General features: G+C 64.0%; 45 protein-coding genes, 1 tRNA gene and 1 pseudogene. 24 read left to right on the top strand and 23 right to left on the bottom strand.

The window, feature by feature from the left end; genetic code table 11:
- On the top strand, nucleotides 1-599 hold a 599-nt coding region (locus CSQ93_RS27320), incomplete at its 5' end, for an IS1595 family transposase (RefSeq protein ID WP_158301389.1).
- Nucleotides 600-747: 148 nt separating this feature from the next.
- Here CSQ93_RS27320 and urtE read toward each other — a convergent pair.
- The 7 genes from urtE to CSQ93_RS27285 form a co-directional block, all read right to left on the bottom strand.
- On the bottom strand, nucleotides 748-1,446 hold the full coding sequence (gene urtE, locus CSQ93_RS27315) for an urea ABC transporter ATP-binding subunit UrtE (RefSeq protein WP_099380735.1): 699 nt from the start codon (nucleotides 1,444-1,446) through the stop codon (nucleotides 748-750).
- Between the two features lie 6 nt (nucleotides 1,447-1,452).
- The gene (urtD, locus tag CSQ93_RS27310) at nucleotides 1,453-2,283 is read right to left on the bottom strand and encodes an urea ABC transporter ATP-binding protein UrtD (protein ID WP_099380734.1); all 831 of its coding nucleotides are present in this window, start codon (nucleotides 2,281-2,283) and stop codon (nucleotides 1,453-1,455) included.
- The gene (urtC, locus tag CSQ93_RS27305) at nucleotides 2,280-3,401 is read right to left on the bottom strand and encodes an urea ABC transporter permease subunit UrtC (RefSeq protein ID WP_099380733.1); all 1,122 of its coding nucleotides are present in this window, start codon (nucleotides 3,399-3,401) and stop codon (nucleotides 2,280-2,282) included. The genes urtD and urtC overlap by 4 nt, the downstream gene beginning before the upstream one ends.
- On the bottom strand, nucleotides 3,398-4,984 hold the full coding sequence (gene urtB, locus CSQ93_RS27300) for an urea ABC transporter permease subunit UrtB (protein WP_099380732.1): 1,587 nt from the start codon (nucleotides 4,982-4,984) through the stop codon (nucleotides 3,398-3,400). Before urtB ends, urtC begins: the two co-directional genes overlap by 4 nt.
- Before the next feature lie 69 nt (nucleotides 4,985-5,053).
- Nucleotides 5,054-6,307 carry an urea ABC transporter substrate-binding protein gene (gene urtA, locus CSQ93_RS27295; RefSeq protein ID WP_099380731.1) on the bottom strand — a complete coding sequence of 418 codons (1,254 nt, stop codon included), beginning with the start codon at nucleotides 6,305-6,307 and terminating at the stop codon, nucleotides 5,054-5,056.
- A 186-nt stretch (nucleotides 6,308-6,493) separates the two neighbouring features.
- Nucleotides 6,494-7,282, bottom strand: coding sequence for a DUF4349 domain-containing protein (locus tag CSQ93_RS27290; protein WP_099380730.1), 789 nt, complete (start codon nucleotides 7,280-7,282; stop codon nucleotides 6,494-6,496).
- 16 nt (nucleotides 7,283-7,298) lie between these two features.
- Nucleotides 7,299-7,898 carry a transglutaminase-like domain-containing protein gene (locus CSQ93_RS27285; protein ID WP_099380738.1) on the bottom strand — a complete coding sequence of 200 codons (600 nt, stop codon included), beginning with the start codon at nucleotides 7,896-7,898 and terminating at the stop codon, nucleotides 7,299-7,301.
- Between the two features lie 265 nt (nucleotides 7,899-8,163).
- Between CSQ93_RS27285 and CSQ93_RS27280 the strand changes: the two genes are divergently transcribed.
- The 5 genes from CSQ93_RS27280 to CSQ93_RS27260 are packed head-to-tail and all read left to right on the top strand — an operon-like array spanning nucleotide 8,164 to nucleotide 14,047.
- The gene (locus CSQ93_RS27280; RefSeq protein WP_099380729.1) at nucleotides 8,164-8,751 is read left to right on the top strand and encodes a DUF2760 domain-containing protein; all 588 of its coding nucleotides are present in this window, start codon (nucleotides 8,164-8,166) and stop codon (nucleotides 8,749-8,751) included.
- A complete protein-coding gene (locus CSQ93_RS27275) occupies nucleotides 8,748-10,619 on the top strand; it encodes an Hsp70 family protein (RefSeq protein ID WP_099380728.1) in 1,872 nt (623 codons plus the stop codon). Before CSQ93_RS27280 ends, CSQ93_RS27275 begins: the two co-directional genes overlap by 4 nt.
- A 2-nt stretch (nucleotides 10,620-10,621) precedes the next feature.
- Complete coding sequence (locus CSQ93_RS27270; protein ID WP_099380727.1) at nucleotides 10,622-13,393, top strand: Hsp70 family protein; 2,772 nt, start codon at nucleotides 10,622-10,624, stop codon at nucleotides 13,391-13,393.
- A gap of 58 nt (nucleotides 13,394-13,451) precedes the next feature.
- Nucleotides 13,452-13,703 (top strand): AbrB/MazE/SpoVT family DNA-binding domain-containing protein, encoded by a 252-nt coding sequence (locus tag CSQ93_RS27265; protein ID WP_099380726.1) that lies wholly within the window; start codon nucleotides 13,452-13,454, stop codon nucleotides 13,701-13,703.
- Nucleotides 13,697-14,047: a type II toxin-antitoxin system ChpB family toxin gene (locus CSQ93_RS27260; RefSeq protein WP_099380725.1), complete on the top strand. Its 351-nt coding sequence runs from the start codon at nucleotides 13,697-13,699 to the stop codon at nucleotides 14,045-14,047. The genes CSQ93_RS27265 and CSQ93_RS27260 overlap by 7 nt, the downstream gene beginning before the upstream one ends.
- 62 nt (nucleotides 14,048-14,109) lie before the next feature.
- Here the strand turns inward: CSQ93_RS27260 and CSQ93_RS27255 are convergent, their stop codons facing one another.
- From CSQ93_RS27255 to CSQ93_RS27245, 3 genes are all read right to left on the bottom strand, one after another.
- Nucleotides 14,110-14,499, bottom strand: a complete 390-nt coding sequence (locus CSQ93_RS27255) for a GFA family protein (RefSeq protein ID WP_099380724.1) — start codon at nucleotides 14,497-14,499, stop codon at nucleotides 14,110-14,112.
- Between the two features lie 62 nt (nucleotides 14,500-14,561).
- Nucleotides 14,562-16,103, bottom strand: coding sequence for a CHASE2 domain-containing protein (locus CSQ93_RS27250; protein ID WP_158301388.1), 1,542 nt, complete (start codon nucleotides 16,101-16,103; stop codon nucleotides 14,562-14,564).
- Nucleotides 16,104-16,209: 106 nt separating this feature from the next.
- Nucleotides 16,210-17,538 carry a serine hydrolase domain-containing protein gene (locus CSQ93_RS27245; RefSeq protein WP_099380722.1) on the bottom strand — a complete coding sequence of 443 codons (1,329 nt, stop codon included), beginning with the start codon at nucleotides 17,536-17,538 and terminating at the stop codon, nucleotides 16,210-16,212.
- A gap of 237 nt (nucleotides 17,539-17,775) precedes the next feature.
- Here CSQ93_RS27245 and CSQ93_RS27240 point away from each other — a divergent pair, with 237 nt between their 5' ends.
- Together CSQ93_RS27240 and CSQ93_RS27235 are read left to right on the top strand one after the other, a co-directional pair.
- On the top strand, nucleotides 17,776-18,918 hold the full coding sequence (locus CSQ93_RS27240) for a sigma-54-dependent Fis family transcriptional regulator (RefSeq protein WP_099380721.1): 1,143 nt from the start codon (nucleotides 17,776-17,778) through the stop codon (nucleotides 18,916-18,918).
- Between the two features lie 143 nt (nucleotides 18,919-19,061).
- Nucleotides 19,062-20,870 (top strand): NAD(P)/FAD-dependent oxidoreductase, encoded by a 1,809-nt coding sequence (locus CSQ93_RS27235; protein ID WP_099380720.1) that lies wholly within the window; start codon nucleotides 19,062-19,064, stop codon nucleotides 20,868-20,870.
- 155 nt (nucleotides 20,871-21,025) lie between these two features.
- Here the strand turns inward: CSQ93_RS27235 and CSQ93_RS27230 are convergent, their stop codons facing one another.
- On the bottom strand, nucleotides 21,026-21,592 hold the full coding sequence (locus CSQ93_RS27230; protein ID WP_034756709.1) for a YceI family protein: 567 nt from the start codon (nucleotides 21,590-21,592) through the stop codon (nucleotides 21,026-21,028).
- Nucleotides 21,593-21,925: 333 nt separating this feature from the next.
- Here CSQ93_RS27230 and CSQ93_RS27225 point away from each other — a divergent pair, with 333 nt between their 5' ends.
- From CSQ93_RS27225 to CSQ93_RS27190, 8 genes are all read left to right on the top strand, one after another.
- On the top strand, nucleotides 21,926-22,441 hold the full coding sequence (locus CSQ93_RS27225; RefSeq protein WP_099380737.1) for an RNA polymerase sigma factor: 516 nt from the start codon (nucleotides 21,926-21,928) through the stop codon (nucleotides 22,439-22,441).
- A gap of 8 nt (nucleotides 22,442-22,449) precedes the next feature.
- A complete protein-coding gene (locus tag CSQ93_RS27220) occupies nucleotides 22,450-23,445 on the top strand; it encodes a FecR family protein (protein ID WP_158301387.1) in 996 nt (331 codons plus the stop codon).
- Nucleotides 23,446-23,584: 139 nt separating this feature from the next.
- Entirely contained in the window at nucleotides 23,585-26,467 is a 2,883-nt protein-coding gene (locus tag CSQ93_RS27215; protein ID WP_233516369.1) for a TonB-dependent receptor, read from the top strand.
- A gap of 35 nt (nucleotides 26,468-26,502) precedes the next feature.
- A complete protein-coding gene (locus tag CSQ93_RS27210; protein WP_099380717.1) occupies nucleotides 26,503-27,117 on the top strand; it encodes a biliverdin-producing heme oxygenase in 615 nt (204 codons plus the stop codon).
- Nucleotides 27,117-28,253: a TonB family protein gene (locus tag CSQ93_RS29775; protein WP_099380716.1), complete on the top strand. Its 1,137-nt coding sequence runs from the start codon at nucleotides 27,117-27,119 to the stop codon at nucleotides 28,251-28,253. The genes CSQ93_RS27210 and CSQ93_RS29775 overlap by 1 nt, the downstream gene beginning before the upstream one ends.
- A gap of 185 nt (nucleotides 28,254-28,438) precedes the next feature.
- On the top strand, nucleotides 28,439-29,248 hold the full coding sequence (locus tag CSQ93_RS27200) for a methionine ABC transporter ATP-binding protein (protein ID WP_070222288.1): 810 nt from the start codon (nucleotides 28,439-28,441) through the stop codon (nucleotides 29,246-29,248).
- Nucleotides 29,241-29,915 (top strand): methionine ABC transporter permease, encoded by a 675-nt coding sequence (locus CSQ93_RS27195; protein WP_099380715.1) that lies wholly within the window; start codon nucleotides 29,241-29,243, stop codon nucleotides 29,913-29,915. The genes CSQ93_RS27200 and CSQ93_RS27195 overlap by 8 nt, the downstream gene beginning before the upstream one ends.
- Before the next feature lie 32 nt (nucleotides 29,916-29,947).
- The gene (locus tag CSQ93_RS27190; protein ID WP_099380714.1) at nucleotides 29,948-30,775 is read left to right on the top strand and encodes a MetQ/NlpA family ABC transporter substrate-binding protein; all 828 of its coding nucleotides are present in this window, start codon (nucleotides 29,948-29,950) and stop codon (nucleotides 30,773-30,775) included.
- A 92-nt stretch (nucleotides 30,776-30,867) separates the two neighbouring features.
- Here CSQ93_RS27190 and CSQ93_RS27185 read toward each other — a convergent pair whose 3' ends face one another.
- A complete protein-coding gene (locus tag CSQ93_RS27185; RefSeq protein WP_099380713.1) occupies nucleotides 30,868-31,482 on the bottom strand; it encodes an OmpW/AlkL family protein in 615 nt (204 codons plus the stop codon).
- A 161-nt stretch (nucleotides 31,483-31,643) separates the two neighbouring features.
- Entirely contained in the window at nucleotides 31,644-32,540 is an 897-nt protein-coding gene (locus CSQ93_RS27180; RefSeq protein ID WP_099380712.1) for a LysR family transcriptional regulator, read from the bottom strand.
- A 237-nt stretch (nucleotides 32,541-32,777) separates the two neighbouring features.
- Between CSQ93_RS27180 and fur the strand changes: the two genes are divergently transcribed.
- From fur to CSQ93_RS27145, 7 genes are all read left to right on the top strand, one after another.
- Nucleotides 32,778-33,218, top strand: a complete 441-nt coding sequence (gene fur, locus CSQ93_RS27175; protein WP_035820181.1) for a ferric iron uptake transcriptional regulator — start codon at nucleotides 32,778-32,780, stop codon at nucleotides 33,216-33,218.
- A gap of 74 nt (nucleotides 33,219-33,292) precedes the next feature.
- A complete protein-coding gene (locus tag CSQ93_RS27170; RefSeq protein ID WP_099380711.1) occupies nucleotides 33,293-33,658 on the top strand; it encodes a MerR family transcriptional regulator in 366 nt (121 codons plus the stop codon).
- Nucleotides 33,659-33,717: 59 nt separating this feature from the next.
- A complete protein-coding gene (locus CSQ93_RS27165; protein ID WP_099380710.1) occupies nucleotides 33,718-34,308 on the top strand; it encodes an NAD(P)H-dependent oxidoreductase in 591 nt (196 codons plus the stop codon).
- Nucleotides 34,309-34,540: 232 nt separating this feature from the next.
- On the top strand, nucleotides 34,541-35,698 hold the full coding sequence (locus CSQ93_RS27160; RefSeq protein ID WP_233516370.1) for a SpoIIE family protein phosphatase: 1,158 nt from the start codon (nucleotides 34,541-34,543) through the stop codon (nucleotides 35,696-35,698).
- A 65-nt stretch (nucleotides 35,699-35,763) separates the two neighbouring features.
- Nucleotides 35,764-36,321 (top strand): SiaB family protein kinase, encoded by a 558-nt coding sequence (locus CSQ93_RS27155; RefSeq protein WP_099380708.1) that lies wholly within the window; start codon nucleotides 35,764-35,766, stop codon nucleotides 36,319-36,321.
- A 22-nt stretch (nucleotides 36,322-36,343) separates the two neighbouring features.
- Nucleotides 36,344-36,742, top strand: coding sequence for a DUF1987 domain-containing protein (locus CSQ93_RS27150; protein ID WP_099380707.1), 399 nt, complete (start codon nucleotides 36,344-36,346; stop codon nucleotides 36,740-36,742).
- A 3-nt stretch (nucleotides 36,743-36,745) separates the two neighbouring features.
- The gene (locus CSQ93_RS27145) at nucleotides 36,746-37,486 is read left to right on the top strand and encodes a GGDEF domain-containing protein (protein WP_099380706.1); all 741 of its coding nucleotides are present in this window, start codon (nucleotides 36,746-36,748) and stop codon (nucleotides 37,484-37,486) included.
- A gap of 14 nt (nucleotides 37,487-37,500) precedes the next feature.
- Here the strand turns inward: CSQ93_RS27145 and CSQ93_RS27140 are convergent, their stop codons facing one another.
- The 9 genes from CSQ93_RS27140 to CSQ93_RS27095 form a co-directional block, all read right to left on the bottom strand.
- Nucleotides 37,501-38,214 (bottom strand): substrate-binding periplasmic protein, encoded by a 714-nt coding sequence (locus tag CSQ93_RS27140; protein WP_233516368.1) that lies wholly within the window; start codon nucleotides 38,212-38,214, stop codon nucleotides 37,501-37,503.
- Between the two features lie 153 nt (nucleotides 38,215-38,367).
- Nucleotides 38,368-38,463, bottom strand: a tRNA-Sec gene (locus tag CSQ93_RS27135).
- 21 nt (nucleotides 38,464-38,484) lie between these two features.
- Nucleotides 38,485-40,440 (bottom strand): selenocysteine-specific translation elongation factor, encoded by a 1,956-nt coding sequence (gene selB / locus CSQ93_RS27130; protein ID WP_099380705.1) that lies wholly within the window; start codon nucleotides 40,438-40,440, stop codon nucleotides 38,485-38,487.
- Complete coding sequence (gene selA / locus CSQ93_RS27125; RefSeq protein WP_099380704.1) at nucleotides 40,437-41,846, bottom strand: L-seryl-tRNA(Sec) selenium transferase; 1,410 nt, start codon at nucleotides 41,844-41,846, stop codon at nucleotides 40,437-40,439. The genes selB and selA overlap by 4 nt, the downstream gene beginning before the upstream one ends.
- Nucleotides 41,843-42,898: a formate dehydrogenase accessory protein FdhE gene (gene fdhE, locus CSQ93_RS27120; protein ID WP_099380703.1), complete on the bottom strand. Its 1,056-nt coding sequence runs from the start codon at nucleotides 42,896-42,898 to the stop codon at nucleotides 41,843-41,845. Before fdhE ends, selA begins: the two co-directional genes overlap by 4 nt.
- A 139-nt stretch (nucleotides 42,899-43,037) precedes the next feature.
- On the bottom strand, nucleotides 43,038-43,709 hold the full coding sequence (locus CSQ93_RS27115) for a formate dehydrogenase subunit gamma (RefSeq protein WP_099380702.1): 672 nt from the start codon (nucleotides 43,707-43,709) through the stop codon (nucleotides 43,038-43,040).
- Entirely contained in the window at nucleotides 43,699-44,619 is a 921-nt protein-coding gene (fdxH, locus tag CSQ93_RS27110; protein WP_099380701.1) for a formate dehydrogenase subunit beta, read from the bottom strand. The genes CSQ93_RS27115 and fdxH overlap by 11 nt, the downstream gene beginning before the upstream one ends.
- Before the next feature lie 13 nt (nucleotides 44,620-44,632).
- Nucleotides 44,633-47,704 (bottom strand): formate dehydrogenase-N subunit alpha, encoded by a 3,072-nt coding sequence (gene fdnG, locus CSQ93_RS27105; RefSeq protein ID WP_158301385.1) that lies wholly within the window; start codon nucleotides 47,702-47,704, stop codon nucleotides 44,633-44,635.
- A gap of 278 nt (nucleotides 47,705-47,982) precedes the next feature.
- On the bottom strand, nucleotides 47,983-50,142 hold the full coding sequence (locus tag CSQ93_RS27095; RefSeq protein WP_099380699.1) for a TonB-dependent receptor: 2,160 nt from the start codon (nucleotides 50,140-50,142) through the stop codon (nucleotides 47,983-47,985).
- 382 nt (nucleotides 50,143-50,524) lie between these two features.
- Between CSQ93_RS27095 and CSQ93_RS27090 the strand changes: the two genes are divergently transcribed.
- On the top strand, nucleotides 50,525-52,237 hold the full coding sequence (locus tag CSQ93_RS27090; RefSeq protein WP_099380698.1) for a methyl-accepting chemotaxis protein: 1,713 nt from the start codon (nucleotides 50,525-50,527) through the stop codon (nucleotides 52,235-52,237).
- A gap of 85 nt (nucleotides 52,238-52,322) precedes the next feature.
- Here the strand turns inward: CSQ93_RS27090 and CSQ93_RS27085 are convergent.
- Nucleotides 52,323-52,528 (bottom strand): annotated as a pseudogene (locus tag CSQ93_RS27085) (IS1595 family transposase); the annotation flags it as partial.

The following is a 52,528-nucleotide window of genomic DNA, read 5'->3' as shown; positions in this document are numbered from 1 at the left end:
CGTTTCGCTGGCGCCACCGCTTTCTCAGCGTGGCGAAGACGGACCGGCCGCATGGCCTGCATGGCATCGCCGAGGCCGATGAACTCTACGTGCTGGAATCGGAAAAGGGATCGAGGCAGATGACGCGGCCGGCTCGCCGCCGGGGCGGCCGTGCCTTTAAACGCGGCATATCGAATGAGCAAATCTGCATTCTGGTGGCGCGCGACCGCACGGGCCAGACTCTCGATTTCGTCATGGGCAAAGGCGCGTTGACGAAGGCGCAGCTGCACCGCTGTTTGTTGCCCGTTATCGATAAGGATGTTCTGCTGGTAACGGATGGTCATGCGGCCTACCGGGCGTTTGCGAGGGAAGCGGGTATCAGCCACGAGGCCGTCAACTTGCGCGCCGGCATCCGCGTGCAGGGCGCCGCGCATGTGCAGAACGTCAATGCGTATCACAGCCGCTTGCGGCAATGGCTGCGTCCGTTTCACGGCGTGGCGACGCGCTACCTGCCAAATTACCTGGGCTGGCGCTGGATACTCGACGCCAGACGCATCCGTTCACCAGAAACGTTATTGAAAGCAACCCTGGGAGTATTCCCACATCTGACGGTGACATAGCCTATCAAAACCTACTGCGCGTCGTAATTTGCGGCCTGCGATGCTCACTGTACATTCGTACAGTTGCGCTTCTCAAGCCAACGGGGGCGCCGAGCCTTCCTTCCGCTCGCTACGGTTTTGTTAGGCGTTGTTAAGCCAGTTATTAAGCCTACACGGCCAAATGGCGCTTCACGTCGTCGCCATCCATCTGCGCAGCCAGTCCGCTGGCAACGACGCTGCCGCGCGACAGCACGATGAACGCATCGGCCAGCTCGCGGGCAAAATCGAAATACTGTTCGCACAACACGATGGCCATGTCGCCGCGCTGCTTCAGCAAGGAAATGACCCTGCCGATATCCTTGATGACGGACGGCTGGATGCCCTCCGTCGGCTCGTCGAAGATGATCAGCTGCGGCTCGGCCAGCAGGGCACGGGCGATGGCCAGCTGCTGCTGTTGCCCGCCTGACAAATCGCCGCCGCGCCGCTGCAGCATCTCTTTGAGCACCGGAAACAGCTCATACACGTGAGGATCGATACGCGAGGCTTGCCTGCCCCGCTTCACCGCCATGCCCATCAACAAGTTTTCCTCGACCGTCAGGCGCGCAAAGATGTCGCGCCCCTGCGGCACGTAGGCGATGCCCAGCTTGGCCCGCGCATGCGGCGTCAGTTTCGTGATGTCGCGCCCCTGGAACACCACCGTGCCCTGCGCCACGGGCAGCACGCCCATCAGGCATTTCAACAAGGTCGTCTTGCCCACGCCATTGCGCCCCAGCAAAGCCAGACACTCGCCCTTGCGCGCCGACAGATTGATGCCGCGCAAGGTGTGCGAGGAGCCATAGTATTGATTCAATTGCTCGACTTCCAGCATATGTGTTCACCTTCCCAAATAGACTTCGATGACCCGCTCGTCGGCCTGCACTTCGTCCATGCGGCCCTGCGCCAGCACGGCCCCCTCATGCAGCACGGTGACGATGCCTTGCTGGGCAATGTCCGTGACGAAACCCATGTCGTGCTCGACCACCATGATCGAATGCTTGCCGCGCAATTCATTGAGGAGCTCCGCCGTGCGCGCCGTTTCCGCATCCGACATGCCGGCCACGGGTTCGTCCAGCAGGATCAGCTGCGGCTCCTGCATCAGCAGCATGCCGATTTCCAGCCACTGCTTTTGCCCATGCGACAGCAAACCGGCCGGCCGCGCCTCGTGGCCGTTGAGGCGGATCAGGCGCAGGATCGCTTCGATCTTGCCGGCCTGCTCGGAGGTCAAACGGGCAAACAGGGTGGGCGCCACGCGCTTGTCCATCTTCATCGCCAGTTCCAGGTTGTCGAACACCGTGTGCTGCTCGAACACGGTGGGGCGCTGGAACTTGCGGCCGATGCCAGCGTGGGCGATCTGCGCTTCCGTCATCGTCGCCAGGTTCATGGTCTGGCCAAACCAGGCCGTGCCGGATGTGGGCCGCGTCTTGCCCGTGATGACATCCATCATCGTCGTCTTGCCCGCGCCGTTAGGGCCGATGATGCAGCGCAATTCGCCCACGGAAATATCGAGGCTCAGCTTGTTGATGGCCTTGAAGCCGTCGAACGACACGCTGATGTCTTCCAGATACAAAATCGCGCCATGCGTCGTATCGACACCCTCGCCTTTGACGCGCGAATACGTGGCACCAGCCTCGGTGCTGGCCATGCCGGGCAACATGCGGATGCTCATGCGGCCTCCTCTGCCACGACGGTCGCCTTTTTACGTTTGAGCTTGCTCAATACACCAAGCATGCCCTGCTGCATGAACAGGGTGACGACGATGAACAGCAAGCCCAGCGCGAACAGCCACAGTTCCGGCAAGGCGGCCGTGAACCAGCTTTTCAAGCCGTTGACGGTGAAGGCGCCCAGGATGGGACCGATCAAGGTACCCCGTCCACCGACTGCCACCCACACGACCATTTCGATGGAGTTCGCCGGAGACATTTCGGACGGGTTGATGATGCCCACCTGCGGCACGTACAGGGCGCCAGCGATGCCGCACAGCACGGCCGACAAGGTCCACACGAACAGCTTGAACCACAGCGGGTTGTAGCCGAGGAACATCAAGCGCGCCTCGCTGTCGCGCACGCCCTGCAGCACCCTGCCCAGTTTCGAGCGGACGATGGCGCGCGCGCCGATCAAGGCCGCCAGCAGGAAGGCCAGGGTCAGCAGGAACAGCACGGCCCGGGTGGCGGGCGCCGTGATGCTATAGCCGAGGATGGTCTTGAAATCCGTGAAACCGTTGTTGCCGCCAAAGCCGGTATCGTTGCGGAAGAACAAGAGCATGAAGGCATACGTCATCGCCTGCGTGATGATGGAAAAATACACGCCCTTGATGCGCGAGCGAAACGCAAAATAACCAAACACAAAGGCGAGCACGCCCGGCACCAGCACGACGAGCGCCATGCAGTACCAGAAGTGTTCCGTAAATGCCCAGTACCACGGGTAAGTTTTCCAGTCGAGAAAGACCATGAAATCGGGCAAGCTGCTGTGGTACTGGCCCTGGTCGCCGATGGCGCGCATCAGATACATGCCGTGCGCATACGCGCCCAGCGCAAAGAATACGCCGTGGCCCAGGGACAGGATGCCCGTGTAGCCCCAGACGAGGTCCAGCGCCAGCGCGGCCAGCGCGTAGCACATGAACTTGCCCACCAGCGCCACCGTGTAGGCGGACACATGCAGCGCATGCCCTTCGGCAAACACCAGGTTAAAAATGGGCAACAGCGCCGCCAGCAACGTGCATGCGGCAAGCGCCAGCCAGACGGGCCGCGTAAACAGGCCTTGCTTGGTTTGACAGGAGGTAATCATTCGACGCTGCGTCCCTTCATGGCAAACAGGCCCTGCGGCCGGCGCTGGATGAATATGATGATGAACACGAGAATGGCGATCTTCGCCAGCACGGCGCCCGCCACCGGTTCGAGGAATTTGTTGACTTCGCCCAGGCCCAGCGCGGCGATCACGGTGCCGGCCAGCTGGCCCACGCCGCCCAGCACCACCACCATGAAGGAATCGACGATGTAGCTTTGGCCCAGGTCCGGCCCCACATTGCCCAGCTGCGACAGGGCCACGCCACCCAGGCCTGCGATGCCGGAACCGAGGCCGAAGGTCAGCATGTCGACCTTGCCCGTAGCCACGCCCACGCAATCGGCCATGCGGCGGTTTTGCGTGACGGCCCGCACGAACAGGCCCAGCCGTGTCTTGTTCAAAATCAACCACACGGCCGCCACGACAACGACGGCAAAGCCGATGATGGCCAGCCGGTTGTACGGCAGCACGAGGCCGCCCAGCACGGTGACACCGCCCGACATCCACGCGGGATTGGCCACTTCCACGTTTTGCGCGCCGAAGATGGTGCGCACGGCCTGCATCAGGATCAGGCTGATGCCCCAGGTGGCCAGCAGGGTTTCCAGCGGCCGGCCATACAGCCAGCGGATCACCGTGCGCTCGAGCGCCACGCCCACCAGTCCGGCGACGAGGAAGGCAGCCGGCAGCGCAGCCAGCAGATACGCATCCTGCAGGCCAGGCAGGAAGTTGCGGAAGAACAACTGGCACAGGTAGGTCGTGTAAGCGCCTATCATCAGCAATTCGCCGTGCGCCATGTTGATAATGCCCATCAAGCCGAACGTGATGGCTAGCCCCAGCGCGGCCAGCAGCAGCACGCTGCCCAGAGAGATGCCGTAGAACACATTGCCGGCGAATTCCATGCGCGCCACCCGTCCCTTGATCTGGCGCATGGTTTCGATGGCGGCCAGCTGCACGGCCTCGTCCGGCTCACCACCTTTCTCCAGCATGGCTTGCAGCACGGGCAGCAGGCGCGCATCGCTGCTGGCGGCCAGCGCTTCCACAGCTTGCTTGCGCGTGGCCGCGTCGGGCGCATGCAGGTTGGCGCTGGCGATCAGCACTTGCAATATCTGTTTAATCTCAGCATCGTTTTCCTGCGCCAGCGCCTTGCGGATCAGGGGAAGCTGCGCGGGATCAACCGCCTTTTGCAAGGCCTGCGCGGCTGCCAGGCGCGTGGCCCGCTCCGGCGCCAGCAGCTGCAAGCCCGACAAGGCGCCCGCCACGGCCGAGCGCAAGCGGTTGTTGACCATCACGCCATCGATGCCGTCCGGCAACGGCACGTTCTTGCCGCTTGCCGGGTCATATGCCCGTTCACCGTCGACGATATACACCGTGCCGTCGGGTGCGGCATACAGGGCATCGCCCTGCAAGGCTTGCAGCACACGGTCGGCCTCGGGCGTGGCCAGGGCGGCGATCTGCGCGACGGCGGCGACCCTGGCATCGGGGTCGTCGCCGGCCAGAGGTTTGAGCAAGGATGGATCGATGGCGGCCTGCGCCATGGATGACAGGCACAGGCAGGCGAAGACCAGCAGCGATGTGAATAGCCTCATTGATATCCCGGAAAAGCGTTGATGGTCGGCACCACCGGACGCATTGCCCGATGGCGCTGGCGTGGCTCTTTACAGCTTTTGCTTGCCCTCATTGCCCTTGATAAACGGGCTCCACGGCTGGGCGCGTATCGGTTCCTTGGTTTTCCACACGACATTGAATTGCCCATCAGCCTTGATCTCGCCGATCATCACGGGCTTGTGCAAGTGGTGATTCGTGGCATCCATGGTCAGGGTAAAGCCGGATGGCGCCTTGACGCTCTGGCCCGCCATGGCGGCGATCACCTTGTCCGTGTCCGTCGATTTCGCCTTTTCCACGGCTTGCGCCCACATGTGGATGCCGACATAGGTCGCTTCCATCGGGTCGTTCGTCACGACCGAACCCGCGTTCGGCAGCTTTTGCGCCACGGCATAGGCCTTCCACTGCTTGATGAAGGCCGTATTCACGGGATTCTTGACGGATTCAAAGTAATTCCATGCCGCCAGGTGGCCGAGCAAGGGCTTGGTATCGATGCCGCGCAACTCTTCCTCGCCGACGGAAAACGCGACGACAGGCACGTCCGTGGCCTTCAGGCCGGCATTGCCCAGTTCCTTGTAGAACGGCACGTTGGAGTCGCCATTGATGGTGGAAATGACGGCCGTCTTGCCGCCCGTGGAAAACTTCTTGATGTTGGCGACGATGGTTTGATAATCGGCATGGCCGAACGGCGTGTAGACCTCGCTGATATCGCTATCCTTGACGCCCTTGCTTTTCAGGAAGGCGCGCAGGATCTTGTTGGTGGTGCGCGGATACACGTAATCCGTGCCCAGCAGCACGAAGCGCTTGGCGCCGCCGCCATCCTTGCTCATCAGGTATTCCACGGCCGGGATCGCCTGCTGGTTGGGCGCGGCGCCCGTGTAAAACACGTTCTTTTCCAGCTCCTCGCCCTCGTATTGCACCGGGTAAAACAGCAGGCTGTTGAGCTCCTTGAACACTGGCAACACCGACTTGCGCGACACGGACGTCCAGCAGCCGAACACGACAGCTACTTTATCCTGCGCCACCAACTGGCGCGCTTTTTCCGCGAACAAAGGCCAGTTCGATGCCGGATCGACGACGACGGCTTCGAGCTTCTTGCCCAGCACGCCGCCCTTGGCATTGATCTCGGCGATCGTCATCAAAGCCACGTCTTTCAGCGACGTTTCGGAAATGGCCATGGTGCCCGACAGGGAGTGCAAAATGCCCACCTTGATCGTATCGGCGGCAAAGGCTGCCTGCATGTAAGTGGACGTGGCCAGGGCCAGTGCGCCGGCGGCGGCCGCTTTCAGGATGATGCGTCGTGACATGGGGACTCCTGTGATGGGTTCGTGGGGGTCGAGCTAAGCCTGCGATGTTGTTAAAGCAGAATGCATGCCAGCGCCAACAGGCGTCCAGCATGGTGCACGCCGCTGTCGCCGCACGAAAAAAAACCTGGCTGCACAAGGACTGTGCAGCCAGGTTTCAAATTGCCGTAAAACAGTGCGCCGAGGAAGTTAATCCTTGCGCGGCACGCCTCTCAAGCGGCGCCAGCCCTTGCGTCCCAGTGGGAACAGCAGCACGAAAGCGATCAGCCACGGCAGGATATAGGCCATGGCCGTGATGGCGTTGGCCACGCCTTCCGACAGGTTTTCCGTGAAATTGCCCAGCGCGCGCCTGACGGGGCGCCAGAACGATTGCTTGCCTTCGGCACTGACGACGACGTTCAGCAAGTCCGTATCGATGCGCTGCATCAACAGCGCGTTGGCCGCCGTCGCCTGCTCCAGTTCCACTTGCACGGTGGCCAGTTCCTTGGTCACCTTGATCAGGGCATCCACATTTGTGCCAGAGCGCTTTTCCAGGTCTTGCAATTGCGCCTGGTACTGCTTGAGCATTTCCAGGCGTTTCTTGCTGTCTAGCACGGGACGCCCCAGGTCTTCCACCTTGGTACCCTGGCTGGTGACGTCGCCTTCGGCCGCGACCAGCGCGACGAGCTTCTTGATGCCGGCAGGCTTGGCCCGCATGCTGATGCGCGCGTGCACGTAGCGGCCGCTGTCGACGCTGGAATCGAGCAGCAGACAGCCGTTTTCCGTGTCGGCCTTGCAGGCGGCGACCACTTTTTCATACAGGGGCCGTACTTGCGCCTCATTCGTATCGACGCTGACATTATGTTCATAGGCAAGAAACTCGCTGCCCTTTTCCTTGCCATCGAGGCGCGCGGCGCTCGATTGTCCGCCGCTCTCGCCCTTGCTGCCGCAACCGGCCAGCAGCATCAGGCCGATCAAGCCAATACAGATTTTTTTCATGGTTTCTTTCTTTGGATTATTTTTGTAGAGGCAACAATTCGATATCGGGCAAGTGCGCCGCCACGTCCTGCACGGTGGCATAGACGGTCAGGGACGCCACCACCTGCGGCAACGGCGCCGGCCAGATTTCCGGCAAGTCGCGTTCCTCGAGCGCCAGCACGGGAAAGGCCAGCTGCTCGCGCGGCGGCGTGAAGGCGGCCGCGACACCGGGCTTGTTGCCGCGCGCATCGATGCGGTACCAGCCGAAGTCCTGCAGATACACGGCATTCAAGCCGTGCAGGCAAAACGGCGGCCCCGCTTCGCCGACAGCCAGGCGCTGGTAGCACAGGCCGGCAGGAATGCCGTTGGCGCGCAGCAGCGCGGCCAGCAAATGGCTCTTCGCATAGCAATAGCCCGTGCCATGCTGCAAGACGTCGGAAGCGCGGCAAGTGACGGGATTGCGCTGGTAGTCCCAGCTGTGGGCCACCTCGTCGCGCACAAAGGCAAAGCAGCGGGCCGCGATGGCGGCGTCGCCCACCGCGCCTGCCGCCAATGCGGCTGCCTTGGCGCGCACGGCCGGATGGTCGCTGTCGATATACAGGCTGCTGGCTAGATAGATGGAAAAGTCGGTAGACATGGCATCCGGGTCATGCAAAAAGATAATGCGCGATTCTAGTCGAAACAGCATGAAATCGAGCGTTTCCTTGCGCAGGAACAAAGAAAATCCACGCGTCAGGCTCTCTGCGCGGGGGGCGGCGACTTTGGCGCCGGCCCGGTAGCTGGTATCATGCGGGCAAACGCAACCGGCCACATAGACCCGGCACAAGCACTACCCTGCGAAGCGGCCCCGCCACCGGGCGCGCCGCCGACGCCACCCTACAGATCAGAGAAACGAGTTCCCTATGAGCACATCATCGTCCCACCCATCGTTCTGGCGCCGTGTCCCGCTGGCTTTCGGCGCCTTCTTCAGCACCCTGTCGGACGCCGCCTATGCGGCCCGCGTGGAAAAGCTGTCCCTGCCCGAGGCCGCTCCCGTCGCGCCAGTGGCACCTGCGCCAGCGCCAGCGCCCGTGCCGACGCCGGCCGCCGCACCCGTCATCTTGAAAGAAGCGACGCCCGATGCCGCCCTGCAATTGCTGGCCCTGCTGCAACGCGAAGCGCGCCTGATCGACTTCACCCAGGAAAACCTGGGCAGCCATGCCGACGCCGACATCGGCGCGGCCGCCCGCGTCGTGCATGAAGGCTGCGCCAAGGTCATGCGCGAGTATTTCACCATCGACGCCGTGCGCCAGGAAGCCGAAGGCAGCCGCATCGTGCTGCAGGAAGGTTTTGACAGCGCGCAAGTACGCCTGACGGGCAACGTGGTCGGTTCGGCGCCATTCACGGGTACCCTCAGCCATCGCGGCTGGCGCGCGTCCAGCGTGCGCCTGCCGAAACTGAGCGAGCAGCACGACGCCGCCATCCTGGCACCGGCCGAGGTGGAACTGTGAACGACACAACGAACAACACCCCGCGCTACGCCATCGGCATCGACCTGGGCACCACCCACAGCGCCCTGTCGTATGTGAACCTGGTCGAGAGCGACGGCGAGCAATCCAGCCACGGCGTGCTGAAAGTGCCGCAGTTGTCGGCGCCGGGCACCGTCGAAGAGCTTTCCTTGCTGCCATCGTTCGTCTACCTGCCGCACGCCGATGAAGTGGCGGCCGGCGACCTGGCCCTGCCCTGGGTTACGGAAGAAGCCGAAGCGCCGTTCGTCGTCGGCGAAATGGCCCGCAGCCGCGGCGCCACCACGCCGATCCGTCTGGTGTCGAGCGCGAAAAGCTGGCTGTGCCACCCCGGCGTGGACCGCCGCGCGGCCATCCTGCCGAACGACGCGCCGGCGGAAGTCGCGCGCATTTCACCGATCACGGCCGCCACGCGCTACCTGACGCACTTGCGCCAGGCCTGGGACAACGCCCACCCGCAAGCGCCGTTCGCGCAGCAGGAAATCACGGTCACGATTCCGGCCTCGTTCGACCCGGCCGCGCGCGAGCTGACGATGGAAGCGGCGCAGGCAGCCGGCTACACCTCATTGACCTTGCTGGAAGAGCCGCAAGCGGCCCTGTACAGCTGGATCCAGACCAGCGAAGGCCGCTGGCGCAAGGAAGTCAAGCCGGGCGACATCATCCTGGTGGTCGACGTGGGCGGCGGCACCAGTGACTTTTCGCTGATCGCCGTGCTCGAGCGCGACGGCGTGCTGGAACCGCACAGGGTCGCCGTCGGTGAACACATCCTGCTGGGCGGCGACAATATGGACCTGGCGCTGGCCCACCTGGTGGCCCGCAAGCTGGCCGCCAACGGCACCCAGCTCGACGCCTGGCAGATGCGGGCGCTCACGTATGGCTGCCGCAGCGCCAAGGAAAGCCTGCTGGCCGACAGCGGCCTCGATGTGGCACCGATCGTCGTGCCGAGCCGCGGCTCGAAGCTGATCGGCGGCTCCATCCGCACGGAACTGACGCGCGCGGAAGTGTCCACCTTCATCCTCGACGGCTTCTTCCCGCAGGTGGAAGCATCGAGCCGCCCTGCCGTGCGCACGCGCGCGGGCCTCACGCAACTGGGCTTGCCGTATGCGCAGGACGCGGCCATCACGCGCCACCTGGCCGCCTTCCTGGGCCGGCAAGTGGCGGCGACCAGCGAACTGGAAGGCTTCGCGGGCCGCCAGGCGGACGGCGCCAGCTTTTTGCACCCGACGGCCGTGCTGTTCAACGGCGGCGTCTTCAAGTCCGACTTGCTGGTCCAGCGCATCATGGCGACCGTCAACGACTGGCTGTACATGGAAGGCGCTGAACCGGCGCGCATGCTGGCCGGGGCCGACCTGGACCTGGCCGTCGCCCGTGGCGCGGCCTACTACAGCTACGTGCGGCGCGGCCATGGCGTGCGCATCCGCGGTGGCACGGCCAGTTCCTTCTACGTGGCCATCGAATCGGCGATGCCGGCCATCCCCGGCATGGAACCGCCGATCCAGGCCCTGTGCGTGGCGCCGTTCGGCATGGAAGAAGGCAGCGAACTGGAACTGCCGGGCCAGCAATTCGGCCTCGTCGTGGGCGAACCCGTGCATTTCCGCTTCTTCGCCTCATCCACGCGCCGCAACGACCAGATCGGCGACTTGCTCGACTTCTGGGGCCCGGACGAATTGCAGGAACTGAGCGAAATCCAGGCGACCTTGTCCGCCGAAGGCCGGTCGGCCGGCGACGTGGTGCAGGTCAAGCTGCATGCGCGCGTGACGGAGGCGGGCACCCTGGAACTGCTGGCCGTGTCCCCTGACGGCGCCGAGCGCTGGAAAGTGGAATTCGACGTGCGCGGCACGCCGCAGCCATAAGCATGCGCGGCGCGAAGGTGCGGCCGGCCTTCGTGGTCGGCATCGACCTGGGCACCACCAACACGGTGGTGGCGTATGCGGCGGCTGGCGATGCGCAGGCGGAAATAAACCTGTTCCCCATCGAGCAGCTGGTCGCCCCCGGCGAAGTGGCTGCACGCCCGCTGCTGCCGTCCTTGCGCTACCACCCTGCCGCCGGCGAACTGGCGGCGGGCGACTTGCAGCTGCCGTGGCCGCAGCAGGACCCAGCGAGCGTCGACCATGCAGTACTGGGCGCCCTGGCGCGCCAGCTCGGCGCCCAGGTGCCGGGCCGGCTCGTCTCCAGCGCAAAGAGCTGGCTGTCGCATGCGAACGTGGACCGCCAGGCGCCCATCCTGCCGTGGGGTGCGGATGCCGACGTGGCCAAGGTGTCGCCCGTGGCGGCCAGCGCCAGCTACCTCGCGTATGTAGGCGCCGCGTGGAATCACCGCTTCCCCGATTCTCCGCTCGAAGAGCAGGAACTGGTGCTGACCATTCCCGCCTCGTTCGACGAGGGTGCGCGCGCACTCACCCTGGAAGCGGCCCGCATGGCGGGCTTGCCCACCTTGCGATTGGTGGAAGAACCGCAAGCGGCCTTCTACGATTTCCTGCAACGCCGGCGCGCCACCCTGCGCGACGACCTGGCCGACACGCGCCGCATTCTGGTATGCGACGTGGGTGGCGGCACCACGGATTTCAGCCTGATCGACGTGGCCTTCGATGGCAACGGCGAACCGCGGCTCACGCGCAGCAGCGTGGGCAACCACTTGATACTGGGCGGCGACAATATGGACCTGGCGCTGGCCCACCTGGTGGAAACGCGCATGGCCGCTGGCAGCGAAGGCGGCATGAAGCTGTCGGCCGCGCGTTTGTCGCAGTTGATGGAACGCTGCCGCGCCGCCAAGGAATTGCTGCTGTCGCACGATGCGCCGGACAGCGCCACCGTCACCCTGCTGGGCGCGGGCTCGCGCCTGATTGGTGGCAGCCGGTCCGCCGACGTCACGCGCGAGGAAGTGGCGGCCATGGTGGTCGACGGCTTCTTCCCGAAAGTGGAACTCACGGAGACAGCGAAAAAAGGCCGCGCCGGCATCGTCGAATTCGGCCTGCCGTATGCGCAGGACGCGGCCATCACGCGCCACCTGGCCAGCTTTTTACAACAGCATCAAGGCGCACTGCCCGATACCTTGCTGCTGAATGGCGGCGTGTTCCGCGCCGACGCGCTAGCGCGCCGCCTGGCCGAGACCCTGGCGCACTGGCGCGGCCAGCCCCTGACCATCCTGCACAACGATAATCCCGACGTGGCCGTGGCCCGTGGCGCCGTCGCCTACGCGCTGGCCCGGCGCGGCCAGGCGCCGCGCATCGGTGGCGGCTCGCCGCGCAGCTATTTCCTCGTGCTGGGCGAGGCAGGCAAGGACAAGCGCGCCGTCTGCATCCTGCCCCGTGGCAGCGCCAGCGGCGAGGAAATCCGCCTGACGGAGCGCCTGTTCGCGCTGCGCCTGGGCCGGCCCGTGCGCTTCCACCTGGCCACGTCCCTCTTTGAGGCGGGCACGCCGCCGCAGCTGGGCGAAATCGTCGATCTGGATGCCGGAGAATACTTGCGCCTGCCGCCGCTGGCCAGCGTGCTGCAAGCGGAAAGCGGTGACAAGCGCGACATCACCGTGCAGCTGGTGACAGTCATGACGGAAGTGGGTACCCTGGAAGTGCATTGCGTGGCAGCAGCGGATGCCGGCCAGCGCTGGCTGCTGGAATTCCAGCTGCGAGGCGAAGAGGATGTAGCAAGCGAAACGTCCAGCGTATCACCACGCGTGAAAGAAGCCATCGAGAAAATCGAGCGCATCTTCGGCGGCAAGGCGCAAAAGGTCGAAACCAAGGAAGTGCGCCAGCTGCGCCAGCACCTGGAACGGGGGCTGGGCGGACGCGAAAGCTGGGACACGCCGCTCTTGCGCCAGCTGTTCGACGCCCTGCTACAACGCGCGCGTGGCCGGCGCCGCTCCGCCGAACATGAGCGGGTGTGGCTGAACCTGGCCGGCTACTGTTTGCGGCCCGGCTATGGCGACGCGCTCGACCCGTGGCGCATCGAGCAGCTGTGGGCCCTGTTCGACGCGGGCGTGCAGCACCACAAGGACAACCAGGTATGCGCCGAATGGTGGACCCTGTGGCGCCGCGTGGCAGGCGGCTTGAGCACGGAGCAGCAACTGCGCCTGCTCGACGACTTCGCCTTCAACCTGCAAGCCGATGCGGCCCAGCGCGGCAGCCGCCCCGTCACCCTCGTCAACGGCAGCGATGAAGACATGTTGCGCCTGGGCGCCTCGCTCGAGCGCATCCCCGGCGCCTACAAGGCCGAAGTGGGCGCCTGGCTGATCAAGCGTCTGCAGAAGGCTGATAAAAAGGGCGAAGTGGCGGACACGAATACCCTGTGGGCGCTGGCCAGGGTCGGCGCGCGCCAGCCCTTCCACGGCAGCGCGCATGAAGTGGTCGACAGCGCCACCGTGGCCGAATGGCTCACGATGCTGCTGGCGCTGGACTGGAAAAAGACGGAACCGGCGGCGTTTGCCGCCACCCACCTGGCGCGCATGACGGGCGACCGTTCGCGCGACATCGCCGATGAACTACGGGCCACCATCCTGGCTCGCCTGAAAGCCGTCGGCGCCCCGCCCCTGTGGCAGGCGATGGTCAGCGAAGTGACGCAGCTGGACGAAGCGAATACCAAGCGCATGCTGGGCGAGGCGCTGCCGCCGGGGTTGAAGCTGATCGGGTAAACACCGTCCTTGATTATCAGATTACATGAATCTACAATGTAGATACATAGGAGGTCATATGGAACTATCGATCCAAAAATGGGGCAATAGCGCGGCCGTGCGCTTGCCAACGGAACTGCTGGGCATGCTGAAGGTGTCGCTGGGCGACAAGCTGGCGGTCGATGTGCGTCCGGACGGCGTATTCCTGAAAGCCAAGCGCCCTGCCTTCACGCTCGATGATCTGGTTGCCCAATGCGATGTCACGGCGCCAGAACCGGCCGACATGGCGGCATGGAGCCAGATCAAACCGGCAGGCCGCGAAGCATGGTAAAGCGCGTCCAGTTCGGCCGTGGCGATATCGTGATGGTCAATCTGGAGCCAACGGAAGGCCGTGAACAGCGCGGCGCGTCCCGGCCAGCGCTGGTGCTGTCCACCAGCGCCTTCAACACGCTCGGTGTCGTGCTGGTCGCCCCCATCACGCAAGGCGGCGATTTTGCCCGCCACGCGGGCTTTGCCGCGTCATTGAGCGGCAGCGGCACGGCAACGCAGGGGGTGGCGCTGGTCAACCAGATCCGCATGCTCGACCTTGAAGCACGCGGCGCAAAGCGCATCGAAACCGCGCCTGAATTCGTCGTGGAAGACGCGCTGGCGCGCCTGCGCGCCATTACCGACTAAATTGACGCCAGTAGCATGTCGGATTACGCGCTTGCGCGCCTCGGCGGCCCCGCTAATCCGACCTACCCCTCGCTACGCGCCCCACGATACCGCGGCAAGCCATCGGCCAATCTCACCCACTCCAGTTGCGTGTCCGTATAGATATGGCTGTGCGGTGGCAGTTGTTCGGGGTCGTCCAGGCTGCTGGTGGTCAGGCCAACCTCGTCCAGGTCGCGCGCATCCTCGAACGTCAGCTGCGTGCCGCAGCGGGGGCAAAAACTACGCGTGCAGTGTTCGCTGGACGCGTATGGCGTGGCCTGTCCCCGCAGCCAGCGAAAGTTCGCCCGTGGCACACTGAACCAGGCGACAAACTGCGCGCCCGACGTGCGGCGGCACATCGAGCAATGGCAGGCCAAGGTGCCCGTGCCCGCTTCGTAGCGCACGTCGCCGCATAAACATCCTCCGCTCAGCATGGCATCCTCCTGCAAATGAAAAAGGCGCCCAGTTTAGCGCCGCTGCGGCGCCACGGTTTGCGCTAGATCAGGGCGATGATCAACAGCAGCACCGCCAGCGGCGCCTGCACCAGCACGATGCCCGGATGCGTGCGGCGCAGCTGGGCCCACACGGACAGGCCCGGCACTTCCTCGTGCGGATGGTGGGCTTCGTCGCGCAGCGACATCGCGTGCAGGAACATGCCGGCGATCAGCGGGCCGGGATTGACCCACCAGCCCTGCTCGAGCAAGCCGCGCGACAGGTAAATGGCCAGCGCGCCGATGGCAAACGGCGAGGCCCACACCAGCGCCAGCATCAGGCGGATGCCATAGAATTCCGCCAGGGTGCCCATGCGGTGCAGGCGGCCGAAATCGTGGCCTTCCATGCGCTTGTCGATGGCCAGTTCGGCGCGGCCGTACAGGGTCCACAGACCGCCGAACAGGCAGCCCAGCAGCACGCCGATGACGATGTCGGCCACGAACACCGCATATTTGTTGACGTCGGCCGTGCCGATGCCCAGCGACGTGTGGGCGGCCGCATGCAGGTGCAGGCCGGCCTGCTCGCCTTCTGCCGTCGTGTAGCGGTCGCGCACGTCATACGTGCTGCCGATATACACGACGTTCTTGCGCAGCGCGCCGGCATCCACGCCAGCCTGGCCGTCGCTCAGTTTGACGCGCGTGCGCGTGGGGTTCAGGAATGCCGGCGCCACGGCGGCCGGGTGAAACGGCGCGGTAACGGCGTTCTGCTCGGCCGCCGCCTTGGCGTCGCCGCGGATGACGGGTTCGAACGCCCAGCGCGCCAATTCCTTTTCGCTGCCCGTGCGCCGCGCCAGCTGGCACACGCGGCCGGCCAGCGCCATCACTTCCTTTTGCTCGGACAAGGCGGCCGGCATGGGCTGCTTCTGCTCCTGCTCGTCGGCGCCATGCGCCAGCTCAAAGGCCACGGCCGCCAGCACGGGGCTTTTCAGCTCGATGCGCGTGACGGCGCCCATGCGTTCGCGGATCCGCGGGCTGGCAAAGTGGATGCCGGCCGCGCAGCGCGCGCGTATCCACGGCAGGTTCGCGTTGCGGTCCGATTGCTCGGGCAGGATCAGCACCAGTTGCCGGCCATTCGCGGCCAGCCGGTCAAGCAGGCGGTCCAGCGGCCGCTCGCCCGCCTTGTGCTGTTCATATACGGCCGGCGCCAGGTCCAGGTCGATGGCCAGCACCTTGCTGCCGCGCGCGGCGGCGCTGGCGATCAATTGCTCCAGGCGCGTGCGCTCCAGCGGTTCGCGCTCGTCGAAGACCTGTTCGAACGCGGGCTGGTCGATTTCGATGATGCCGGGCCGGTAGGCGGCGCCCGGGTCCTTGCCCCGGTCCAGCAGCCGCTCCTGCGCCGCGCTGGCCCGCAGCATGGCCGCATCGAGCCATTCGAGCACGTGAAAACCCTCCAGCGCCAGCATCAACGCGGCGATCAGGCTGGCGCCGATCACGTGGTGCAGCAGATGCGTGCCAGTCAGCTTGAAAGCCGAACCAAGCTGGGCGACCGGCCACAGCAGGCGCCGCCAGAGTGGCGGGCGCGGTTGATCCGGCTGACTGGTTTCCACGGTGCGTACTCCTTGCGTGCGGCGCATGAATTATCACCCAAACAACAAATGATGACGAAAGGATAGTGTATTGCAGTTGAGTCCGTTCCGCCGCACGGCTGGCAAGCTACTGCGGCTTGGCCAGCAGTAGCTTGCCCAGCGCTTCGAAGGCCGGCGTGGTGGTCGGGTCGTTGGCCGCGTTGGCCGCCGTCGGCGTGGAGGCGAAACGCACGATCACCATTTCCGCCTTCGGATCGATGTAGATGCGCTGGCCGTACACGCCGCGCGCCATGTAGGCGCCATGCTCGTTATGCGTGACCCACCACATGTCGCGGTAGCTCCAGCCCTTGAGCAAATCGTAGCCGCCCTTGGCGAACAGCTGCTTGTCGCCGCCACGGCGGATATCGTCGACGGCCGCCTTGGGCAGTATCTGCTGGCCGTTATAGCGGCCATCGTTGCGCAGCATTTCGCCGAAGCGCGCCAGGTCGCGCAAGCCCGCATTCAAGCCGCCGCCGGCAAACGGCGTGCCCGTCGAATCGACCGTCATGTAGGCATCCTGCTCGGCGCCCAGCTTTTGCCAGACATGCTCGGACAGGTATTCGTTGACGCTCTGCCCCGTGACGCGGGCGATGATCCAGCCCAGCACGTCGGAGTTGACCGTACGGTAGCCGAAGCCCTCGCCATGCCTGCCCTCGTGCCGCACCGTCTGCAGGTACTCGAAATAGCTGCGCGGTCCCGTGTAATCCTTCGGCTTGGGCAGCGGGCTGCCGGCCGCCGCGTGCTGCCACACTTCCGCTTTCGGGTCGGCGTAATCTTCGCTGAATTGCAGGCCCGTGGTCATGTCGAGCACCTGGCGCACGGTGGCGTCGCCAAACGCGGACTTCGCCAGCTCCGGCACGTACTCGGCCACTTTCTTGCCGGGATCGAGCTTGCCTTCGGCCACCAGGGCCGCGCCGATGGTGCCCATCACGGACTTCGTCACGGACATGGCGCCATGCTGGCCGCCCTCCTTCAACACGCCGAAATAGCGCTCATACACGATGCGGCCCCGGTGCAGCACGACGATGCCGTCCGTGTAATTGGCGCCCAGCGACTGCTCCCAGGTCATCGTCTCCTTCGCGCCCAGCGGGGTAAAGCGCAGGCTGTCGATATCGTTGCGCAGTGCGCGCGGCAAGGGCACGGGCGCTTTCAAGCCGCGCGCCACCGCCACCGTCGGCATCAACTGGCGGAAGTGCGACACGCTCCAGCGCAGCTGGGGGAAATTGAAATAGCTGCCATCGTCGAAGCGGATGATCTTATCGGCCGGCGGCGGCGCGCCCACCATCCATTGCAATGCAGCCGGGTCGCTGGCGGCGGCCGACAGCGGCGCCGTTGTCTCTGCCGCATGGGCGCCGGCGGCCAGCGCCAGGCAGGCGGCGGCCAGGGCCAGGCGACGGATGGGTGGCAATGTCTTCATGCATATCTCCTGTCATGGCTGACGCCGGCAACGGCGCTCGCTTCATGCGATGCATGCTAACAGAGAAACTTTTTATCTTGTCCTGCGGCATCCTATTGTGCGGGCCACGCGCTGAGACTAACGTCTCACGCGCGCGCCATGCTGCAGCGCAGGATGCGCGACCCGGCGCTTCGTGCTAAAAACGGGGCGACAAGCAAAACACCATAAAAACCAGATACCGAGACACTGGAGAGCACCATGCCCTACGTCCGCCAGACCAGCCATATCGACCGCGTGCGCGACCTGATCGCCGGTCGTATCGTCAATCCGGGGGCCGACACCGCCCGACTGGCCTCGTCCTACCGGCGCTCGCTGGACGACTACCGGCTCGACCCGGCGTCCACCACGGGGCCGCGCATCCTGACGGGCGCCGAACTGCGCGCCATCCAGCAGTCCGAGGAAAATTTTTTGCGCTCCACGGGCCAGTGCCTGCCGCGCCTGCACGCCATGGTGCGCGAAGCGGGTTACTGCGTCATCCTCGCCAATGCGCGCGGCGTGACCATCGACTACGTGGTCGACACGGACCAGCGCAAGGATTTCAAGAAGGCGGGCCTGTACCCCGGTTCGTGCTGGTCGGAAGAAGAGGAAGGCACGTGCGGCATCGCCTCCGTGCTGCTCGACCATGAAGCCATCACCGTGCACAAGACGGATCATTTTCGCGCCGCGTTCACGGGCCTGACCTGCAGCGCGGCGCCGATTTTTTCGCCGCACGGCGACTTGATCGGCGTGCTCGATGCGTCGGCCCTCAGTTCGCCCGATGCGCGCGACAGCCAGCGTCTGGTCAAGCAGCTGGTGCGGCAAGGCGCAACCCTGATCGAGGACGGCTTTTTTCTCAAATCCTACAGCCATTGCTGCATCCTGCTGGCGCACCGCAACCGCCACTTCGTGGAAGTGCAGCCGGAAATGCTGCTCGCCATCGACGAACATGGCGACATCGTCGCCGCCAACCGCTGCGCGCGTGACGTCATCGCTGGCCTGAACACCCTGCCGCGTCCCGTCGGCGAAGTGCTGGAAGTGCGCGCCGAACGGCTGTTCGATGCGCGCGCGGGACACAATCTGCTGTCCCTGCGCCTGGCCGGCGGCGGCACCTGGGTGCACGCCCGCTTGCGCGCGCCGCTGCGCCAGGCCAGCGCGCGAGCACGCGTGAGGAACGCCGCCCCCGCGACGGAGGAGACGGTTGCCTACACGGCGCCGGAACTGGCCGAACGCACGCGCATCGTCCACGCCATGAACGCCGCCAAATGGCGCCCGCTGCAGGCTGCCGCCATGTTGGGCATCTCGCGCGCCACCCTGTACCGGCGCATCAAGCAGCTGCATATCGTGGCACCGCACCGCCAGTAGACCGTCCGAAAAGCTGAGATTTCCGTCTCAAATTCAGCCATGCTGCGCTGCGCAATGCAGGGCCGGAACGCCAGTGTTACAACATCGTCAGCGGCAAGACAGCCGCATCCCATCATAAAGTCAGCAGACTTGGAGGAGACACGATGCAAACCGATATCAACCCCCACAACCTGGCCGTGGCCGGCATCCTGGAGCAGCTGGAAGGCACGCTGCGCGCCAGCGACGGCACGGGCGCCGCGCAACTGTTCGAACAGGACGGCTACTGGCGCGACCTGGTGCTGTTTACCTGGAACCTGAAAACCCTGGAAGGCCGCGAACAGATCGCCGCCATGCTGACCGCCCAGCTGAGCACCGTGCAGCCAGTCTCCATCCGCATCGCCGATGGCGAGCATGCGGTGGAAGCCGGTGGCGTGCTACAAAGCTGGATCACGGTGGAAACGAACGCGGCGCGCGGCGTGGGCTTCATCCGCATCCGCGATGGCAAGATATGGACCCTGCTTACCACCATGAGCGAATTGAAGGGTTTTGAGGAAGCCAAGGGCAGGCGGCGGCCCATGGGCGCGGAACACGGCGCCCGCACGAACCGCAGCAGCTGGCTGGAGCACCGCGAACAGGAAGCAAAGGAACTGGGCTACGCACGCCAACCCTACTGCGTCATCATCGGCGGCGGCCAGGGCGGCATCGCGCTCGGTGCGCGGCTGCGCCAGCTCAATGTCCCCACCATCATCATCGAGAAAAATTCGCGCCCCGGCGACAGCTGGCGCAAGCGCTACAAGTCCTTGTGCCTGCACGACCCCGTCTGGTACGACCACATGCCGTACATCCCGTTCCCCGACAACTGGCCCGTCTTCACGCCGAAGGACAAGGTCGGTGACTGGCTGGAAATGTACACCAAGGTGATGGAGCTCAATTACTGGGGCTCGACCTCATGCGAATCGGCCAGCTTTGACGAAGCCACAGGCGAGTGGACGGTGCAGGTGCTGCGCGACGGCCAGCCCGTCACACTGAAACCGAAGCAGCTGGTGCTGGCCACGGGCATGTCGGGCAAGGCCAACATGCCGAAGTTCAATGGCATGGACGTGTTCCAGGGCGAGCAGCAGCATTCGTCGCAGCATCCGGGGCCGGATGCGTATGTGGGCAAGAAGGTGGTCGTCATCGGTGCGAACAATTCCGCGCACGATATCTGCGCCGCCCTGTGGGAAGCGGGCGTGGACGTGACCATGGTGCAGCGCTCGTCGACGCACATCGTCAAGTCCGATTCCTTGATGGACCTGGCCTTGGGCGACCTGTACTCGGAACGGGCGCTGGCCGCCGGCATGACCACAAACAAGGCCGACCTGACGTTCGCCTCGATCCCCTATAAAATCCTGGCCGACTTCCAGAAGCCCGTCTTCAAGGCCATCCGCGAACGCGATGCGGATTTTTACCGGCGCCTGGAAGAACGGGGCTTCATGCTGGACTTTGGCGACGACGATTCCGGCCTGTTCATGAAATACCTGCGCCGCGGCTCCGGCTACTACATCGACGTGGGCGCCTCCGAGCTGGTCGCCGAGGGCAAGATCAAGCTGAAAAGCGGCGTCGGCGTGCAGGAACTGAAAAGCCACTCCATCGTGCTGTCTGACGACACGGAACTGCCGGCCGACCTGGTGGTGTACGCCACCGGCTACGGCTCCATGAACGGCTGGGCGGCCGACCTGATCTCGCCGGAAGTGGCGAACAAGGTGGGCAAGGTGTGGGGCCTCGGGTCAAGCACGACGAAAGACCCGGGCCCGTGGGAGGGCGAGCAGCGCAATATGTGGAAGCCCACGCAGCAGCAGGCACTGTGGTTCCACGGCGGTAACCTGCACCAGTCGCGCCACTATTCCCAGTACCTGTCGCTGCAGCTGAAGGCGCGCATGGAAGGGTTGAACACGCCCGTGTATGGGCAGCAGGAAGTGCATCACCTGGCGTGAAATCCGGGGTCAGACCCGCCGGGGGGGGCAATGTTACCCAATGGGGAACATTCCAATCACGCAGTGACTGACCCCAGCCCTCTCTTTGGGGATAGGTATAAAAAAATGGCGGCGGACCGAAGTCCGCCGCCATTTTTACGTCATGCAGCCAACGATTACTGTTTGATGGCTTCGATTGCGAACGTCAAAGTGACGTCATCGCTGACGGCTGGCGCATATTTGCCGGCGTTGAATTCCGAGCGTTTGATCTTGGCCGTGGCGTTGGCGCCGCAAGCGTCTTTTTTCAGCATCGGGTGCGGTGCGCAGGCGAACGAGGTGACGGTCAGGGTGACTGGCTTGGTCACGCCTTTCAGGGTCAGGTTGCCTTCCACGGAGGCCAGCTTGTCGCCGTCGAAGTTGAACTTGGTCGATTTGTAGGTGGCGACCGGATACTTGGCCGTGTCGAGGAAGTCTTCGCCCTGGATGTGCGAGTTGAACAGGGTCGAACCCGTATCGACGGACTTGGTGTCGATCAGCACTTCGACGGCGCCCGTCTTCGCGGCGCGGTCCAGGGTGACCTTGCCGGTGGTGTTATTGAAACGGCTTTGCTGCGTCGAGAAACCCATGTGGGTGTACTCGAAACGGGGGAAAGTGTGGCTGCCATCGATGACATAGACTTCAGGCGCGGCAAAAGCGGACAGCGAGAAGCCGGCGGCGGCGATAAAAGCGAGCAGTTTTTTCATTGTAGGTTCCTGATAGAAAGTGGAGGATGTCAAAACCGCAAGCAGCTGCAGGCGGGGGGCGCATGCGGCTGATTGTCTGGCTTCAGTTGCAACAGATTATGCATGGCATGAAGATCGATGTAAAACGGAAAATATACCTAGTTAGCATCGAAAAAATCGATAATACATGGTGATCATGTCCGCGACAGCGCCTTCTGCTGCCGATTATTGTCTGCATTGCCAAAAATATCCAGCGTTATCCGGCACCTCAAACAAGCATTGAATGAGAATGATTCTTGTTATTATTTGATGGGCTTGCTATCATCGCTCGCTTTGATCACGGGGACATGCGCGGTGCTTGAACGCTATTACCAGGAATTGCTGCGCCTGATTTCGCGCTCCACGGGATGCCGCGACAAGGCACAGGACGTGGTGCAGGAAGCCTACGCCCGCATCCTGGCGCGCAAGCCGCAGGGCGGCGCCCACGCCCTGCCTGGCGATACCCCGCCCGACAGCGGCCAGCGCGCCCTGCTGTACGTCACGGCGAAAAACATCGCCATCGACGAACAGCGCCTGCACCAGAGGCGGCCCCATGACGCGCTCGACGAGCCGCACATGCAGCTGCGCGCGCCGCGCGCCGATGAACCCGAGCAACGGCTGCACGACCGGCAAACCATGGAACGCCTGCTGGCCATCATCGACGCCTTGCCGCCGCGCTGCCGCCAGGCTTTCGCGCTGTACAAGTTCGATGGCCTGAGCCAGATCGAGATCGCCGCCCAGATGGGTATCTCCGTCAACATGGTGGAAAAACACATCATCAACGGCATGCTCGCCTGTAAAAAAGGCTTGCCCGAGCGGGATACGCTATGAAACAGCACATGACATCACAAGACACGACGGCCGACGACATCGACTTCCTGGCGGCGCAATGGCTGCTGCGCCACGACGCGGGCCTGGCCGCCCACGAACTGGCGGCGCTGGACGCATGGCTGGCCGCCGACGCGCACCACCAGCACGCCTGGCAGGCGCTGGCCCGCACCGATGCGCTGCTGGCCAGCCTGCCGGCGCAGCGCGTGGCGGCATTCAGTCAGCCCGCTCCGGCGGCGAGCGCGCCGTCATCGCTGCTGCAGAGGCTGCGCCAGGCGGCTTCCTTCCCGCCGCGCGGCGCACTGGCCGGCGGCTGCCTGCTGCTGTGCGGCCTGCTGGCCTGGCCGCTGGCCAGCCATTGGCAGCAACCGGGCTTCCAGCACGATTACAGCACGGCGCGCGGCCAGTTCGCCACGCAAGTCCTGCCCGACGGCAGCCGCATCGAACTCGATAGCGGCAGCGCCGTCGACGTGGCCCTGTACCGCGACCGGCGCAGCGTGCGCCTGCTGCGCGGCCAGGCCATGTTCCATGTCCACGCCGACCCTGCGCGTCCGTTCCAGGTCATCGCGGGAGCGGCCACGGCGACGGTGCTGGGCACGCATTTTTCAGTGCGCCACGTGGGCGCCACGACACAGGTGAGCGTGGCGCAAGGCACGGTGCGCGTGGAAAGCGAAGCCGGCGCGCATGCCGAAGTGCTGCAGGCGGGCGACACGGTCACCGTCACGCCGCAGGGCGTGAAGGCGCTGGCCAGGGTCAATGCGCAGGCGGTGGGCAACTGGCGTGCCGGGCGCCTCGATTTCGAGGACACCACCCTGGCCGAGGCGCTGGCCGAATTCGAGCGCTATGGCGATACACACCTCGTGCTCGGCGATCCGGCCCTGGCCGGCCTGCGCCTGAACGGCAGCTTCGACGCGACGCTGCCGGCGCAATTTGCCGCCGCCCTGCCGCTGGCCTTGCCCGTGCGCGTGGTACGCCGGGACGGCAAGCTGCATATCGTCGCCCGCTGATTTGTCCCCATGACGCGAAATAAAATCAATCCGCACGTCAGGGTAAATGAGACTCATTCGTTTTAACTATGAAGGATCACCACATCACCATAGGAAAAACCTGCATATGACTCCACCGCGCCACCCCTTGCACGCCCGCGTGTCCCCCCTCTTCCTGGCCATCGGCCTGGCCTTCGCCACGCCCGCCGTGCATGCCGCCGCCGCGCCGGTGGCGCAGGTGGAATGGCAGATTCCCGCGCAGCCGTTGAACCGCGCGCTGAACGAGCTGGCGCGCCAGGCCGGCATGGTGCTGCTGGCCGACGCGCGCCTGACGCAGGGACGCCACAGCGCGCCGCTGCAAGGCAGGCATTCGCTGCCGGAAGCGCTGCGCCAGCTGCTGGCCGGCAGCGGCCTGCAGGCGCAGCTGCAAGGCGGCACGACCATCATCATCAGCGCGCCCGCGCCCGCCGCTGCCGGCGCCGTGCAGATCGGCACCCTGCGCGTGAATGGCCAGGGCGGCAGCGGCACGTTCGAGGCGGACGACACGGATCCGGCAGACCTGCCCTACCTCACGCCAGCCGCCTCCGTGTACATCGGTCGCGAGCAGATCGAACGCTTCCGCGGCACCTCGCCGGCCGACATCTTCAAGGGCGTGGCTGGCGTGCAGGTGGGCGACAGCCGCAACAGCGGCGCCGTCGACGTCAACGTGCGCGGCATGCAGGGCCAGGGCCGCGTGCCCGTGCTGATCGACGGCAGTCTGCAGTCGTCCACCGTCTACCGCGGTTACGCAGGCATCGCCGACCGCAGCTACATCGACCCGGACCTGATCAGCGCCATCCGCATCGACAAGGGCCCGAACCTGTCGGCGCAAGGCGCGGGCGCCATCGGCGGCATGGTCAGCATGCAGACGCTGCGCCCTGAAGACATTTTGCGACCAGGCCAACGCACCGGCGTGCGCCTGCGCGGCGGCATCCAGGACAACAGCGTCTCGGCGCCCGCCGATTTCGGCAGCACGCCGCGCACGCAGCGCAACAAGCTGGACAACCCGCGCAGCGGCTTTGGCAGCATCGCCGTGGCCACGCGCCAGGATGACTACGACCTGGTGGCCGCCATCAGCCAGCGCAGCATCGGCAATTATTTTTCCGGCACACGGGGCTTCGAACGCTATCAGATGCTCAATGAATGGGGCGACGACAATGGCGTGACGCAGTTCTTCAAGAAGGGCGACGAAGTGCTGAACACGGCCAACCGCACCACCTCGGCCCTGCTGAAAGCCAACCTGCGCCTGCCGCACGAACAGAAGCTGGAGCTGGGCTACCGCTATTTCGACAGCAGCTATGGCGAAATCATGCCCTCGCAAATCTACCGCAACAGCACCGGCAGCATTCCCCAGTGGGACCCGAGCCAGGTGCGCACCAACGCGCTGACGGCGCGCTACGAGTGGAAACCGGAAGGCCAGCAATTGATCGACCTGAAGGCCAACCTGTGGCTGACGGACATGCAGAGCAAGTCGCGCAACGGCGACATCTTCAGCAATCCGCTGGAAGGCAAGACCAATCCGGGCGACCATGAATGCAAGGAGTGCGTGGAAGTGCTGTACCTGGCGAAGAACCAGGCGCGCAGGGTCGGTGCCGACCTGACGAACACCTCGCGCTTCGCCACCGGCATGGGCGCGCTCAAGCTCGATTACGGCCTGTCCCTGCAGAACGAGGATATCGGCCCGGCCGACAGCGTGGCCATCCTCGACGACGACCTGAATGCCAACCACACCCTGCGCAACGGCAAGCGCCACGAGCAAAGCGCGTTCGCCTCGCTGCAGTGGCAGGCGCGCGACTGGCTGACCATCGAGGCGGGCGGACGCTTCCAGCGCTTCGACTCGCGCGACCGCAACCGCCGCGCGGAACAGCAATACCAGCCGCAGGGCTGGCAATGGGTCACCATGTGGGACAAGGACGGCGGCCAGCTCGGCGACGCGAAATGGTACCAGGATGCGCAGGGCCAGTTCACGCCCGCCACCAATCCCGCGCTGGTGGGCGGCATGGTGGAACGCTATGGCGAAGAACCGGCGCCGCTGGACGTCTCGCAGGTCGCCAACTGGAGCGGCAACGACTATGTCTTCCGCGACGCCATCCCCGGCCTGTTCACCTACAGCAAGCCGATCCGCCGCAAGGACCACGGTTTTGCGCCCACGTTTGCGCTGACGGCGCGCCTGTCCGACAGCGTCAGCGTGTTCCTGCGCGACGCGCGCGGCTTGCGCATGCCCAGCCTGTACGAATCGACGATGGGCTTCTCGGCCACGTATTCGTCGCCCCTGAACGCCGAGCGCAGCCACAACCGCGAGATCGGCGTGAGCGTGATCAAGGATGGCGTGTGGAGCGCCGCCGACAAGCTGCGCCTGCGCATTGCGTATTTCGACAACGTCACGCACGGCTACATCACGCGCCGCCCGATTCCCGACTTGCCGGCCCACGCGCAGAATTTCTCGATGGCGAACACGGACAAATACAGCGTCTCGGGCGTCGAACTGCAGTCGTCATATGACCGGGGTAGCGTGTTTGCCGACTTTTCCGGTACCTGGAACCGCAAGACCCTGATCTGCGACGCGGCCACGGCGGCGTATTTGCGCAAGGCCAGCAAGTGGCAATCGGAGATCTGGATCACGCCAGACTGCTCGCCCATCGGCTTTTCCAGTTCCTACGTGAGCAACCATATCCAGCCCAAGCTGAGCGCCAACCTGACCCTGGGCACGCGCTGGCTGCAGGAAAAGCTCACCGTCGGCACGCGCCTGACGCACGTCGGCCATCCGCTGGCGCGCCAGGACGACAAGGCCGTGTGGCAGTCGTGGACGGGCACCTCGCCGCAGGTGCTGACGCAGGCCTACACCCTGGCCGACCTGTTCGCCAGCTACAAGATCACGCCCAACGCCACCGTCGACGTGGCGGTGGACAACCTGACGGACCGCTACTACCTCGATCCGCTGACCCTGAGCCTGATGCCGGGACCGGGCCGCACGGCGCGCGTCACGCTTGGCCTTCGTTTCTGATTTGATTCATCCTTATAATAGAGAGCAGATATTCCATGCATGCAGCAAGCGACACCACTTTAAACGCCGTTCCGACCAACGCGGCCCCGACCCGCAGCCAGCGCCTGAAAGCCGACACCATGGCCACCCACGAATTGCTGGACCAGCGCATCATGGCCAGCGCGCCGTTTTCCAGCCGCGACAATTACGCGCGCTTTTTGCAGGCGCAGTACGCGTTCCTGCGCGACGTCGACGCGCTGTACGACAACGCGCAGCTGGCCACCCTGCTGCCGGACCTGGAGCAGCGCCGCCGCTACGCCAGCATCGCGGCCGACCTGCGCGACCTCGAGACAGCATTGCCAGCCGATGCGGCCACGCCGCCGTTCGACGCGCAACTGGACCTGGCCACGGCGCTGGGCTGGCTGTACGTGAGCGAAGGCTCGAAGCTGGGCGCAGCCATCCTGTATAAGCTGGCCGGCAAGATCGGCCTCGATGAACACCATGGCGCGCGCCACCTGGCCGGCCATCCGGACGGACGCGCGCGCCACTGGCGCGATTTCACGTCCGTGCTCGATACGGCCGTGCTTGACGATGCCGGTGAAGCGCGCGTGATCGATGGCGCGCGCGCCGCCTTCCTGCGCATGCATGGCCACGTGGAGGCGTGCGCCTGATGGAGGAGCCAGTCATCCAGGCAGTTGCGGAAGCGCATACGGCACGCCTGCGGCGCTGGGCGTGGACGGGCGCCGGCATGCTGATGGTGGCGCTGGGCGTAATCGGCGCCATGCTGCCCGTGATGCCGACGACGATCTTCCTGATCCTGGCGCTGGCCTGCTTCAGCCGAGCCTCGCCGCGCCTGGAGCACTGGCTGCTGCACCACCCGCGCTTCGGCGCGCCGCTGCGCCAGTGGCGCGAACACCGCGCCGTGTCACGCCGCGGCAAGGTCCTCGCTTGCGTGGGCATGGCCATCGGCTTTGTCGCCATGTGCCTCGGCCATCCGCCGTGGTGGGTCATCGCCCTCGTGGCAACGATGGAAATCGCCGTCATCATCTACCTGCTGCGCCGCCCGGAAGGGCCGGCGCCAGAAAAGACGCCGCCGGCGGACTGGCACAAGCCGCTGACGATCGCCACCGTCTTCGCCATGCATGGCGCCCTGCTGGGCTGGGCCGTGTATCAGCGCGCGCCAGCAGCGCCCTTGCTGGCCATCGCGCCCGATTCCGCGCAGCCGGCCATGCTGTACTTGCCGGCCGCCGCCCCGCCCCGGCCTTTGGAGCAGAATCTTGCTGAACAGGTCAGCGCGGCCGCCGCACCGTCGCGCACCCTTGCAAAAAAGGCAGCGCCGGCAATCAGACAATTCGTGCTGCCGCAGCCCGATGCCGCGCCCCTGCCGCCGCAAGCCGAGGCCATCACAGCCGTCGCCGAGGTGCGCCAAGCCCCCGTCACGCCGGCAGCGGTGGCCACGGCGTCTGTCGCGGCGGCACCGCCCTCGCCTGCGCTGCCGCCCGCGCCACAGGAGCTGCGCAGCGGCGTATCTAGCTGGGAAGGGAAGGTTTTGGCGCGCATGGAACGCTTCCGCCGCTATCCGACGGCGTCGCGCGCGAAGCAGGAGCAGGGCGTCGTGTATCTGCGCTGCCGCATCGACCGCGATGGCCAGGTGCTGGCGGCCGCCATCGAGCGCAGTTCCGGTTCCGCAGCGCTGGATCAGGCCGCGCTCGACACTTTGCAACGGGCGGCGCCACTGCCGCGCATTCCCAAGGAACGGCCGGACCCGCTGGAATTATCGATTCCCGTCGAATTTTCCATTGGCTGATCGCGTAAAAACCGCGTTTACTCTCGCCAAACACCCATATAGACATTATTTGCATATTCAAAGCAAGATTCTGTCGTAGGAGTAATAACACGATCGGAGGTATACTACGCAACCGACGTAACAGGCTGGGCGATTTGGCCCCTGCAAGCGCGCCTGTCACGGCCTAATAAAAAAGGAAACACTGCATGACCACACCACACCGTACGCCGGTGATTCGCATCGATGGCGCAAACAAGACCTTCGCGCTGCCCAAAGGCGAACAATTCCACGCGGTCAAATCGGTCACGCTGGAAGTCTATCCCGGTGATATTTTCGGCCTGATCGGCAAGAGCGGCGCCGGAAAATCGACCTTGCTGCGCCTGATTAACCTGCTCGAGCGCCCTGACAGCGGCACCATTACCGTCGCCGGACGCGAACTGACGCGCCTGGGCAAGAGCGAATTGCGCGACGCGCGCCAGAACATCGGCATGATTTTCCAGCAATTCAATCTGCTGCAAAACGCCAGCGTCTTCGACAACGTCGCCTTCCCCTTGAAAATCCATGGCACGACCAAGGGCGAGCAGATCGCCGCCAGGGTCGAGGAATGCCTGGCGCTGGTCGGCTTGTCCGACAAGCTGCACAGCTATCCGGCGCAATTGTCCGGCGGGCAGAAACAGCGCGTGGCGATCGCCCGCGCCCTGGCCAGCCACCCCGACGTGCTGCTGTGCGACGAGCCGACGTCCGCGCTGGACGCGGAAACGACGCGCGCCCTGCTCGACACCCTGCGCGACATCAATGCGCGCCTCGGCGTGACCATCGTCATCGTCAGCCATGAGCTGTCGGTGCTGGGAGCCATCTGCAACCGGGTCGCCGTCGTGGAAAACGGCGCCATCGCCGAACAATTCGATTTGAGCGACACGGCCACCCCGCGCAAGACGGCGCTGGGACGCGAGCTGGCGTATTACGGCACCGAGGCGTTTGAAGCCACCGCATGGAAGGATGCAACACATGTTTGAAGAATCGATCAATAACGTCATCAAGCTGCTGCCGGAAATCTGGGTGGCGCTGGGCCAGACCATGACCATGCTGGGCATTGGACTGACCGCCGCCATCCTGATCGGCGGCCCGCTGGGCATCCTGCTGTTTCTCGTCTCGGAAGGCCAGTCGCTGGAAAACCGTCCGCTGTCGACGATCCTCGGCTGGCTGGTGAATACCGTGCGCAGCTTCCCCTTCATCATCCTGCTGGTCGCCCTGACGCCGTTTACGCGCATCATCGCGGGCACCTCGATCGGTCCGCTGGCGGCCGCCGTGCCGCTGTCGTTCGCCGCCATCCCCTACCTGGCGCGCCTGGTGGAACAGAACCTGCGCGAAGTGCCGCGCGGCGTGATCGAGGCGGCGCACGCCATGGGCGCGTCGGAAATGCAAATCATCTTCCGCGTGCTGCTGGTGGAAGCGCGCTCCGGCCTGGTGCTGGCCCTGACCGTGCTGTCGATCAGCTTCCTGTCGTATTCGGCCGTGGCCGGCGTCGTGGGCGGCGGCGGCATCGGCGACCTGGCCATCCGCTACGGCTACTACCGCTTCGAGACGGACATCATGGTCGCCACCGTGGCCATCCTGATCGTGCTGGTGCAAACCATCCAGTTCGCCGGCACGCGCATCGCCAAGCGCCTCGACAAACGTTAATTCATCTTCAGTATTTCAGTACAAGGAAAAGCATGAACCATATTCGCCGCAACCTGCTCCTGGCCGCCGCCAGCCTGGCCTTCGCCACCGCCGCCCACGCCAAGGACCCGAAAGAACTCGTCATCGGCACCAGCTCCGGCCCGTATTCGGACCAGCTGAAGCTGGGCATCAAGCCTATCCTGGAAAAACAGGGTTACAAAGTCAAGATCGTCGAATTCAACGACTACGTGCAGCCGAACTACGCGCTGGCCGAAGGTTCGCTGGACGCCAACGTGTTCCAGCACATCGTGTATCTGACCAAGTTCGCCACCGATAACAAGCTGCCACTGAGCTCCCTGATCACCGTGCCGACCATGCCGATCGGCCTGTACGGCGGCAAGCAGAAGTCCCTGGCGGACGTGAAGAACGGCGCCACCATCACCATGCCGAACGACCCGACCAACCAGGCGCGCGCGCTGGTGATGCTGGCCAAGATGGGCTGGATCAAGCTGAAACCGAACGTCGACCCGCTGCGCGCGTCCGAACGCGACGTGCTGGACAACCCGAAGAAGCTGAAACTGGTGCCGCTGGAAGCGGCGCAGCTGCCACGTTCGCTGGCCGACGCCGACTACGCTTTCGTCAACGGTAACTTCGCCCTGGCCGCCGGCATGAAGCTGACGTCGGCTCTCGCCGTGGAAAAGATCTCGGACAGCTACATCAACCTGGTCGCCATCCGCACGGCCGACAAGGCCAAGCCATGGGTCAAGGACCTGGAAGCGGCCTACCGCTCGCGCGCCTTCCTCGACGCGACGAACAAGTATTTGGCCGGCTACGAAAAGACGGACTACCAGCTGGCGCTGGAAAAGACGCTGAAAAAATAAGGTGGCACTTGCAATGCGAAAAGGACGGCCAGGTGTAAACCTGGCCGTCCTTTTTTATTGTCCGCGCCGCAGGGGGCGCAGTCGATCAATGCTTAGAAACGGTAGCCGACGCCTACGCCGATCAGGACAGGATCAACCTTGACTTCGCTGATCTTGGCGCCAGCAGCGGTCAGTACATCGCTGCGGATCTGCACTTTCTTGATGTCGAAGTTCAAGGACCAGTTTTTGTCCAGCTTGTAGTCGACGCCAGCTTGCAGCGAGTAGCCCCAGCTGTCATGTTCCAGACGCAGGCCAGGAATTTTGACATCCGAGATATTCGTGTAATTCACGCCGGCACCCACGTATGGGCTGAACTGTTTTTCAGGCATGAAGTGGTATTGCAGCGACAGGGTCGGCGGCAAATGCTTGAAGGTACCGATCTTCGTGCCTGACAAGGTAACGTCATGCTTTTGCGGGTAGGTCAGGATCAGTTCGGCAGCGATGTTCGGGGTGAAGAAATACGAAATATCAATTTCGGGAATCGTCTTGCTGCTGACGTGAATCAGGTCGGATGCGCCGACGCCACCCACAGGAGCAGATTTGTTGGCCGGATCGATATGCACGGCGCGCGCACGGACCAGCCATGGGCTTTCCTGTGCCATTGCATTGCCGGCGAATGCGCCGATGGCGGCCAGGACGATTGCTGCTGCAGTTGCGGACTTTTTCATTCTAGTTCCCTCTTTTTGTCGTTAAGTAACGCTGCGAAGTCTAAGAGTGCAGTGCAACAAAAACTTTGATCCACATCAAATAGTGCTAGATGGCATCACTAGAGGGATTTTTTCCTTTGCCCAGGTCAAGAAAATGCGGCAGCGCAGCGCGAGCATGCCAATCACTGCACGCCGTCAAACAGGCTGGCGACCCAGTCGGCAAACACGCGCACGCGCGGCGACAGTTGCCGATGATGGGGATACAGCACGGACACGGGCAGCGGGTCGGGCCGCCAGTCCCGCAGCACTTCCACCAGCTCGCCCGCCGCAAGCGCCAGTTCAAGGTGATACCGGGGGGCCTGGATCAAGCCCATGCCCGCGCGGCAGCAGGCATGGTAGGCGTCCGCATTGTTGACGGACACCGTGCCAGGCAAGGCTACGCTGTGCCGCTGCCCATCCACCTTGAAGTCGAAGGGCCAGACCTTGCCCGACTGGGTGGAAAAGAAATTGACGGCGCGGTGGCCATCCAGTTGCGCCAGATTCTCCGGCGTGCCGTGCGCGGCCAGGTAGGCGGGACTGGCGCACGTCACCTGGTCGAGCAGCGCCACCCTGCGCGCCACCATCGACGAGTCGCCGAGCTCTCCCGCGCGCAGCACGCAATCGACGCCTTCGCGCACCAGATCGACGAGGCGGTCGCCCATGCCGATTTCCAGTTCGATCAGCGGATAGCGGGCACAGAACTGGTCCAGCACGGGCATCACGAAATGCATGGCCAGGGTCGCGTGCAGGTCGATGCGCAGCTTGCCGGCCGGCTGCTGCGCCGCCGAACTGAACACGGCTTCCGTTTCTTCCAGGTCCGCCAGCAGGCGCACGCAGCGCTGGTAATACGCGTCCCCATCGGGCGTGGGCGTCACTTGCCGCGTGGTCCGCTGCAGCAGGCGCACGCGCAGCCGCGCTTCAAGCTGCTTGATCGCATGCGTGACGGTGGCCTTGGGATAGCCAAGGTCATGCGCCGCCTGCGTGAAACTGCGCAGTTCGACGATGCGGGTAAAAATACGCATCGCATCAAATCGGTCCATGTCCCTGCTCCATTGTTATTCCTTGCTGCACAGTGTAGCGATACCGACCTTGGTTTTGCAATTCCAATGCAAGATGCGTGCAACGCAATCGGAGCTTGCGCCGATGTCACTGGTTGACAGGCCTGCTAGCCAGCATACTATTTCCACTCCGCACAATACAAATGAGAATAGTAATGATTATCATTTGCGATATAATGCACTACCTCGCTCAAGCGACTACAAAAAGGAATGGGAGACATGGATATATTGAGGGAACTGCGTGAATCGGGCTTGAAAGTCACCATCCCCCGCTTGCGGATTCTGCAGCTGTTTCAAGAAGGCACGATCAAGCACCTGAGTGCGGACGATGTCTACAAGCTGTTGCTGGCCGAAAAGATCGACGTGGGCCTGGCCACCATCTACCGCGTGCTGATGCAGTTTGCCGAAGCAGGCATTCTGTTTCGCCGGCATTTCGAATCGGGCCACGCCGTCTTCGAGCTGAACGAAGGCCAGCACCACGACCACCTGGTCTGCACGGGTTGCGGCAAGGTCGATGAATTCGTCGACGAAGGCATCGAACTGCGCCAGAACGAGATCGCCGCCGAGCGGGGCTTCGTGCTGCACGAGCACGCGCTGTCGCTGTACGGCACCTGCGCCGAGTGCACGGCAAAAAAAGTGCCGCCACGCAAGCCGTCCTGAGGCAGCGCGCAAGGTAGCGCCTGGCAAGCCACCTGCGCTACACTGCGTGCGCCGCAGCTCAACAAGGAAGAAGCATGTACATCGGAGAAATCGCCCGCCTGGCGGGCACCTCGCCCAAGGCCTTGCGCCACTATGAAGCGCTGGGCTTGCTTGGCGACGTGCGCCGTTCCGGCGCCTACCGCGTCTACACGCAGCAAGACCTGGCGCAAGTGAAGCTGATACGCCAGGCGCAGGCGCTGGGCTTCCGCCTGGCCGAACTGCTGCCCATCCTGGCCGGCAACGATACCGACTGGGCCGCCCTGTCGCAGCACATCGCTGACAAGCGCGCACAGATACAGCAGGATATCGCCCGCCTGCGCCAGCTCGACGCGCAATTGGCTGACATCGACACGGAAATCCACGACTGCCTGGCGCAGCAGCGCCTGCAAGAGGCCGCTTGACTCTGCCCCCAGGGGCAAGCTTTAGCATGCAAGCTCTTCTTTAACGGATAGCCTGCATCATGACCAAGACAACACCCAAGCGCGTATTGATACTCCTCGGCCACCCGTCCAGCGACAGCTTCTGCGCCGCCCTGGCCGAGGCCTACGCCGCCACGGCCCGCAGCGCAGGCCATACCGTGCGCGAACTGCGCCTGGGCCAGCTGGACTTCGACCAGAACCTGCATGAAGGCTACCGCCAGGTGCAGCCGCTGGAGGCGGACTTGCTGGCGGCGCAGGAGGCCATCACCTGGGCCGAACACCTGGTCTTCGCCTACCCGATCTGGTGGGGCGGCGCGCCAGCCCTGCTGAAGGGCTTTGTCGACCGCATCTTCCTGCCCGGCTTTGCCTTCAAGTATCGCCCGGGCAAGGCTTTCCCGGCGCAGCTGCTGAAGGGCCGCACGGCCCAGCTGCTGGTGGCGATGGATACGCCGCCCTGGTATTTCCGCTGGGTCTACCACATGCCCGGCATCCACCAGCTGCGCAAGACGACCCTGGAATTTTGCGGCGTCAAGCCTGTCAAGGTGGCCAGCTTTGGTCCCATGATCGATTCCACCGAAGCGCAGCGCGCGCGCTGGCTGGAACAGGCCCAGGCGCTGGCCCGGCGCCTGTAAGTTGCTTGCCATGCAGCCATCTTGCATACGGTTTTGACAAGCTGGTAATCAAGCCGTCACATTCCAGGGCTACCATGATGATATTGCCTGTTTGTCAGTCGCCTTGCCGTCGCGACAACAAGGGTCCGATCGTCATGTAAAGGTAGCCGCTGTGGAGTTCAACGCTTCTCGATTGCATCTTCCCCGTTATCGCACGTCCGTGGCGGCTGACCTTTGCATCCCCACGGAATCCGTGCAGGCCGACGCCAGCAATTTCGCCGTGCTGGAATTGTTCACGGAACGGCGCGACATGATGAGCCTGCCCGTCACGGAGCAGCAGCGTCCCATCGGCTTGATCAGCCGCAACATCTTCATGTCGCAAATGTCCAAGCCCTTTTATCACGAGGTGTATGGCAAGAAGAGCTGCATCGCCTTCATGGACAAGGAGCCGCTGATCGTCGACGGCGCCATGAGCATCGAAGACCTCACCTTCCGCGCCGTGGAAGCGGGCGAGAAGGCGCTGGCCGACGGCTTCATCATCACCGAGGATGGCGCGCTGGCCGGCGTGGGCTTCGGCTTGCAGCTGATGAACGTGGTGGCCACCATGCAGGCGGAAAAGAACCGGCAGATCATGCACAGCATCGATTACGCCAGCGTGATCCAGCGCGCCCTGCTGCGCACATCCGATGCGGAATTGCGCGCCACCCTGCCCGACGCGCACCTGGAATGGCAGCCGCGCGACGTCGTCGGCGGCGATTTTTACTTCTTCGAGCGCCATGCGGGCGGCTGGTTCGCCGCCATCGCCGATTGCACCGGCCACGGCGTACCGGGCGCCTTCATGACACTGATCGCCTCGTCGGCCCTGAGCCAGGCCTTGCGCGAACTGGGGCCGCACGATCCGGCCGCCCTGATCGGCGCCGTCAGCCGCGCCATCAAGACCCTGCTGGGCCAGGACGGCGCCAGCAGCAGCGAGGCCAGCGGCCACGCCGGCTCGAACGACGGCATGGATTGCGCCTTCCTGTGCTACGACACGGCCAGCGCCAGCCTGCGTTTCGCGGGCGCGAAACTGGCGCTGCACGTGGTCGCGCCGGGCGAAGAGGCCGTGCGCGCCATCGATGGCGCGCGCATGGGCGTGGGCTATGTCGACACGCCGGCCGGCTACTGCTGGCACAACGAGACGCTGGCCATTCCCGCCGGCAGCCTGCTGTTCCTCACCACCGACGGCTTGCTCGACCAGATCGGCGGCGCGCGCGACATCGCCTACGGCAAGCGGCGCATGCGCGAGCAGCTGCTGGCGCGGCGCGACGCTCCCGCCGGCGAGGTGGCGGCGGCGCTGCTGCAGGACAGCGCCGCATGGCAAGGCCAGCAGCCGCGCCGCGACGACCTGACTTTTTTCTGTTTCCGCCTGTAGTTTTGGCGCCATCGAGCCACCTTATCAACAAGAAACCGGGTCACCGGCTAGCCAGGAGCACGGACGTGCTGTACGAAGAATTCAACGAGTTTTGGAATGTGGCGCGCAAGCGCAACATCATCTTTTTTTACGTGGGCTATTTCTCGCAGCACGTGGTGAATGCCATTTCCGAAACCATCAAGGCGCGCCTCGATACGGCCGGCGCGGCCGGGCCCACGCGGCGGCGCATCTTTTCCTCGTTCATCGAGATGTCGCAAAACATCATGCATTATTCCGCCGACAGCCTGACGCCCGATGCGCAGCTGGACCAGCAGATGCGGCGCGGTTCATTCTGTATCGGCACGCGCGGCGACAGTTTTTTTCTGCTGTGCGCCAACCCCGTCTCGACGGACAACGTGGCGCAGATCCGCGCCCGCCTGGAACCGCTGCACACGATGACGATGGAAGAAATCCGCCTGGCGTACAAGAAGGCCTTGCGCGAAGAAGCGCCGGCCGACAGCAAGGGCGCGGGCCTGGGTTTTCTCACCATGGCGCGCGACGCCAGCGAGCCGCTGGAATTCGAATTCGTCCAGGATCCCCAGGAACCGGGCCACACCATCTTCTGCATCAAAGCCATCATTTGAAAGAGCCGACTCAGGAAAGCATATGCAATTACCGTCACCACTGTTCATCGCCGCGACCCCGAGTTCGCCCGAAATCGACTTCCGTTTCGAGCAGCACACCCTGTCGATCAAGGGCGAGTCGTATCCGGAAAACGCGGCCGCCTTCTATGGCCCGCTGATCGCCGCCGTGCGCGCCTACCTGGAAGGCTGCAACGAGGCGGCCATCACCGTCAACGTCTCGCTGGCCTACTTCAACAGCTCCAGCACGAAGATGCTGTTTACCCTGTTCGACACCCTGAACCAGGCGGCCGTCGATGGCAACCAGGTGCGCCTGAACTGGTATCACGACGAGGACGACGACACCATCCTGGAATTCGGCGAGGAGCTGCAGCAGGACTTTACGGCGCTGGACTTCCACGACCATCCCGTGCAGGGCAGCTAGGGCATGCGCGCCGCCATCTCCGAAGCCGGACTGGAGCCCGACCTGTTCACCGTGGAAGCGGCGGCGCTGGCTGCCGCGCGCCGTATGCACGCCGACAGTCACGCCAGCGGCGAAGCGCAGCGCCGCGTGCTCGGTGAATTGATCACTCACTACGAACGGCTGATGCGCGAGACGCGGCGCCTGATCGGCCGCAGCGACCGCGCCGAGCGCGACATGCATCTGCTGAACCGCCAGTTGCAAACCCTGGCCGGCCAGCTCGAATACCGCGCCACGCACGACCCTCTGACGGGCGCCCTGAACCGCGGCGCCGTGATCGACCATGCCTCGCGCTGCCTGGCACAGGGCGACATGGCGCTGATCGTGCTCGATATCGACCTGTTCAAGCAGGTCAACGACGACTTCGGCCACCCGGCCGGCGACGGCGTGATCCAGGCCGTGGTGGACTGCCTGAAAGGACTATTGGGACAGGAAACGGCCATCGGCCGGGTCGGCGGTGAAGAGTTTTCCGTCGTCTGGCCCACTTCCTCGCGCGACGACGCGGCGCAAGTGGCGCAGCGCATCTGCGAGAGCGTCGGCCGCCAGCGCCATGCCGCGCCCATCACGCGCCCCATCACCGTCAGCGTGGGCTTGAGCTGGAACCGCGCCGGCACAGCCTTCGAAACGGCCTACAGCCACGCGGACCAGGCCCTGTACCAGGCCAAGCGCGAAGGGCGCAACTGCGTGCGCCAGTGGCTGGAGAGCTGAATCCGCGCATTGGCTCAGCGAATATGCTCGCGCGCCATGCTGCCGTCGCGGCGCATGGCGGCAGCGGCGCGCTGCATGGCCGCCACCTGCGCCTCGGGCAATTGCTTGTTGCAGGCGAGGTAAGTCTGCACGCGATTAAAAGTCAGCAACGGCACCACCTTGCCCTCCCACTCCTTGCCGGCAAACGGCTTGCTGCCCACCGCCATGCCGACGGCCCACAGGTCGATGCGTCCGAGCAGCAGCTTTTGTGGATTGAGCCACTCCTGCGTCACGGGCGCCACGCTCAGGCCGCGCTGGCGCAGGTAATCGTCGCGCGCGTCGCCGAGCACCGTGCCGATTACCAGGCCGCGCGCATCGGCCAGCGTGCGCAGGGCCAGGTGCCGTTCGGCCAGGCCGTAGAGTATCCATTCCGCTTCGTTGAGGGGCCCGATCCAGCGAAATTGCGCTTCGCGCTCCTGTGTGCGGCTGGTGGAAAAGATGCAGGTATCAGGCTCGCGCAGCGCCTGCGCGTACGCGCGCTTCCACGGCAGCAGCTCGATGCTGTAGGAAAGACCGGCGCGCGCCATGATGTCGCGCACCTTGAGCGTTTCACGTCCCACGACCACATTGCCTTCCATCATGCTCGACGGCGGCAAATGCTCGCCGACGACGCGCACGTCCACCGCCGCGGCCGGCGCCGGCATCAGCAGCGCCACTGCCAGCAGCCACGCCATGCTTGCTTGTTTCATGCTTGCTTTCATCTGCCACAGGGGGATTCAAGCCGATGTTACCATCGGCTCACCCTGGCATCGTCGCATATTGCCAATTAAGCCATTCATTTCCCGCAACGTGGCAACAGGCCAACGCCGGGACGATCAGCATGCGGGGGAAGGATGAATAACTGGCGGAAAACAGTAGGAGTCGAACCTACGGGAGAACGTCTGACGCCCTCCACCGGGTTTGAAGCCCGGCCACATCACCGGATGAGTGTGCTTTCCGCGGTGCCTGAGCCTAAGTACTTAGCTGCTGGGCAAGGCTGCCGTATAGGACCACAGCGCTTGCGGGCGCAATAGATGCCCATTGCCAACACGGCGAGTATAACCGACGCGGTCAAAGAATTCCAAGACCTGGATCGCCCGCTTGCGGCCCAGGCCGCTGGCGTCGCGGAACGTGGCCGCGCCCACGGCGCCATTGCCGGCCGGTAATCCTGCGTCCCCTTCCGCCGTTTGCGCCAGTTCCCGCACCAGCTGCGCCAGTTCGGCCAGCGCCGCCTGGTGATAAAACAGGTCGTGCACGACCTGGCTGATCTGCCCTGCCTTGGCAAGTTTGCGCAACAGCCGGCGCGTGTCGTCTTCGGCCAGGCCAAAGCCGCGCGCCAGGTCGCGCGTCCACGGCGGATCGGAACGCCCCTGCTCCAAGGCTGCCAGCAAGGGCTCGGCCATCGCCTGCTCCTGCGGCGTCAGTTCCACGCTGTGCGTCGGCAAGTGCAAGCTGGCGCCGCGCGCCAGTATCTCGCCACGCGCCAGCAAGCCTTCGACCAGGTGGCTCCACAAGGCGTCTTCCATCTCGGCATCGACGATGCGTTTCAAACGCCACAGTTCCGGCCCCGCCTCGTCGGGCGCGCGCGCGTGGAAGGCTTCCAATGCTGCCAGCACGCGCGCTTCCAGCGCCAGCAACGCCGCCGGCGCCAGCAACAGGGCGTCGCCACCGCGCAGTGCGATGCGCCGCGTGTCGGGCGGCAGCGCCAGGGCCGCCGCCGGCAGCAGGGACAGGCGCACCAGCAGCGATTCGCGCAAACCCAGCGGACTTTGCGCCAGCAGGGCCGCATAGTCGCCCTGCGCGATGAACGTGGCCAGCGCATCGAGCCACGCCAGCCTGGCCGGGCTGCGGCGCTTGCGCGCGGGGCCGAATGGATCGAGCACCATGCCGCCGCCCACCGTCTGCGTGGCTTGCGCATTGCGCACGACGAAGCGGTCGCCCGGCACGCCGTGCATGGGTGCGTCGAACACCAGCTGCACCCTGCCCGTCTGCCCCGGCGACAGGGTCTCGCCATCGAGCATGACGGCGCGCGCCAGCTGGTGCGCCGCGCCCAGGTGCACGTGCAGCGGCGACCAGGCTTGCAGTTGCACGCCCGCGTCGGGCAGCAGGGTCAGTTCCACGTCGAGGCGCTCGGAACACTGCGCCAGTTCGGGCGCGACGATCCAGTTGCCCCGCTCGATGCGCTCGCGGTCGATGCCGGCCAGGTTCAGCGCCAGACGCTGGCCCGCCATGCCCACCTCGGCCGCGCGGTTCTGCGCATGGATGCTGCGCACGCGCGCCTGTGCATCGCCGGGCGCCAGTTGCAGCATGTCGCCCACCCGCGCGCGTCCCGCCAGCGCCGTGCCGGTAACGATGGTGCCCTGCCCCGACAGGGTGAACACGCGGTCCACGCCGAGGCGGAACAAGCGCCGCTCGTCGCGTTGCGGCAAGCTGCGCGCCACGTGGGTCAGGTGCGCCAGCAAGGCGGCCACGCCGGCATCGTTGTCGCGATTCGCGGCGGTGGGGAAAATCGGGCTACCCGCCAGCGGCGTGCCAGCCAGCAGCGCTTCGATATCCGCTTCCACCTGCGCCACGCGGGCGCTGTCGGCGCGGTCGATCTTGGTCAGCGCCACGGCGCCGCGCGCCACGCCCAGCAGCTGCAAGATGGCCAGGTGCTCGTGCGTCTGCGGCATGACGCCATCGTCGGCCGCCACCACGAGCAAGGCGAAATCGATGCCCGTCACGCCGGAAGCCATGGTGCGGATGAATTTTTCGTGGCCGGGCACGTCGATCACGCCCAGCACCGTGCCATCCGCCAGCGGCAGATAGGCGTAACCAAGTTCAATCGAGATGCCGCGCGCCTGCTCTTCCTTCAGGCGGTCCGTGTGCACGCCAGTCAGTGCGCGCGTGAGGGTCGTCTTGCCATGGTCGATATGGCCCGCGGTGCCGACGATCATGCCGTCAACTCAGCGAGCTGCGCGATGAAGGCCGTCTCGTGCGCCGCTTCCAGGCAGCGCAAATCGAGCCACAGGGTGTCTTGCCCGATACGCCCGATCACGGGGCACGGCAAGGCACGCAAACGCTGTTCCAGCACGCCCAGGGGATTGCTCAGGTGCGAACCGGGCGCGCTGCGGATGGCCAGGCCAAAGCTGGGCAACTGGTCGACGGGCAAGGCGCCGCTGCCGATCTGGCTTTTCATGGATTCAGCCGTCACCACGTACTGTAAGCCCAGCGCGCTTTGCAGCAGCGGCAGCAGGGTTTCCGCCTGCGTGCGCATGGCAGCGGTGGGACGCGTCAGCAAACGCAACGTGGTCAACCGTTCGGCCAGCAAATCCGGCGCGCGGTACAGCTGCAGCACGGGGGCCAGTGCGGCCAGGGTCAGCTTGCCGACCCGCAGTGCGCGTTTCAATGGATTGCGCTTGATCTTCGCGATCAGATCGGCACGCCCGACGATGACGCCGCATTGCGGCCCGCCCAGCAGTTTGTCGCCACTGAAAGTGACCAGATCGGCACCCGCCGCTATCGTTTCGCGCACCGTCGTTTCATGCGGCAAGCCATATTGCGCCAGGTCGACCAGGGTGCCGCTGCCCAGGTCCACCGCCGTGGGAATTGCATGTTTTGCTGCCAGCGGCACGAGTTCGTCGAGTTCCACGCTTTTCGTGAAACCCGTAATGGCGTAATTGCTGCAATGGACCTTCATCAGCAGGCTGGTATGCTCGCTGATCCCGTTCGCATAGTCGGCCAGGTGGGTGCGGTTGGTGCTGCCCACTTCGCGCAGCACGGCGCCCGCGCGCGTCATCACATCGGGGATGCGGAAAGCGCCGCCGATTTCCACGAGTTCGCCGCGTGAGACGATGACCTCTTTATTCTGCGCCAGGGTATTGAGCATCAACAGCACGGCGGCCGCATTGTTGTTGACGATGGTGGCAGCTTCGGCCCCCGTCAGTTCGCGCAGCAATTCCTCGACCAGGTCGTCGCGGTCGCCGCGCTTGCCCGTTTCCAGGTCGAATTCCAGATTCATCGGCCACTGCAGCGCTTCCACCACGGCTTGCACCGCAGCGTCGGGCAGCAGCGCGCGGCCCAGGTTCGTGTGCAGCACGGTGCCCGTCAGGTTGAAGACGGCGCGCAGCTGCGAGCGCGCTTGCGCCTGCAGCCGTTCGCCCATTTGCGCGGCGATGGCGGCAATCGATGCGTCCTCTTCGCACGCTGCGCCCGCCAGCATGGCCGTACGCAGTTCGGCCAGCACGGCGCGCGCGCAGGCCAGCGTCTGCACGCGGCCATGGTGCGCAATCAGGGCCAGGCAAGCCGCGTCGCCCAGGATGCGGTCTACCGACGGCAGGCGCACGGTTTGCCCCGTCGTCATGACTGATGGCCCTCGCTGTTTTCATTCTTTCCCAGCCACAGCAACGGATTGCCGCTGGCGCGCTGGTAACCCGCCTCACCCACCAGCAGGTCGAGCATCAGGCTGGCCAGGTCGTCGGCCAGGGGCTCGACGTTGTAATCATGTTCCTGGTTGAAGACTTTTCGATAGGTATGGCAATCGTCGCAGGTTTCCGCGCGCGCCACCTTCTTCGGATCGTTCGCCTTGTTGGGCAATTTGTCGTCCTTCGCCGTCACCGGGTCGAACGGCTTTGCGTCGGCCGCGTCCAGGCCCTGGTAGGCAATCTTGCCATTCTGTTCGCAGGTCGAGCACTTGACGCGCACCATATGCCATTCGCTTTCGCAAATGCCGCAGTGCAGGTAGCGGTAACCCTGCGACTGGCCGCCGATGCGGATCACGCTGGCGACGGGGTGCGAACCGCAGACGGGACACAGGGTGCCCGTTTCCAGGTCCGGCACGCGCGCGGCGCGCAATTCGCTGGCCGACACCGACCACAGGATTTGCAGGGCGGCGGCGACGAATGGCGCATGCATGGGATTGAGGTTGTCGCCGTTTTCATCGAGCACGGCGTCGGCGCAGGCGTCCAGCGCAGCCACGTCGAGCGCGCGCAACTGGGCCAGCACCTGCGTCAGGCCGCCGGACAGGGCCGGCTGGCTTGCCGCCGTGGCGGCCAGTTCATCGAGCAGGCTGACAAAGATGTCACGCCACACGGGCGGACGGGCGCCGCTGACGGGCAGCACCGGCATGCGGTGCTGGATGGCGCGGCGCAGCGCATCGGGGTCCGCGGCAGGCACGGCGCCGGGCGCCAGTTTTCCCACCACGGCGGCCTGCGCATCGGCCAGCGCCGCCATCAGCACCAGGTAGCCCTGCATGCCCGCGTCGACGGGGATGCCCTTGATTTTCCCCTGCGCCAGTTCGCGCAAGCGCAAGGCGCGTGCCTTGAACAGGCTGTCAGGCTGCGGCAGCAGCAGGCGCGGAATCGCGTTGTGGTCCAGGCCTTCGATTTCGCCTGGCTGAAGAATGCGTTGTACCAATGGAGTTTTCCCATCAAAAAAGGGGGCTGTAAAGTATTCTAATCGATATGGTGCAGCGCAAGCCGCAAAGGAAAACCGGGGTCAGACCCGTCGGGTCTGACCCCAGCTCTTGCACTTGGGCTAATTAAGCAAAAAACCGTCAGTCTTTGCTGTTGCGAATGACCGCCTCAAACCACTTCGGATGGTGCTTGCGCGCCCAGCCGTAAGTGACGGTGCCGCGCACCATGGCGCCGATCGAGCCCTTGACCCACAGGGCTGCATAGATGTGCACGATGATGGCGCAGATGATGCCGAACGCGCACACGGCGTGCAGCAAGGCGGCCGCGCGGATGACGGGGATCGGGAAGTAGAACGCGAAATACGCGCGCCAGATCACGATGCCCGACAGCAGCAAGCCCACCATGCAAGCCAGCAGCACGAAGAACAGGATCTTCTGGCCGGCATTGTATTTGCCGATCTTCGGAAGCTTTTCTTCGCGGTTGTTGAGCACGTCGTCCATCTGTTTCAGCCACTGCTTGTCGCCGTCCTCGAACTTGTTGTGGTGCCAGAAGCGCACCACGAGGATCGCGAACGAGACGAACATCACCAGGCCGGCGAACGGATGCAGGATGCGCGTCCATTGTCCGCCACCAAACAGGTTCGCCAGCCACGCCATCGAGGGATGGAACATGGCCAGGCCGGACAGGGCCAGCATGACGAAGGTGATGGCGGTCACCCAGTGATTCGTGCGCTCGTTGGGAGCGTAGCGCTGAATCAGCGGGTTGCCATCCTTGTCGCGCAGCTTGCCATCGTGATGTTCACTAGGATTCATGCTGTTCCTCCTTGATGCGCTTGGCCTCTTCCAGCGCTTCGTGCTCTTCATCCTTGCTCACTTCGTTCGGACCGACACGCGTGTAATGGAAGAAGCCTGCCAGCGCCGTGGCGGCCATGCCGGCCACCGCCAGCGGCTTGGACCAGCCCTTCCAGAAGCCCACCATCGGGCTGATGCGCGGACGTTCCGGCAAGTTCGAATACAGCTTCGGCTTGTCGGCATGGTGCAGCACGTACATCACGTGCGTGCCGCCCACACCCAGCGGATCGTACAGGCCCGCGTTCTCGAAACCGCGCGATTTCAGGTCGACGATGCGCTCTTCCGCATGCACCTTCATGTCTTCCTTGGTGCCGAACACGATGGCGCCCGTCGGGCAGGTTTTCACGCAGGCCGGTTCCTGGCCCACGGCGACGCGGTCCGAACAGAGCGTGCACTTGTAGGCGCGGTCGTCCTTTTTCGAAATGCGGGGCACGTCGAAAGGACAGCCGGCCACGCAGTAGCCGCAGCCGATGCAGTTTTCCTGGTGGAAATCCACAATGCCGTTCGTGTACTGCACGATGGCGCCCGGCGCCGGACAGGCTTTCAGACAGCCCGGATCCTCGCAGTGCATGCAGCCATCCTTGCGGATCAGCCATTCGAGGTTGCCGTCATTGTTTTCATGTTCGGCAAAACGCATCACCGTCCACGATTGCGGCGTCAGGTCCGTCGGATTGTCATAGGTGCCATGGTTTTCGCCGACTTCGTCACGCAAGTCGTTCCATTCCATGCACGCCGTCTGGCAAGCCTTGCAGCCGATGCATTTCGACACATCGATCAGCTTGGCCACGGTGCCCGTCACCGGGCTGCGCGCTTGCGGCGGCGTTACCGTGGTAGCCGACAGGCGCCGGATATCTAAGGATTGCAGTGCCATTATTGAGCTCCCATCATGCTTTTTCCACCTTCACGAGGAAGGACTTGAATTCCGGCGTTTGCGAATTCGCATCCCCCACGCCCGGCGTCAAGGTATTGATCAGATACCCCGGCTTGGCCACGCCCGTAAAGCCCCAGTGCAGCGGCAGGCCCACGGTATGCACCTGCTTGCCCTCGATCGTCAACGCCTTGATGCGCTTGGTGACGACGGCCTTGGCGATGATGTGGCCCCGCTTGGAACTGACGCGCACTTCACCGCCGGCAACGACACCGATGCTCTTGGCCAGCTCTTCGCCGATTTCAACGAATTGCTGCGGCTGGATGATGGCATTCAGACGCGCATGCTTGGTCCAGTAATGGAAATGCTCGGTCAGGCGGTAGCTGGTGGCCACATGCGGATATTCCTCATGCGTGCCGAACATTTTCCGGTCATCTGCGAACACGCGCGCGGCCGGATTGCTGGTCGCCTGCGGGTTTTTCGGATGCATGGGGTTGTAGCCCAGCGGATTTTCGAACGGCTCGTAATGCTCGGGGAACGGTCCTTCGGCCATGGCGCCACGCGCAAAGAAGCGCGCCACACCCTCGCCCAGCATGATGAACGGACCCATGCCGTTTTCCGGCGGTTCGTCGACCTTGAAATCGGGAATATCGGCCCCGCTCCAGTTGGCGCCATTCCACTCGATCAGCTTGCGGGTAGGGTCGAAAGGCTTGCCCTTCAAGTCGCACGAAGCACGGTTGTACAGCACGCGACGGTTGGCCGGCCATGCCCACGCCCAGCCCAGCGTCTGGCCGATGCCGGTCGGGTCGCTATTGTCGCGCCGTCCCATCTGGTTGCCCGCCTGCGTCCAGCTGCCGGCGAAGATCCAGCAACCGCTGGTGGTCGTGCCGTCGTCGCGCAATTGCGCAAACGAAGCCAGCTGCTCGCCTTTCTTCACCAGCAGCTTGGTCGCATCCTTCGGATCGTACAAGTCGGCCAGCGCCTTGCCGTTGAATTCGCGGGCGATTTCTTCCGGCTGCGGGTTATGCGGCTGCGCATAATTCCACGTCAGGTTGAGAATCGGATCGGGGAACTTGCCGCCCTCTTTCTTGTACATGCTGCGCATGCGCAAGAACAGGCCCGACATGATCTCCAGGTCGCTGCGCGCCTGGCCCGGCGGTTCGGCCGCCTGCCAGTGCCATTGCAGCACGCGTGAAGAGCTCACCAGCGAACCGCGTTCTTCGGCGAAGCAGCTGGTCGGCAGGCGGAACACTTCCGTCATGATCTTGGTGGGATCGACTTCGTGATACTGCCCGTGCGCCTTCCAGAATTCGCCCGTTTCCACGGCCAGCGGATCCATGATGACGAGGAACTTCAGCTTCGACAGCGCTTCCGTGACCTTCTGCTTGTTCGGCGCGGACGCCAGCACATTGAAGCCCTGGCAGATATAACCCGTCATCTTACCTTGGTGCATGTTCTCGATGGCTTGCATCAAGTCATACGGCTTGTCCAGTTTCGGCAGGTAGTCGAAGGCGTAGTTGTTCTCCGCCGTGGCGAAATCACCCCACCACGTCTTCATGAAGCTGACGTGGAATTTGCGGTAATTGCTCCAGTAGCTGAGCTGGTTCGGACGCAGCGGCTTGGTGGCACGCGCGGCGATATAGGCGTCGAAATCCTGCTCGCCCTCGTTCGGCAAGGTCATGTAACCTGGCAACAGGTTCGACATCAGGCCCAGATCGGTCAAGCCCTGGATGTTCGAGTGGCCGCGCAAGGCGTTCATGCCGCCGCCCGCGATGCCCATATTGCCCAGCAACAACTGCACCATGGCGCCCGTGCGGATGGTTTGCGCGCCCGTCGAATGGTGCGTCCAGCCCAGCGCGTACAGGATGGTACCGGCGCGTCCCGGCACGGCGGTCGAAGCCAGGGCTTCCGCCACCTTGTGGAACTTGTCGGCCGACACGCCGCACGTACGTTCGACCATTTCGGTCGTGTAGCGCGAGTAGTGCTTCTTCATCATCTGGTAGACGCAGCGCGGGTGTTCCAGGGTCGGGTCGACCTTGGCGTAGCCGTCGTCGCCGATCTCGTAATCCCAGGTGGCCTTGTCGGTGTACTTGCCTTTTTCCTTGTCGAAACCCGAGAACAGGCCGTCCTCGAACGCATAGTCTTCGCGCACGATGAAGGGCATGTCCGTGTAGTTGCGCACGTACTCATGCTGGATCTTGTCGTTCGTCAGCAGATAATTGATGATCGCGCCGAGGAAGACGATGTCCGTGCCGGTACGCGTGGCGCAGTAGTAATCTGCCACGGATGCGGTACGGGTAAAACGCGGATCGACAACGATCAGCTTGGCCTTGTTATGCGCCTTCGCTTCCGTTACCCATTTGAATCCGCAAGGATGTGCTTCTGCTGCATTGCCGCCCATGACCAGGATCACGTCGGCATTCTTGATATCGACCCAATGATTCGTCATCGCGCCACGGCCAAACGTCGGGGCAAGACCTGCCACCGTCGGTCCGTGTCATACACGCGCCTGATTATCAAAGGTCAGCATCCCCATGCTGCGCACTGTCTTGTGGGTCAGATACCCGACCTCGTTGCTGCCGGCGGACGCGGCAAGCATGCCGGTGGAGAGCCAGCGGTTGACGGTCTTGCCGTCGGCATTCTTTTCGATCAGGTTGGCATCGCGGTCATCCTTCATCAGGCGCGCGATCTTGTCGAGCGCCACATCCCAGGAGATCGGTTGCCATTCCGTGCCGCCCGGTGCGCGGTATTCGGGCACTTTCAGGCGGTTCGGGCTGTGGATGAAGTCGACCAGGCTGGCGCCTTTCGGGCACAAGGTGCCGCGGTTCACCGGGTGATCGGCATCGCCTTCCACGTGGATGATGCTGGAGACGGCATTTTTCGCGCCGTCGCCCAGTCCATACAGCAGGACGCCACATCCTACCGAACAGTAGGGACAGGTATTGCGTGTCTCGGTGGTGCGAGACAGCTTGTATTGCCGCACTTCCGCCATCGCCTGGCCCGGTGCGAAACCGAGCAAGGCGAGGCTGGAACCAGCAATGGTCGCGCCAGTTACCCGGAGGAACTGGCGCCTGGACATCTGAACCATATTCAGGCCTCTATGATGTGAGTAAATAAAAGTCATACGGCGTCGTGGTCGTGTCATATCACTAAGATATAAGCACCATGCCTGTGCCGTATGACAGTATTTTACCCCTCAAACTCCGACAAGGCTTAGTCCGCCGGAAAAAATTCCACATAGTCAACATTATTTTATCGGTACCGAACAGTTCCTCTAAACAATGCCAGCCTGCCAACCCCGATCCCGCGCAGCGCCCGCCCATGAAAAAACCCGCTCGCGAGCGGGTTGTGAGGAAACGATAAAAATTACAGGCTGTAGCGCAAGGTCAGCGCCACATTGCGCGGCGCGCCCGGCAAGCTCAGGTTCGGGCTGGAACCGTGGCCCGACACGATGTAGCGCGTGTCGCCGATATTGTTGACGTTGAGCTGCACTTCATAGCGGCCCGTGCGGTACGCGGCCATGGCGTCGGCCGTCACGTAGCCTGGCAGCACGACGGTGTTGCCCGGATTGGCGAAGCGGCTGCCCACGGCATTCGCGCCGCCGCCCACGGTGAAGCCGTGGCCCAGGTCCTTGGTCAGCCACAGATTGGCCGTGTTGCGCGAAGTCAGGGTGGCGCGCTTGCCCTTGATGGCGACGGAACTGGCCGTCGTCGTGCCCGGCGCATTCACGCTGCGGTCGACGGCGATGGAATCGGTAATGGTGGCGTCCAGGTAAGCGTAGCCTGCCATCATTTTCCAGCCGTCATGCAAGTCGGCGTTGAAGGTCAGTTCCAGGCCGTCCGTGCGTTGCGTGCCGACGGGCACGATGCGGTTCGTGATCGGGTCGCTGGTCTTGATATTGTCGCGTTCCAGGCGGAACAGCGACACGGTGGCATTCGCGCGGCCGCCCCACAGGTCATACTTGGCACCCACTTCCGTGTTGCGCGTGGTTTCCGGCGCCAGGTCGGCATTGTTGGCGGCCAGGGCGAAGTTCTCGCCGCTCGGCTGGAAGGAGCGGCTCCACGACGCGTAGTACGATTGCACGGCGCTCGGTTGCCAGACGAGGCCGGCGCGGGGGCTGTAGGCCGAATCCGTGCGCGACAAATCCGCCGTCGTCACGCCCAGCGCATTGGCCAGGCGCGACTGCTGCTTGTAGCGGTCGTAGCGCAGGCCGGCCAGCGCCTTCCACTCGTCGCTGAAGCTGATGGCGTCCTGCACGTAGGCAGCGGCCGTGTCGTAGGTACCGAAGGTATCACTGCGCGCGCCCAGCTTGCTGCGATCGACGACGGGCAGAACAGGATTGAAGATCGACACGGGCTTCGCAGGTGTCGTTACAGCGATGGCGGCCCAACTGTTGGCATCCTTGTTTTGCTTGCCGAATTCGGCGCCGTACAGCACTTCGTGGCGCATGGTGCCCGTGACCAGCTTTTGCGTCAGTTCCGTCTGGTTGAACCAGCCGCTCTCGTCGCGGTTGAGCTTGGCGTGGCCCAGGCTCATCGTGCCCTTGACTTCGTTGACGTTGCCGGAAATATTCGTGTTGTTGCGGTCCAGGTGATAGTCGTAGTAGCGGAAGGCATTGCGCAGCGACAAGCTGTCGCTGAACTTGTGCGTCAGGGTGGCGGCCGTGGAGACCACGCGCGACTGGCTGAAGTCCGCATCGCGTGCATTCGCGGCGCCATAATAGGTGCCCGCATCGACGGCGACGGGACGGCCGTGGTAGGACGGGATGCCGAAGTCCGTCAGGCGGCGGTCTTCCAGGTAGTCACCCTGCAGCAGCAGCTTGGTGGCGCCGGAGAGGCGGATGGCCACGGAAGGCGCCAGCGCCGTGCGGTTGATGAATTGCTGGTCGCGGTAGCTGTCTGACAACTCGCGCGCGCCCGTAAAACGCCAGTCCACCGTCTCTCCGACACGGGCCACGTCGACTTCGCCGCGACGCCCTTTCGTGTTCGTCAGGCTCAGGGCCACGTCCGTGATATCGATACCCGGTTTTTTGGTGATGCGGTTGAGCAGGCCGCCCGAGGAACCGCGGCCGTACAGCACGGCGGCCGGTCCCTTGATCACTTCCAGGCGCTCCACGTTCGACAGGTCGCGGAAATACAGCGCGTCATCGCGGAAGCCGTCGACGAACTGGTCGCCGATGGCCGTGAAACCGCGGATGAATACCTGGTCGCGCTGGCCGTCGCCCGTCGACAAGCCCACGCCAGGGATATTCTTCATGACGTCCTGGATCGACATGGCGTTCTGGTCGCGGATGACGGCGGCCGGCACCACGTTGATCGTCTGCGGCACGTCGCGCAAGGCCATTTCCGTCTTGGTGCCGCTGGCGGAGGTGGCGGCGACATAGCCATCCTTGTCCTTCGAGGCCGTCACGGTGACGGCGGGCAAGCTTTCCTGTGCCCATGCCGCCAATGGCGTGGCGCCCAAGGTCAAGGCGCCCAGTACGGCGATGGTGATCGGTTTACATCCTGGCTTGCGCTGTTGCTGCATACAATTCCCTGGTCGATGTTTTAATACGAATGATTATCATTAGTATTTTACCAGCCAACGATGGGAAAAGTAAGGCGAAATGTAAGTGATAGTACTTATGGACTAGGTACTTGACGTAAAAACACAACAGGAAATCAATATCAAAAAACAATTAAAATTGCTTTGAAAAACTATTTCTCTGCGTCAATGCTATACTTGCGGCTTGCTGGGCAGCGGTCAGCCTGACCGATATGCCCCTTGCTTTACCTCCATCGCCACGCTCAGCGTGGCGCGCCGCACAGCCATCACGCGGCACCCGAAGACCCCGATCCCCTGCGCCTTGCGGCGCCTGTCCGCCCCTGCTGGCGGCGGCGATCATGACTATTAAACTGTTAGGAATTACATGAAAAACCTGAACATCGGCAGCCGCCTTGGCGTCGGCTTTGCTGTCGTATTGCTGTTGCTTGCCGCCTTGACCATCACCGCCCTCGTGCGCATGCAAACGGCCAGCGACCTGACTTACCGCCTCATCAATACCAGCATCAAGAACCAGCGCATGGTGGCCGAATGGTCGAAGATCATTGAACTCAACAGCGTGCGCGGCGTCGCCTCGTTTGAAATCACCGATCCTGTCGTGCGCGCCAAGATCGAGGAAGACTTGAAAGTCGATGCGGAGCGTTCCAGCAAGCTGCAGGACGACATCATCGCGTCCTTGCTCAACCCGGCCGTGATCGAGCAATTCAAGGTCGTGCGCAAGGTGCGCACCGACTACGTGACGACGCGCGCACGCGCCTTCAAGATGAAGGCCGACGGCGACGTGGCGGGCGCCAAGATCGTGTTCGACAAGGAAGTCGCGCCGATCACCGTAGCCTACCTGGCCGAAGTAAAACGCTTTGCCGGCATGCAGATCAAGGCGGCCGACGGCGTCGGCGCCAGCATCATCGAAGCCTACAGCGGCACCCGCATCTTCCTGATCACCATGGGCGTGCTGGCCGTGCTGATGGGCATCGGTTTCGCCTGGTGGATCACGCGTTCGATCACCGGCCCCATCCGCGCCGCCGTGAAAGTGGCGGAAACCGTGGCAGCGGGCGACCTGAGCAGCGTCATCACGGCGCAAGGCCGCGATGAAACGGGCCAGCTGATGCACGCCCTGAAAACCATGAACGACAGCCTCGTCGGCATCGTGGGCCAGGTACGCAGCGGCACCGACACCATCGCCACGGCGTCCGCGGAAATCGCCGCCGGCAACCAGGACCTGTCGTCGCGCACGGAACAGCAAGCCAGTTCACTGGAAGAAACGGCCTCGTCGATGGAAGAACTGACCTCGACCGTGAAACAGAATGCCGACAATGCGCGCCAGGCGAATAAACTGGCCGGCGACGCAGCCGGCATCGCCAGCCGCGGCGGCGCCGTGGTAGCCGAAGTGGTCGCCACCATGGGCGAGATCAATACTTCGTCGAAGAAAATCGTCGATATTATCTCTGTCATCGACGGCATCGCCTTCCAGACCAACATCCTGGCCCTGAACGCGGCCGTGGAAGCGGCACGCGCCGGTGAACAGGGCCGCGGCTTTGCCGTGGTCGCCACGGAAGTGCGCAACCTGGCACAGCGTTCGGCAGCGGCGGCGAAAGAGATCAAGGGTTTGATCGACGACTCCGTGCAAAAAGTCGACGTGGGCACGGACCTGGTCGACAAGGCCGGCAAGACGATGGAAGAAATCGTGCAAAGCATCGGCTTCGTGACCTCCATCATGAGCGAGATCAGCAACGCCAGCGAAGAGCAGAGCGCGGGCATCGAGCAAGTCAACCAGGCCATTTCTGAAATGGACCAGGTGACCCAGCAAAATGCAGCCCTGGTGGAAGAAGCCTCGGCAGCGGCCGAAGCCATGCAGGAACAGGCGAGCGAACTGGCGCAGGTGGTCAGCGTCTTCCGCCTCGATGCCAATGCGGCGGCCACCGACCGTTTCAGCGTGAAAACCGCCCAGCGCAGCGCGCCGGCAGCGACAGCCCCTGCCGCGCCAGCCCGCAAGGCCAACACCCCTGCCCTGCGCCTGCCCCCGACGCGCGCCAGCAGCAAGGCCACGGCGCCTGCCGAAGGCGAGTGGGAAGAGTTTTAAGGTGTGAAAATCAATGCGTGGCAGTGGCTGCCACGCATGCCAAACGGCCAGGCGTCAGCACAGCCTGGCTTGCGTATCTTCAAGGCTATGTCACCGTCAAATGTGGGAATGCTCCCAGCGTTGCTTTCAATAACGTTTCTGGTGAGCGGATGCGCCCGGCGTCAAGTATCCAGCGCCAGCCCAGGTAATTTGGCAGGTAGCGCGTGGCCACGCCGTGAAACGGACGCAGCCATTGCCGCAAGCGGCTGTGATACGCATTGACGTTCTGCACATGCGCGGCGCCCTGCACAC

Source organism: Janthinobacterium sp. BJB426, assembly GCF_002735705.1.
Lineage (GTDB): Bacteria > Pseudomonadota > Gammaproteobacteria > Burkholderiales > Burkholderiaceae_D > Janthinobacterium.
The sequence above is the reverse complement of the archived record's forward strand: the minus strand, read 5'-3'. Positions and strand labels throughout refer to the sequence as shown.

Excerpts from the sequence above, each read along its gene's own strand:
- urtE (WP_099380735.1), bottom strand. The coding sequence starts at position 1,446 with ATGCTGGAAGTCGAGCAATTGAATCAATACTATGGCTCCTCGCACACC.
- urtD (WP_099380734.1), bottom strand. The coding sequence starts at position 2,283 with ATGAGCATCCGCATGTTGCCCGGCATGGCCAGCACCGAGGCTGGTGCC.
- urtC (WP_099380733.1), bottom strand. The coding sequence starts at position 3,401 with ATGATTACCTCCTGTCAAACCAAGCAAGGCCTGTTTACGCGGCCCGTC.
- urtB (WP_099380732.1), bottom strand. The coding sequence starts at position 4,984 with ATGAGGCTATTCACATCGCTGCTGGTCTTCGCCTGCCTGTGCCTGTCA.
- urtA (WP_099380731.1), bottom strand. The coding sequence starts at position 6,307 with ATGTCACGACGCATCATCCTGAAAGCGGCCGCCGCCGGCGCACTGGCC.
- CSQ93_RS27290 (WP_099380730.1), bottom strand. The coding sequence starts at position 7,282 with ATGAAAAAAATCTGTATTGGCTTGATCGGCCTGATGCTGCTGGCCGGT.
- CSQ93_RS27285 (WP_099380738.1), bottom strand. The coding sequence starts at position 7,898 with ATGTCTACCGACTTTTCCATCTATCTAGCCAGCAGCCTGTATATCGAC.
- CSQ93_RS27280 (WP_099380729.1), top strand. The coding sequence starts at position 8,164 with ATGAGCACATCATCGTCCCACCCATCGTTCTGGCGCCGTGTCCCGCTG.
- CSQ93_RS27270 (WP_099380727.1), top strand. The coding sequence starts at position 10,622 with ATGCGCGGCGCGAAGGTGCGGCCGGCCTTCGTGGTCGGCATCGACCTG.
- CSQ93_RS27265 (WP_099380726.1), top strand. The coding sequence starts at position 13,452 with ATGGAACTATCGATCCAAAAATGGGGCAATAGCGCGGCCGTGCGCTTG.
- CSQ93_RS27260 (WP_099380725.1), top strand. The coding sequence starts at position 13,697 with ATGGTAAAGCGCGTCCAGTTCGGCCGTGGCGATATCGTGATGGTCAAT.
- CSQ93_RS27255 (WP_099380724.1), bottom strand. The coding sequence starts at position 14,499 with ATGCTGAGCGGAGGATGTTTATGCGGCGACGTGCGCTACGAAGCGGGC.
- CSQ93_RS27245 (WP_099380722.1), bottom strand. The coding sequence starts at position 17,538 with ATGAAGACATTGCCACCCATCCGTCGCCTGGCCCTGGCCGCCGCCTGC.
- CSQ93_RS27240 (WP_099380721.1), top strand. The coding sequence starts at position 17,776 with ATGCCCTACGTCCGCCAGACCAGCCATATCGACCGCGTGCGCGACCTG.
- CSQ93_RS27235 (WP_099380720.1), top strand. The coding sequence starts at position 19,062 with ATGCAAACCGATATCAACCCCCACAACCTGGCCGTGGCCGGCATCCTG.
- CSQ93_RS27230 (WP_034756709.1), bottom strand. The coding sequence starts at position 21,592 with ATGAAAAAACTGCTCGCTTTTATCGCCGCCGCCGGCTTCTCGCTGTCC.
- CSQ93_RS27220 (WP_158301387.1), top strand. The coding sequence starts at position 22,450 with ATGACATCACAAGACACGACGGCCGACGACATCGACTTCCTGGCGGCG.
- CSQ93_RS27210 (WP_099380717.1), top strand. The coding sequence starts at position 26,503 with ATGCATGCAGCAAGCGACACCACTTTAAACGCCGTTCCGACCAACGCG.
- CSQ93_RS29775 (WP_099380716.1), top strand. The coding sequence starts at position 27,117 with ATGGAGGAGCCAGTCATCCAGGCAGTTGCGGAAGCGCATACGGCACGC.
- CSQ93_RS27200 (WP_070222288.1), top strand. The coding sequence starts at position 28,439 with ATGACCACACCACACCGTACGCCGGTGATTCGCATCGATGGCGCAAAC.
- CSQ93_RS27195 (WP_099380715.1), top strand. The coding sequence starts at position 29,241 with ATGTTTGAAGAATCGATCAATAACGTCATCAAGCTGCTGCCGGAAATC.
- CSQ93_RS27190 (WP_099380714.1), top strand. The coding sequence starts at position 29,948 with ATGAACCATATTCGCCGCAACCTGCTCCTGGCCGCCGCCAGCCTGGCC.
- CSQ93_RS27185 (WP_099380713.1), bottom strand. The coding sequence starts at position 31,482 with ATGAAAAAGTCCGCAACTGCAGCAGCAATCGTCCTGGCCGCCATCGGC.
- CSQ93_RS27180 (WP_099380712.1), bottom strand. The coding sequence starts at position 32,540 with ATGGACCGATTTGATGCGATGCGTATTTTTACCCGCATCGTCGAACTG.
- fur (WP_035820181.1), top strand. The coding sequence starts at position 32,778 with ATGGATATATTGAGGGAACTGCGTGAATCGGGCTTGAAAGTCACCATC.
- CSQ93_RS27170 (WP_099380711.1), top strand. The coding sequence starts at position 33,293 with ATGTACATCGGAGAAATCGCCCGCCTGGCGGGCACCTCGCCCAAGGCC.
- CSQ93_RS27165 (WP_099380710.1), top strand. The coding sequence starts at position 33,718 with ATGACCAAGACAACACCCAAGCGCGTATTGATACTCCTCGGCCACCCG.
- CSQ93_RS27150 (WP_099380707.1), top strand. The coding sequence starts at position 36,344 with ATGCAATTACCGTCACCACTGTTCATCGCCGCGACCCCGAGTTCGCCC.
- CSQ93_RS27145 (WP_099380706.1), top strand. The coding sequence starts at position 36,746 with ATGCGCGCCGCCATCTCCGAAGCCGGACTGGAGCCCGACCTGTTCACC.
- CSQ93_RS27140 (WP_233516368.1), bottom strand. The coding sequence starts at position 38,214 with ATGAAACAAGCAAGCATGGCGTGGCTGCTGGCAGTGGCGCTGCTGATG.
- selB (WP_099380705.1), bottom strand. The coding sequence starts at position 40,440 with ATGATCGTCGGCACCGCGGGCCATATCGACCATGGCAAGACGACCCTC.
- selA (WP_099380704.1), bottom strand. The coding sequence starts at position 41,846 with ATGACGACGGGGCAAACCGTGCGCCTGCCGTCGGTAGACCGCATCCTG.
- CSQ93_RS27115 (WP_099380702.1), bottom strand. The coding sequence starts at position 43,709 with ATGAATCCTAGTGAACATCACGATGGCAAGCTGCGCGACAAGGATGGC.
- fdxH (WP_099380701.1), bottom strand. The coding sequence starts at position 44,619 with ATGGCACTGCAATCCTTAGATATCCGGCGCCTGTCGGCTACCACGGTA.
- CSQ93_RS27095 (WP_099380699.1), bottom strand. The coding sequence starts at position 50,142 with ATGCAGCAACAGCGCAAGCCAGGATGTAAACCGATCACCATCGCCGTA.
- CSQ93_RS27090 (WP_099380698.1), top strand. The coding sequence starts at position 50,525 with ATGAAAAACCTGAACATCGGCAGCCGCCTTGGCGTCGGCTTTGCTGTC.